The sequence below is a fragment of the Methanobrevibacter thaueri genome, from assembly GCF_015062915.1.
Classification (GTDB): domain Archaea; phylum Methanobacteriota; class Methanobacteria; order Methanobacteriales; family Methanobacteriaceae; genus Methanocatella; species Methanocatella thaueri_B.
Genome location: NZ_SUTJ01000004.1, coordinates 1 through 57671 on the forward strand (window position 1 = coordinate 1; position 57671 = coordinate 57671).

Sequence of the window (57671 nt, forward strand, 5' to 3'; positions counted from 1 at the left end):
TACGTAATCTTAAACAAAGAAATCGAAACCGAAGTTGAAGAAGAAGCTGAAGAAGCTGAACCTGAAACCGTTGAAATTGAAATCGAAGAAGAAGAATAAATGCAGGTATTAAAATGGTTGTAGATGCAAGAGATTTAGAGATAACTCTTGATTCTCATGTTCGTTATGTTGATACAGGAACCATAGGTAAGGTTCTTGATATGAAAACCGAAAATGAGAAAGGTTGGGTTAAACTTGACAAGACCGAGTTATGGTATCTCGCAAGCCGTGTGGAATTGCTTGATGAAAAGGACATTAAGGAGTCCAGATGGGGCGAAAATAACGAGGTCGATATTGAAGACTTAAAAGAAAAGGCATTGGATTTCAATGATTTGGAACTTGCAACAGATGCCGGTAATGGTGGAGGATAAATCCACCCATTTTTTTTTATTTATTTGTAAAAATTTTAATTTTTTCAGCAAGTTTAGGGCCTATACCCTCTACTTTCTGCAACTCATTTTCTGAAATGCCACTCAAATCATTGCCGAAAATATTCACAAGATTTCTAGCCCTTTTTCTGCCCAGTCTTTTAATGCCAACCACCAATGGGATAATGTCAGTTTTAACACCATAATATAATCTGGCGGACATTACATCAAACTCTTTTAGACTTGAATAATTGCCTAAAACCTCGCTTGTGTCCTTTGCAAACTTGACAAGGCGTGAAGCCTCATAAGCGGATCTTCTGGTTGAAGCGGAATAAACATTGTATTTGTTTTCTATTTCATACTCATTTCTCTCATCAATCCATTCAATCAAAGAGACGGCTGTAGCCTCAGGGTTGCCGATATCAACTGCAAACAGCCCGTATTCTGATAGCTTTTCCTGAACAGGGTCTTTTGATTTTCTTCCCTTAAATGAAATCAGAGGCATGTCAGGGGTTTCACACAACGCATATATGAACTCCTCGACATTGATATGCTCAACATCTGAAATGTACTCCTTGATTTTGACTGCAGTTTCAACTGAATAATTGGATCTGGCAATCAGATTACCGAATTCAGTGGTCTTGAGACCTTCCGGTGTCGCTCTTATGATTCCATTTTGAAGCAAGAATGAAAGTGCATTTTCAAGCTCATACTTAAGACTATCCTCTGCAAAGAGTGCCATGGATGGATTGTTTTTCATCTGATATCCGTAAAGTGTCTTTCCAAAGAAATCCACCAGTTCATCAAGATTTTTTGAAAGGCCTGAAGCTATTTGAGCAATGATCTGCCTGTAAATTGCATCCTTATTGTCGACCAGTTTGGAATTGGTCAGTTCGATGTCTCCTTCAACATAATAGTCCTGAAGGTTCTGGGCCTCATCCATTGTCTTTGCTATGAGGTATGAATATCCAACATCATCGTATTGTGGCCTTCCTGCACGTCCGGACATCTGTTCATAGTCGAAAACCGGAATCGGCTGCGGACCGAACTGTGTCCAGCGGGTATGGTCCCTGATTATGACTGTTTTGGACGGCAGGTTCACTCCATACATTAGGCTTGGAGTTGCGGTAATCATCAGGATGTTCCCGTTTCTGAATTCATCCTCAATGATTTCTTTTTGTTCATTGAAAAGCCCTGCATGGTGGAATGCAACACCATGTTCACAGCTTTCAGCCAGCTTGAGGCATGTGCTGGTTGGTAGTGACCCTTTCTTTTTAGGAACTTCCAGAATCTTTTCAGCAACTTCCTTGAAGGCTTCCCTTTGCCTGACGTTGATTTTCTTGTTAATCTTTTTAGAGACATATGTTGCCAGGCTTTCAGTGAACCTTCTTGTTGAGACGAATGACAGTGCCTGGGACTTGTCCTTGATTGATTTTTCCAATATTTTCACGATAACATCGTTCTTGTTTTTGGTGTTGAACATTTCAGCATCAAGCACTTCCTTGTTTAATGGAACCGGACGATAATCGTGCTCGATGCATTTTCCCTCAAGCCATCCTTCGATTTCCTCAATATTTCTAAGGGTGGCGGACAGTGCAATTATTCTCATTGAAGGATTTATGATTTTGGCACGGGTTATTGCAGCCTCAAGGGTTGGGCCACGGGTGAACTCCCCGATCATGTGGAATTCGTCAATAATCAGTGTGTCGACATCCCTAAGGGTATTCCATGAGAATCTTGTAAGGGCATCGAAGGATTCGAAAACCATGACTGACAAATCTGAACTTGACGGGTGTCTGCCCACGCTGATTCCATGCTCTTCAAATGCCTTGAATTCCTTAACCTTTTCGTTCTGAATTGAAAGCAATGGAGCAGCATAAACTGCTTTTCCACCATCTAATATGGTTTTTAATGCAGGAAGCACTCCAAGAACTGTTTTTCCACTTGCAGTAGGGATACAGATGATGTAGTTTGATTTGTCTTCCAGATATCCGGATTCAATCACTGCTTTTTGCGCAGGATTGAACTCTTCAATGTATGGGTATGCACTGTTGATTATTGTTTTTATATCGTCTCTTAAATTTTCCATTTTAATCATTTAAATCTTATTTTTTTCATATATATTAAATATTGTTAGAGAGCATTTGGTTATTAATTTTGGGTAACAGTTATATATAACTTGAATAATAGAAATAATTACAAAATTAATTATTATAGGAGACATTAATCATGGCAATTAAAGTAGAAGTATTTTCAACAAGTACTTGTCCACACTGTCCTGCAGCAATTGATGCTGCTGAAAAAGCTAAAGATAAACTAGGTGACGCTATTGATGTTGAATCAGTTAAAATAGATGATCCAAACAACCCTGACAACAGACAAAGGGCTATGGATTACCGCATTATGGCTGTGCCTACTGTTGTAATTGATGGTGAAGTAACTTTTGTTGGAGCACCTAGTGAAGAAGAACTAATTAATGCACTTGAATCTAAATTATAGATTCTCTCTTTTTTTATTTTCAAAATGACTAATGATAATTATACTGGTGTCACAACCGGTACCGTGGCTACTGCATGCTCTTTAGCAGCATTGGAAGCGATTTTAGACTCAGCTGACATTGCATGTGTTAAGGTGGAAACCCCTAAAAAGACTTTAGACATCATCATTGATGAATGCAAGAAGGTTTCCGACGTTAAAGCATATGCCGTGGCTCACAAGAACCCTTACAATGACCCTGACGTTACTGTTGACCTTGCTATTGTTTCAACAGTTGAATTGTTTGACAGTGCCGAAGGGGAAGATGATGTGATAATCACCGGAGGGGAAGGCGTTGGCAAAATCACAAAGCCAGGTCTTCAGATACCTGTTGGGGACTATGCAATAAACCCGGTTCCCCGCCGAATGATTGTTGAAAATTTAAGGGATAAGCTTCCTGACGGAAAGGCAGTCAAGGTTACAATTTCCATTCCTGAAGGTGAGAAAATCGCCAAAAAGACAATGAATCCGAAGTTGGGAATCATAGGCGGAATATCAGTATTGGGAACAACAGGCATTGCAAGATCAATGTCCAGTGAAGCCTATAAGAACTCCATCGTCACACAATTGGATGTTGCCCTTGCTTCAAACGTTGGAAATCTGGTTTTTGTTCCGGGAAATATCGGTGAAAAATTGGCCCTTAAACGTTTAGACATTACCAAGGAGCAGATTGTCCAGACTGGAAATTATGCAGGGTTCATGTTTGAGGAAGCTGAAAAAAGGGGAATTAAAAAATTCACTTACTTCGGACATATGGGTAAGCTGATTAAGATTGCCGGTGGGCTTTTTAACACAAAACATGCCGTTGCAGACGGCAGACGTGAAATAATGGTTTGCCATGCTGCGCTTTGTGGAGTTGGCTATGATGACCTTAAAAGGCTTTTTGATTCTAAGACAACAGACGACATGATGGACATTCTCAATGAGTTGAAAGTTTCCGTTGAGGTTTCAAACAGCATTGCCGATGCCATTAAAGAACGTTGCAAACAGCGTTTCGATTTGGATTTGAACGTTATTCTTGTCGATATGGAAGGCAATTACCTAAATGACAATATGGATGATTGCACTAAAAAATAAGTTAATCTCTACAATAAGACATTTATTTGACTTTTTTTCGTATTATTTTGATTAATTATTTAAACAACCATTTAATTATATATTAATATAGTAAATTTGGGAGTTTTATTTTCATGAAAATAGCTATGGTTGGTCAGTTCCCGCCTCATGTGGGAGGAGTGGGAGTTCATATTCACACTTTATCAAAGAAATTGGTCAGTGAGGGTCATGAGGTCTATGTGATAACCTATCCTCACAAGGACATTAAGGATATTGATGGAATACATGTAATCGGAACAAAGGGGCTTAATATTCCGGGCGTAAGAGGTTTGATGTTCAAGAAGAATGCCAAAAAGGCATTGGAAAACCTTTTGGAGAAGGAAGACATTGAAATCATTCACGGTCATTACCTGTTCCCAGCAGGCGCTGCAGCCGTTGAAGTCGGCAATGCACACAATATCAAGACTTATGTTACAGCCCACGGTTCAGACATGTTCGAATTGTATAAATCCCAGCCATTGATGCGCTCAACCATAAGAAATGTATTGAAAAATGCTGATGGAGTGTTTGCAGTCAGCAATGCTTTAAGGCATGAAATCATAGCTACAGGTGTGGTTGGAATCGCAGACAAGACCAAGCTTTCATGGAACTCCGTTGACATTGACAAGTTCTCATCCCATGAGAATGATTCATTTAAAAACGAGCTTAGACTTACAGACAAGCCGATTGTGCTTTTCGTAGGTAATCTCATTAAAAGAAAAAATGTCGAATCACTCCTTGAGGCCAAAAAGATAGCCCACAGTGATTACTATCTGGTCATTGTCGGTGACGGACCACTGTTCAAGAAACTCAATAAGAAAGTTGAAGAGGAAAACATCCGTGATGTGATATTCACAGGTTCCAGAAGTGATGTGGAAAACATCATTCCAAGTTGTGACGTTCTGGTATTGCCTTCCTTTTCTGAAAGTTTCGGATTGGTTCTAATTGAGGCTTTGGCTTGTGGAAAACCTGTCATCGGAAGTAATGTTGGTGGAATAACAGAAATCATCAATGACAGTGTGGGTTTGCTTGTCAATCCTAATAAGGTTTCATCTATTGCAAGGTCAATAGATAAAATCATTAATGATGATGAATTGAGAAATGCATTGTCAATGAATGCAAGAAACCGTGCAAAGGATTTCTCAAAAGTTACCATTCCTTATGATGAGGTTCAATAATGAAAAAGACAGTAAGATCGCCGGGTTCGGCAACAATAATTAACGCTATAGCAACAGGTTTCGGTTCAGCATTCGGAATTGGATTGGATATTGAATGTGATGCCAAATCCACTTCTGATTCAATCACTTGTTCCAATGATGTTGGAGCGGACACCACATTAATGGAATTGTGTGCTAGAAAAGTTTTTAACCATTATAATATTGATGATAATGATTTTGGAATCAGTTTAAAGACAAAATCAACTCTCCCAATGGCATCTGGACTTTCAAGTAGCAGCGCTTCATCAAATGCCATTGTCAAGGCCACATCACTAATCATTGCCGAGGAATTTGATTTAAAGCCTCTTGATGATTTGGAAATTGTCAACATGGCAATCGATGCTTCCCTTGAAGCGGGAGTCACAATAACTGGATCATTTGACGATGCAACTGCTTCCTACTTTGGAGGGGTTGTCGTCACAGACAATAAAAACAGGGAGTTCATCATCCGTGAAAGGATGGAAGACCACTCGATTTTGGTTTACATGCCGAATTACTATTCAAAATCAGGTGACAGTGATGTCAATCGCATGAAATTGCTGGCGCCATTAGTCAAGGAAGCATTTGACATGGCCTGCAACAAGGAGTATTTCAAGGCACTGACACTGAACGGTTTGCTTTACTCAGCTACACTGGGTTTTGACTCCACAATAGCAATTGATGCACTGTCAGCAGGTGCAATTGCATCAGGACTGTCAGGAACTGGTTCATCATTTGTGGCAATCGTTGATGATGACTCAATAGATGAGGTTAAGGAATCCTGGGATAAATATGAGGGAAATGTTATAGAGACTCAAGTGGATAATGAAGGATGTTGTTTATTATGAAAAAAAGATATGTATTGCTGCTTTTGGCTGTGTTGCTTCTTGCAATATCTGCAGTTTCAGCAGCAGATGATTCATCACTTTCAAATGACACATTGGAAGTTGATAATGTAGAGGAAATACCTTTAAATGAAGAAATATCTGATGTTAATCAGGATGAATTGAAATCAGCCGAAAATGGTACTGTTTCACCTTCAAATGATGGAGCCGATGATGAGAAGGTGGTTCAGGTTCCAGCAAAGGCCAAAACCAAGGACATCAAGTCAACCTATGGCACTCCTGCAAAGTACACCCTTAAATTAACCGACAAGTCCGGAAAAATAATAGTGGGCGAGAAGGTTAAATTCAAGGTGAATGGAAAAAAATATTATATCAAAACCGATTCCAAGGGAATTGCCACTTTGGAACTTAATTACAGTGCAGGAAAATACACCATCAAGTACTATGTGGGTGATTTGAAAGGCAAAAACACATACACAGTCACAAACAAGGTCACATTTAAAATCCTGAAATGGGGAAACAAGGGTTATGTTGCCAAAATCAAGTTGTTAAAAAAGAATATGCCAAACAATAAATGGGTAAAAAAAGCAGTGAAAGCCACTAAGAAAGGATTGCCTCTTTTGAAATTCGAGGGAGGGGACGGTAAAAAGATTTTCATGACTGCAGGTGTTCATGGAAATGAGCTTTCATCCCAAGTTGCTGCAATGAAAATGATTAAGTATTTAAGTAAAAATCCTATCAATGGAACAGTCTATCTAATTCCTTTTGTTAATCTCAAGGCCATTTCACATAAGGTAAGACACACTGGTGTCGATTACAACAGGGTGGCTCATATATCAGGAACCATCTCCAACAAGATTGTTAAGTTGGTTTCAAAATACGATTGCGATGCCTATGGTGATTTCCACACCACACAGCCTGGTGGTGCTCCGGGTAAAAACATCGTAATGGGATCCAAAAGCCCTGCCACAAAATGTAAGGCTATGACCAAATATATAGCAAAATACGCCAAGGTGAACAAGAGAATCTATCAATATGCCGGCCAACAGTATCCTGGGGCATTGGCGGACAATGTTAACAAAAATGGCATTCCTGGAGTAATATGTGAAGTAGTGCTTCCACACAATACATTAACAACTAAGTCAATAAAGACTTCATATGCAATGATGAAGGCACTATTGAAATTCAATTCAGTAATAGGATAATGTAGGTGATTATATCAGCAAAAAATTTATTCTTATTTTTTTATTTTTATTCTTGTCACTTTCGGCAGTCAGTGCAAGCGACAATGTCACTGACAATGCCACTTTGGCATCTGTTGATGATGATGTTGTGAAAACTTCTGAAATTGAAACTCCAGTTTCAACAGAGGTAAATGCTACCGATTCAAGTGACAATGACACTTCACCTGAAGAACCCGTCAATGTGGTTTCAAAGTTTTCAGCCAAGGATGTGACTTCAACATATGGAAAGACAATAAGGTTTTCAGTTAAGCTTCTTGACAGTGATGGAAATCCAATGGCGAAAAAACTGGTGACATTTAAGGTTAACGGCAAAACATACAAGGTCAATTCCACATCAAATGGTGTTGCATCTATATCATTCAAGCTATACGCAGGCAAATACACAATCAAATACTCTGCTGATGAATTGACTGGTCAAAATACAATTAAAGTCAACAATGCATATAAGATAAAAATCTATAAATGGAAATCCGGTGCTTATGTAATAAAGAACAAGAAAATCAAGAAGAGAATTCCTAATTCCAAGTTGGTCAAGAAAGTGGTAAAAGCAACCAAGAAGGGAACTCCTGTAATCAAGTTCAAGGGAGGCAAGGGCAAGAAGGTGTTCATCACCGCTGGTGTCCATGGAAATGAGCTTTCATCTCAAGTTGCGGCATTAAAATTGATTAAATATCTGGAAAGCCATCCAATCAAGGGAACTGTTTATATAATGCCTTTCATGAATCCTAAAGGCACTGCAAAAAATGTAAGGGATTATAAGGAAGTTGAATTGAATAAGTTGGCTAATAAAAAGGGAACAATTTCATATAAGACAGTTAAATTAATTAAAAAATTAAAATGTGACTCTTATGGTGATTTCCACTGCACAAGGCCTGGTGGAAACCCCGGTTGTGATGTTGCCATGGGAACATATAAGCCAACGGCCGGAAGTGCATTAATGGCAAAATACATTGCCAAAAACGCTAAAGTGAAATACATAATCTATAAAAAGGCAGGTTCCGAGTATCCTGGTGCATTGGAGGATGTTGTAAGTCTAAAAGGTATTCCTGCAGTGACATGTGAAGTAATCACTCCTCACGGTAAGATTGCCAAGGGTTCAATTTCAAAGTCACTGTTAATGATGAAGACATTATTGAAATATAACGCATTGCTTTAAATATCAAACATATAGTTTATATACTATGATTGGAATAAATTATATTATTATCAATTTGGTGATTTTTTGAAAAGTAATGATGAAACTATATCTTTTAAAAATAGAGAAGATGCTGAAATACTTCTCAAGGAATCTCGAGAACGTATTGATGAAATTGATAATGCGTTATTTGATTTAATTTCTCAGAGAACTGCTCTTGCAAAAGATATTGTTTTTTCTAAGGATTATCTGGGATTACCTATTTACGATGAAAGTAGGGAAAAGGCAATTCATAAAAAAGTTGAGAAATTAGCCAAAGAGAATAATCTTGATTGTGAAATTATTGATCAAATATTTAGCATGCTAACTAAGTTAAGTAAAAATATGCAAAAAGAAATTTTAAAGGAGGAATGTTAATGGGCAATATTAGAACTTCATTTGTTAAACGTTTAGCAAAAGAATTAATCGAAACTCACAAAGGTGTTTTCACTACTGATTTTGAAGAAAACAAAAAATTAGTACAAGAATACTCTACTGTAAGTACTAAACATTTAAGAAATAAAATCGCTGGATATGTAACAAGGCTTGTCAGGTTAGAACAAACCCAAGAATAAGCTTTTTTTCATATTTTTTTACTCTTTTTTTATACACTTTTTTTTCACTTTTATCTATTTTTCAAAATTCCTCTTGCTATTTTTAATTAAAGTATATTAATATGGTTACATAAAAATAGATATGTATAATTTATTTTGTTAGTATTTTAACAGAATAAATATAAATTTTAAGAAATAGGTGAACTTAATGGATTTGGTAGTAGTAAAATTCGGTGGAACCTCGGTTGGTGATGGTTCCAGAATTAAAAAAGCGGCGCAGTCCGTTGTAAATGAGTATATGAATGGTAGTCGAGTAGTGGTTGTAGTTTCAGCTGTCAACAAAACTACTGATGAGCTTATCGGATTATCTGATGAAGCTATTGGAGCTAGTTTGACAGACAAGCAGAAGGCAGAAATTATGGCCATGGGAGAGTTAACTAGCGCTAGATTATTCTCAGCAACTATTGAATCTTTAGGTGTCAAGTCCGAATTCATAGATCCATACAGTGAGTTATGGCCAATTAAAACAGATTCCAATTATTTAGAGGCCACAATTGACTTTAACACTACAAGGAAGAATACTGAAGGAATCATGCAGCTTGTAAACCAAGGTGTCATTCCTGTAATCTGCGGATTCTTAGGTCAAGGACCTGGTGGTGAAATCACCACTCTCGGAAGAGGTGGAAGTGACATAACAGCATTTTTAATCGGACATTGTTTAGATGCAAACGAGGTAATCATCGTCACTGACGTGGACGGTGTAATGTCAACAGATCCAAATAAAATTGAAGAGGCTGAACTGTTGGATGAAATATCAGTTGAAGAATTGAGAGACTTGGCAACTCATGGAGCGCAGGTTTTACATCCTCACGCATTGAAATACAAAGATCCATTAATAACTGCAAAAATTATCAATTTCGCACATGGAGACTTATCCTCAAAGGGAACACGCATCTTGGGTCCTTTTGAAGGTGAAATGTTAAAATGTGTAACACTTTATAAGAACCCTATTTCTCTTATTGCAATTGTTGGTGAAGCAATGGTCAAAACCCCAGGTTTAATTGCCAAGTTATCCGGAAGCCTGGCAGATTCAGATATAAATATCTTCGGTATCTCTGCAGGTCAAAATTCAATAACTGCATTTGTGGATAAGGCTGATTCCAACAAGGCATATCATTTACTGCATAATGTCGTAATTGAAAGTGATGTATTGAGTTCCCTATCTTTAGGAAGGGACACTGCAATGATAACCTTTGTAAGTCCTGATATAATCGATACACCTGGAATCATTTCAGATGTCACAGAACCACTCAGGAAAAACGATATCAATATTGTCGAAATTATCTCATCACAAACAGCAATCGTATTATTCGTCGATTGGGAAGATGGTGAAAAAGCACGCGAATTAATCAATGAGGTTTTAGAATGAAATTTGAAGGAACATATGTTGCAATGGTAACTCCATTCACAAAAGATTTGGAGATTGATGAAGAAGGATTTAGGTCTAATATCAACTACTTGATTGACAAGGGAGTCACAGGTCTTGTCGGTGCAGGAACCACAGGTGAATCCGCTACCGTAACTCATGAAGAACATCAAAAGATCATTGACATTCTAGTCGATGAGGTTGACGGCAGGGTTGAAACCGTTGCAGGTACCGGAAGTAACGCAACCTCCGAAGCGCTTTCATTAACCAAATACGCTTACGACGCAGGTGCAGACTCCGCATTATTAATCACTCCATACTATAACAAACCTCAACAACATGGTATGGTTCAACATTATAAAACTATTGCAGAAGCTGTTGACCTTCCATTGATTGCTTACAACGTACCTTCCCGTACTGGAATCAACATGGATGTCGAAACCATTGTTGAACTTGCTAAAGTCGACGGTATAGATGCTGTTAAGGAAGCAAGCGGAAGTGTTGACAAAGTGTCAGACATCTATAAGGCACTCACCCATGAAGGGCTTGAGGATGAATTCTCAATTCTCTCAGGTGAAGACTCATTGACATTACCTCTCATGTCTGTCGGTGCAACAGGTGTAATCTCAGCTTCAGCAAACATTGACGCTAGAAGAATGGTTTTAATGGTTGACAGTGTCCTCAATGATGACTACACAAGAGCAATGGAACTTCACTATGAAATGGTTGAACTGATCAGGGCATTGTTCATTGAAAGTAACCCTGTCCCTGTAAAAACTGCAATGAATATTATGGGACTTCCATCAGGACCATTAAGACAACCATTGGCAGAAATGAAACCTGAAAACGTGGAAATTCTTAAAAAAGCATTAAAAGATTCAGAATTAATTTAAGTTGGTATTATTATGATTAAAGTAGCAGTTACTGGAGCAGCCGGAAGAATGGGCTCCGGTATTATTAGAAAAATTACTGAACAAGATGATATGGAAGTAGTTGCGGCTATTGAAATGCCAAACACTCCTCTTGCAGGTAAAGATGCAGGTGTTCAAGCTGGAATCGACGAGCTTGGAGTTGAAATAACCGGTGCAGAAAACTTGGAAGAAACCTTGAAAGCTTCCAATGCTGATGTTTTGGTTGATTTCACTATTGCTCCTGCAGCAGCAGAAGCAATCAAGACTGCAACCTCATGCGGTGTTGGTGTTGTAGTTGGAACTACAGGATTCACTGATGAGCAGATGGCATCAAACATTGAAAACGTTAAAAACAACAATGTTCCTGCAGTCATCTCATCAAACATGGCTATTGGAGTAAACGTGTTCTTCAACACATTGAAGAAATTGGCTCCATTATTATATGATTTTGATATTGAAATTATTGAAGCTCACCACAATCAGAAAAAGGACGCTCCATCTGGAACCGCTATGACTGCATTTGAAGTTATAGCTAAAGAATTGGAACGTGACCCTGAAGAAGTTGGAGTTTACGGAAGAAAAGGTCTTGTTGGCAAAAGAACTCCTGAAGAAATCGGTGTTCACGCCATCCGTGGTGGAGACATTGTCGGAGACCATACCGTAATGTTTGTCGGTGACGGTGAAAGAATAGAGCTCAAACACCAAGCACATACAAGAGAAGTTTTCATTGCAGGTGTAATCAGGGCTATCAGATACATTCCAAATGCTGAAAAAGGTATTGTCAGCAGCATGAATGATGTTTTAGGATTAGAATAGGTGTTAAATATGGTAAATGTAGGAGTACTTGGTGCAACCGGTATGGTTGGACAAAGATTCATTCAATTGCTTGAAAATCATCCTGATTTTGAAGTAACAGCATTAGCGGCTTCTTCAAGATCTGCAGGTAAAAGATACGAAGATGCAACCACATGGTATATGGACAATGAGATGCCAGAATCCGTTAAAGACATTGAAGTCATTGAAACCACTCCAGAAGCAATGGACAATGATGTTGATATTGTGTTTTCATCTCTTCCAGCTGATTTTGCATTGACTGTTGAAAAGGCATATGCAAAAGATTATGTTGTTGCAAGTAACGCAAGTGCACACAGGATGAAGAAAAACATTCCATTAGTAATCCCTGAAGTCAATCCTGAATGCTTAGACATGATCGATGCCCAACAGAAGGAAAATGACTGGGACGGATTCATTGTAACCAATCCAAACTGTTCAACAATTGCTTTGGCATTAACTTTGAAACCTATTGTCGATAACTTCAATGTTGACTCAGTGAGAGTCTCAACAATGCAAGCTGTATCCGGTGCAGGTTATAATGGGGTTCCATCAATGGCTATTGTCGATAATCTCGTTCCTTACATTGGTGGGGAAGAGGAAAAAATGGAAAGCGAATCATTATATCTGTTAGGTAAATACGATGGTAACGATGTTGTCAATGCAGATTTCAAATTGAGTGCGTCATGTCATAGGGTACCTGTTATCGATGGTCATACCGAGGCAGTATTCATTGAGTTGGCTGATGACTTTGACATTGAAGATGTCAGTGACAAAATGGCAAACTTCAAAGGATTGCCACAAGAACTAAATTTATTCTCAGCTCCTGAAAATCCTGTAATTGTCAAAAATGAAAACGACCGCCCACAACCTAGAATGGACAGAAATGCGGGTAATGGTATGGCAGTTACCGTTGGTAGATTGAGAAAAGACACAGTATTTGATAATAGTTTTAAATATGTTCTTGTTGGACATAATACTATTCGTGGTGCGGCTGGAGCATCAATATTAAATGCTGAGTTAATAAATGATAAAATACTCTAATTTTATCCATTTATTTTTTCTATTTTTTTTTAAATTTTCTATTTTTTCCATCTGTTTTCTATTTGTTTTTATTTTTATTTTTAGAATAGTATAAGGGTTTAATTTAAATAGTATAAAAGTAATATTTTATATCAAGGAATTATATTGTACAATATATCGGAGTTTTCAAATTCATAATTCCACATGAATTTGAATTCGATATTGGGATAAAATTTAAACTAAGGGATAGAATGCAAATAGGAATTGATGCTGAAAAAGATACTCTACAATCTTTAATTCGATCTTGCCTATTGGAGCTTAATAGCTTAAAATTTGAATTGACTGAGCTTGAAGTGGAAAGGGAAAATGACAACACTCCGCAACGGATTAAAGAACTCGAAAAAGATATTGTAGACAAGGAAAAAGAAGTTTCTGTTATTAAATTTAAGGCAGAGGATGAAATTAATCTTTTGAAAAGACAACTTGAGGAAAAGGATATCCTTATCAAAAATCAAGAGGACAGGATTTACGAATTGGATTATGTCAACAATTCTCTTGATGAGATCAAGGAATACTTTGCTGAGCAATTGCGCGACTATAAGAAAAAGGAATTGTCTGATGTCAATGAAAGGTTAAATGAGTCCTACAAAAGTATTGCTGAAAAAGAAGCTCAAATAAACACTCTTTCTAGAACAATTGATGAGTATAAAATCAAAGTACTAAAACTGGAAAATGATGTTGAGTCTCAGGCTCAAATATTGGAGCTTGAAAAGCAAATTGAATTGAAAAACAATGAGATTCGCATCAAGGAAAGTGAAATCGCTCAAATCAATAATGAGTTAGATATTTTGAAACAGCAAACTATCCCAAAAGATGAATATATTTCTCTTCAAACTCAATTCGAATCTGAAATCAATGCAATGAACAATGAGATTTCAACCTTAAGACAGGACACTATCCCTAAAAAAGATTATGAGGACTTGCAATTAAAATTCAATTCTGAAATCAAGACCTTGGACAGTCAGCTTGTTGACTTGCAGCAAAATTCAGTGCCTAAGGATGATTACGTAAGTCTCAAGAACAGGTTCGACAATGAACTTGATGCAAGGGACAGTGAAATCCAATACCTGAAAGAGAGAACTATCCCTAAAGAGGATTACATCACTCTTCAAAACCAACTTGAAAGTGAACTCAATGCTCGTGAAAGCGAACTTCGCTACATCAAGGAGCAAACAGTCTCACGTGAAGACTACTTGAGACTTCAAAGTGAGCTTCAAAGAAAAGAAGATAAGATCAAAAGGTTAGAAGAAATCAATAACTTCTTCAATGACCTTCAGGAAGAACAGGAAGCTTACGAAACTCAAGAAAGGACACCACCTTTCAGATTGGAGAAAAAACAAGGTAGATAATTTCTATCTTTTTTCCATTTTTTATCTTTTTTTGTTTATTGTCGACAACATCTATCTATCCCGATAGGTTTAATATTTTTTTCACTTGACTTTTCATATGCTTGACTGCTTAATCAATATTATGCAATATGTGTCAGTTAACCATTGAAATTTTTAAGGCTTTCGTCAATATTATTGATGGAAATTTTGCACTGATTTTTCCCTTTGTTATTTTTCTTACTTTAATTTACTTTATACCATAAAGTATTTATATAACCTTAAACTCATTTATTATGTAGAAAGGTTTAGTCAACACTATAACTTATTTTCTCATGTTGATAATTAAACTGATCTAAATTATTTATAAAATTAAAAAAAGGTGATTATTAATGGCACAAGGACAACCAATTTTTATTTTACCTGAAGGTACTAACAGGTCTGTCGGTAGAGATGCACAAAGAAATAACATTTTAGCTGGTAAAGTATTAGCTGAAACTGTAAGAACTACTTTAGGTCCAAAAGGAATGGACAAAATGTTAGTAGACGGACTTGGAGACATTGTTGTAACCAACGACGGTGTAACAATCTTAAAAGAAATGGATATTGAACACCCAGCAGCAAAAATGCTCGTAGAAGTAGCAAAAACCCAAGAAGACGAAGTTGGAGACGGAACTACTACTGCAGTAATCATCGCTGGTGAATTACTCAAAAAATCCGAAAACTTACTTGACTCTGACATTCACCCAACAATCATAGCAATGGGTTACAGAAAAGCAGCTGAAAAAGCACAAGAAATCTTAGATGAAATTGCTATCGACAATGTCGACAGTGACACTTTAATGAAAGTGGCAATGACTGCTATGACTGGTAAAGGAACCGAAGCAGCACGTGAACCATTAGCAAAATTAATCGTGGAAGCTGTAGAAGCAGTTGAAGAAGATGGAAATGTCGACATCGACAACATTAAAATCGAGAAAAAAGATGGGGCTGTTGTTGAAGAATCCAACTTAGTTGAAGGTGTAATTGTAGACAAAGAAAGAGTACACCCAGGTATGCCATCTGAAATCAAAGATGCAAAAATCGCATTAGTCAACACTCCATTAGAAGTTAAAGAAACTGAAATGGACGCTGAAATCACAATCACTGACCCTGCTCAAATGCAAGCTTTCATCGAACAAGAAGAAAAAATGGTTAAAGACATGGTCGATAAAGTTGTTGGCGCAGGAGCTAATGTTTTATTCGCACAAAAAGGTATTGACGACTTAGCACAACACTACTTATCCAAAGCTGGTGTATTAGCTGTAAGAAGAGTCAAAAAATCCGACATCGAAAAATTATCCAGAGCAACTGGTGCTAGTGTCATCACCAACTTAGATGACTTAACTGAAGACGACTTAGGTATTGCTGGTATTGTTGAAGAAAGAAAAATCTCCGGCGACGAAATGATCTTCGTAGAAGAATGCAGTAGTGCAAAATCCGTAACCTTATTCGTAAGAGGATCCACCAAACACGTTGTAGATGAAATCGTAAGAGCAATCGAAGACGCTATTGGTGTAGTAGCAGCTACTGTTGAAGACGACAAAGTTGTTGCAGGTGGAGGAGCTCCTGAAATTGCAATGGCTAAAAAACTCAAAGACTACGCAGAATCCATTTCTGGTAGGGAACAATTAGCAGTTAACGCATTTGCAGAAGCTTTAGAAATCGTACCAAAAACCTTAGCTGAAAACGCAGGTTTAGACAGCATCGACTCATTAGTAGACTTAAGAGCAGCACAAGAAGACTCATTCTACATGGGATTAGATGTATTCACTGGTGAAGTAGCAGACATGAAAGAAGCTGGAGTAATCGAACCTAAACGTGTTAAAAAACAAGCTATCCAATCTGCATCTGAAGCAGCTGAAATGATTTTAAGAATCGATGACGTAATTGCATCCACAAAAGGCCCTGAAGACATGGGTATGGACCCTTCCGCAATGGGCGGAATGCCTCCAATGATGTAAATATGAAGAAATTTTTATAATTTCTTTTCTTTTTTTATTTTTTTATGTATTCAAATAGACTTATTTTTAAAACATCAACTGATGATAAGATATATTATCTAAAAGACACTATTCTAATTGATTTTGGCGTGAACCGCAATGGAATTTCCACTTCCGAATTGAATAGTGGAACAAACGACTTATACAAAACTGCTTTTAACCAGCATCTGTCACAGGAAAAGATTGATTATCTGGTAAACCATGATGTTCATGATTATCTAATAAATGAATGTGAATTGTTAGGTATAGACTCCAATTATTCAACCGGGTTAGTTACTTTAGCCGAGATGAAAAACGTAAGCATTGTCACCAAATCATTTCGCAATGTTGAAGTGACAGCCATTGTCACAGCAGGAGTTCGCACAAACGCTACAAGAGCAGGGGACCCTGCATCCTACTGGGAAGAGAATGGGGAGTTTCACCTCGGAACAATAAACATTATCCTTTTGACCAATGTATGTTTGGAAAAATCCACATTGACAGAAGCTTTCATGACAGCAACCGAGGCGAAAACTGTTGCATTAAACGATCTTAGAATTCCATCACAATATTCAAATGGATATGCAACAGGAACAGGAACAGATGGTGTTGCAATATTTTCAAACACTGATTCAGAGGATATCATAACCAATGCCGGAAAACACTCAAAGCTTGGAGAGCTGATTGCTGCAACAATCATTGAAGCGATTCCAAAAGCCATTTCAAAACAGGTGTGGATTACAAAGAAATCACAATCAAACGCACTGGTCAGATTAAATAGATTTACATTAGACATTAATGAGTTTTATGATAGTCTGGATTGTGACAAGTTTGAATTTATAAAACAACTGCGCATTGATGCTAAAAAACAGGAAAATGTTGTTATAACAACTTCAGTGTTAAATCTGATTGATGAGGCTGAAAACAATCTGGTTAAAAAACAGGATGCCTATGATTTGGCAATGAAAATAAAAGAAAATTGTAATAGTTATCCAATAAGAACATTATTGGAGTATTGGATTAACTATTTTATCTTAATAGTGCAAGAATACCATGACCTCTTTTAGGTTGTGGATGAATTGCACGAAAACATGGGATGAATTAGTATTAGTTTCCAAATGCTCTCTCACTGTTTGTTTATATTATGGTTATTTAATAATATATTATTGTGTGTTTTCTTAATTTGGAAAAAATTGTAAAAAAACTCCTGTTTTGGATGTGATTTCATATGTTTTCTGAGTATAATACGGTTAATAAAGGTATTGTGGTTAAATTGTATCCTGATGAAAGTATGAAGGATAAAATTAATCAGAATATTAATAACGCCAGATTAACTTGGAATAAATTATTAGAAGAATATCAGGAAACATTTGAATTGTTTAAACAACAAGGATACACAAAGTTACAATGCAATCAGAAAACATTCAATACAATGTTGAACATGTTGAAAACACAATATCCCTTCTTGTATGAAAGTGAGTCAAGCAGCCTACAACAGGTCTATCGTGACCTAATAACTGCATTTAATAGATTCTTCAACAATACATCCGATTATCCTAGATTCAAATCCAAAAAGAATCCAAAACAAAGTTTCAGAATACAAAACAACAATAATATCAAAATACAAGACAATACAATTGTCTTACCAAAACTAGGAAAAGTACATTACAGAACCAGCACCCATTATAAAAGATTACTAAAAGAATCTAAAATAAACAATGTAACCATTAAAAAGGAGCACGGTCACTTTTATGCAGTTTTCAACATCGAAACCGAAGTAGAGACAATGGATTATACTTATAAGAGCGTGGGAATTGATCTTGGTATGAGAACATTAGCAATCCTCAGCAACGGACTAAAGATAACCAATTTAGACACGACACATGAGGAAAAAATGATTAAAAAATACCAAAAAAGCCTATCACGAAAAAAATACAACAGCAACCGCTACAACAAAACACTAAAAAAACTAGGCAAATGGATACAAAGAAAAAACAACCGCATCAAAGATGCCTACCACAAATTAAGCAACTACCTAGTCAAAACATACGACCTAATCTGTATGGAAACACTAGATATACGAGAAATATTCAAGAAAATCGATTTAAGTGCAAAACTACAGAATATCAGTTGGTACAAGTTAGTGGAAATGATAAAATACAAATGCGAATGGTACGATAAAATATTCGTTCAAATAAGCCAATGGTACCCATCCAGCAAAAATTGTAATGTATGCGGATACTACAACAAAGATTTAGGTGATGAAAAAAGATGGGTCTGTCCGCACTGCAAAACACAACATGACAGAGATATCAACGCCGCCAAAAACATAGAACAAGAAGGATTCAGACTTCTTAGTGAAAAAAATAAGATGAACCTCAGGGACTGGGGGGATAGCACGGTAATACTACTTTCGTGGGAAAGTACCTGCCCGTGAAGTAAGAATCCTCGACCTCTTACAAGGTCGGGGTAGTTCAATCGTTAGTGTTGAATTCTATAACTTCGCCATTTTCCTGAACAATTTTTGCAATTGCCTCTTCGGCGGAATTCAATTTGTCATTGCATGTTTTTACGAGTTGCATTGCCTTGTTGAATTCATCGATTGCATCATCCAATGGCACATCACCGTTTTCCAATTTATTCACAATTTCCTCTAACTTCTCTAAACTTTCTTCAAAACTCATATTTTCCATTCATATCACCTTGGTGTTAATTGTTCCGTCATCTAACTCAATGTCCAATTCATCTCCGCTTTCAACATCCTTGACTGAAGTTATTACCTTGTCCTTGCTTTTAGCTATTGAATAACCTCTTTTAAGGGTCAACAAGGGATTGAGAACTTCTAATTTATCAACATTTCTATTGTATCTCTCAGCTTTTCTGTTAATTATCTCATTAGGATTTTTCAATATTGGTGCATTTTCCAACCTGAACAGTTTGGCCTTGTTCTGTGTTATGATATTTTTTGATGTGAAATTCAATCTATTGACCAGATTGTCCAGATGCATTCCCTTAATCTCATAAATCTCCTCAGGGTTTTTAAGCACCGGCTTTTGGGAGATGTGATTTAAAATCATTCTGTTTTCGCCAATCTTATCGGTTATGCTTTTAGTCAATTTTCCTTTTAGATTGTCGAATTTATACTTGACCTCGCCCAGTGAAGGCACTGCAAGCTCTGCGGCTGCTGTTGGGGTTGGAGCCCTTTTGTCCGCTACGAAATCAGATATTGTAAAGTCAATTTCATGGCCTACTGCACTTATAACTGGTATTTTACATGCATAGATTTCACGGGCCACTATTTCCTCATTGAATGCCCATAAGTCCTCAATGCTTCCTCCACCACGACCAACAATCAAAGTGTCAATGGCATAATTCTGTGCCTTTTGAATTTGCCTTACAATTTGAGGAGCGGCCTGGTCACCCTGAACGAGTGTCGGAAAGACAAGTATCTCACAAATCGGGTATCTTCTTTTAATTGTTGTGATAATGTCTCTTATGGCAGCTCCGGTTGAAGCTGTAACAACACCAATTCTTTTAGGATATGTTGGTATTTTCTTTTTATGGGCATCATCAAACAATCCTTCCCTTTTAAGTTTCTTTTTCAATTGTTCAAAAGCTATATGCAAATCCCCAAGACCGTCTTCAGTGATTCTTGTGGCGTACAACTGATATTTGCCGTCCCTGGCATACACTTCAATTTTTCCCTTGATGATTACTTTCATCCCGTCCTGTGGCTCGAACTTAAGGAATCTGTCCTTGTTGCCCTTAAACATCACTCCGGGAATCTGTGAATTCTCATCTTTCAAGGTAAAATAGCTGTGTCCACTTGGGTAGGTCTTGAAATTTGAAAGTTCTCCCTTGATTAGGATATTTTTCAAATTCGGATCCAGTTTAAGCTTTCGTCCAATATAACTTGTAATTTCAGTTACTGTGAACGTTTTTTCTTCCATGTATTCACCTTAAAATCAATATTGTTACTATGTTGTTTATATATTTTATAGGTTTTTGCATGATTTTTAGAAACAATTAATTAATACTAAGGACTATTAATAATTAAAAAGGTGTTTTATATGAGAATTAAAGATGAATTATTTGGTAAAGAAGTTCTCGATGCAGATGTTCAAATTGCTGGAAAAGTTATCGATGTAGTTTTCGATACCGATTCCTTTGAAATAACCGATTTGGTAATTAAGGGCTCAGGACTTTCAGAACAAATCAAGGCCAGCGAAGACCTTGTCCCTATGGAACTTGTAAAGGTTATAGGCGATAAAATCCTACTTAAAGGCGAAGATGATATCATATGAGTTCAAAAGAATATTTAATTGAATTGTTAAAGGAAAATGAAGTTTTCCTTGAAGGGGACTTCACATTGTCCTCAGGTAAGAAAAGCAATTATTACATTAACATGAAAAAGGCAATTACCGAGCCTGAAATACTATCAACAATCTCAAAACTGATTACTAAAAAAATAGCTGATGATAATATTGATAAGGTTGCAGGTCCTGCTTTAGGAGCTGTTCCAATAGCCACTGCAGTGTCATTGGAGTCAAGATTGCCTTTATTGATGATCCGTAAGGAAAAGAAAGGCTACGGTACTTCCAAACTCATTGAAGGGGAACTCAATGAAAACGACAATGTGATTGTTGTTGAGGACGTTTCAACTACTGGAGGATCTCTTTTGAAAGCCATTAAAGCCATTCAGGACAATGGAGGAAATGTTGTCAGGGCATTTGTAGTGGTTGATAGAGAAGAAGGAGCCATTGAAGAGTTTGAAAAAGAAGGTATAAAATTAGAGCCTTTAATAAGCGTCAATGAGTTTTTCAATTAAAAAAAGTAAAAAAATATGATGAAATATTATTTTCATCATTTTTTAACATGATGAACGAAATGAGGTAGTTCATCAATTATTAAACTTAATGCTGTTTTAACTGCATTCGGAGAGCCAGGCATTGAAAAGATTATTGTTTTTTTATAGATTCCTGCAGTTGCTCTTGAAAGAAGCGCTGCTGAACCAATTTCTTCAAAGGATTTTGCCCTGAATAGTTCTCCAAAACCATCTATTTTTTTCTCAAAAAGTGATTCTACAGTTTCTACAGTGATGTCACGGACATCAAGACCTGTTCCACCATTTGTCATGATGACGTCAATGTCTTCACTAACCATATCGTCAATTGCATTAATCAGGTCTTCCTTTTCATCAGGAATCAGTTTCCTTGATTTTAAGGTGTATCTTGATTCGATTTCTTCTGCAATATATTTTCCGGACAAATCCAGTTTCTCAGATTTCCTGCTGTCACTAAGTGTTATTAAGCCGCAGGTGATGTCTGTGGATGATTGTTCTTGATGCATTTTTGAAGTTTCACTTGACATATTATTCTCCATTTTCGACTAGTTTTCTTATGTGATAATATTCATTGATGTCTTTTAATAACTTTTCGCTCGGCGCATAAAAGTATGTTCGCTCAAATTTCTCCTTTGAGATGTAGTTATATTTACACACAATCTTGAGATGGTATGTTACAGTTTTATAGTCAACGTTAAGTTCTTTAGATAATTGAGTTCTACTGCAAGGTTTTTCTAGAATCATGTCAATAATATCAATAGTAGTTTTACCGCCTTTTCTACCTTTTAACAAATAATACAATTCTTTATTATTAACATTCCAAACCTTTATCTTTTTAGGTATTTCCATATTCATGTTATAGCCTCTTGCTGTTAATAATAGGTGGATAAAGTCAAGGCCCATTTTAAGGCATCATTGTCATTGGCAATTAACAACTGTGAATCGTCATAATGCCCGTCTTTAAAAAACAGGGTCAAGCAAACGAATTCCTCTGAAAAGGTTAAGAATATTTTGATTTTGCGTTTGATAATCTTTATTTTCACCTTTTCGTTGTTGAGAAGTGAGTTTTTAAAGTATTCATTCTGATTCATAGATCTTTCGAGTTCCTCGCTAATCACCAATTCCAAACTTTCCAACTTTGTCCCGTCCAATAATTTTATCAAATGTTTAAAGTGATTTTCTGAGTAAATTGGAAGTATGATTTTCAATTTACGCGCTTGTGAAATCTGCGCTAAATATGCATTCATAGCATTTGACAGGTCACTTGTTGTTGAATTTACATATCTTGCATTTTTCAGAAGGTATATGTTTTTCAGCATGTCATCCGGAATCCCTGATAAGTCATGGTTGTTCCAGAACAGTTTGCCTTTGTTAACCGAATACCAATTTTCAATGAGTTTGATCATATTTGTGGTTATAAGATAACCGTTGGATGTCAGTTCGTAATACTTATGGACTTTCTTAACAAGATTGCTGTTTTCCAATTCCTTGAGTCCATGTAATATTGTTGCTGAGGGCTTTTTCAGTTCATTTCTCAAATCGTCAAGATTTTTCGGATTTTCATAAATGGTCAGCAATAGTTTTGAACGCATGCCTGAGGTCAGGATGTATTTAAGTCCGCTAAACTCACGTGTCAATTCCTGTTTTGTTTCTGAACTTGTCATTATATCACCTGCTGCCTGATGTGTTCAAAGAGTTTCTCGGACCATTCATGTGATTTCTTATTGCTTGAAATAAGGATTCTGTTCTGGTCAAAGCTGCCGTCATTCTTGAATAAGCCCAGTCCAATGTTCTCATCGCAAATGCTTAAATATAAATTCAAATCTTGCTTAAATTTATAGACCTTCAGTTTTCTTTTTTTAATAGCATCCCTTCTTACCTTTCCGTCAATCCTGAAGATCAGTTCCTTGAAAATGTTTTGGGGGATGATTAATTCTACAGTACCCTTGTTTTTCAATACCTTTTCGATTAATTTAGGATATTCTGGGTGTAGATATGGAAATATTGCCTTAACGTTTTTTGATTTGAGCATTTGCTTTTTAATGGTATTGTGGGTTTTAAAGATTTCTGTTGGTGTTGCTTCTATTAATTCGGACTCCTTCAAATCAGTAATGTTTTTCACGGAGTCGAGGCTTAGCTGGTTTAGATTGTGTTTATCCCAAAATGTATCGTAATCATTAATCATGTCAATGCTATTCTTAAAGTCTATTAAGCTTTTCAAATACACCTCCGCCATCGGTGTGACATGGTACTTGTTATTGATCTTTTTAATGTGATTGTTCTTCTCTAACTTGCCAATGTTGCTTGAAACAGAACTGTATGTTATTTTTGTTATTTTAACAATACCACGTACATTATTTGGCTCTTTGTATAATTCGCTTAGGATCTTCAAGCGAATTTCTGATTTTGCAAGGAATTTGATGTCATTATTTATGTCAGTTTGGAAATTCATTTTTTCATCTCCCTTATTCATGGGATTTTTATTAAAATCTCAATGATTTTTTGGTATTATTAATTTTAACCATTGGAATTTAAATAAATTATTCCAAATCCTTTCCAAATCTATTATAATAATATTCCAAGCTTTTTCCAATCTTTTTCCAAACCTATTCCAATGTTATTCCAACAAGTGAATAATTTTATTAATTTATAACATGAAATATAGTAATATGGAAATTTGTTATGTATTAGATGCATCAGCTTTTATTAATGGATTTAAACTCGTTTCCAAAAATAATTATACAGTTCCAGAGATAACATCTGAAATCAAAGATTTTAAATCCAGATTAACATTTGACATGGCTCTTGAAGAAGGCAATCTCATCATACAAGATGTCCCAAATGAGTACATATCAAGTGTTAATGATATTATATCTATGTCTGGTGATATTTTAAGATTATCCATTCCGGACAAGAAATTAATCTCACTTGCATACATGCTGCATGAACAGGGCAGGGACGTTAAGGTAATAAGTGATGATTATACCATACAGAATGCGCTGAAAATCATGAAAATCCCCTATTCCGGTGTCATGACTGATGGAATCAAGGGAATTTACAATTGGAAAAAAATCTGTGAAGGATGCAAGAGGGAATATGCTGATGATTACCCGTTCGACGATTGTGAAATTTGCGGGTCTCGAATATTTAAGAAAAGAATCAAGGTGAATAAATGAGGATAGGAATAGTTGTTCATGGTCCCAACATCATCGATTCAGGATATGCCTTGAAACTGATCAATCTGCTTGAGGAATACGGTGAAATAAAGGTAAGGCTTGGAGGAACAATGGGCCGTACGGCTGTCATCGATGCAAGTCTTGAGAATGTAATAGACATTTCCCGCAAGCTGGTTCCCAGCGACTCTTTAAGGATTTTTCATGATGACGATGTTGATGTCATATTCCTGTTGAATTATGGAAAATCCGATGTGACAGGTCAGGTTTTCGGATATAAGGTTTACAATCACTACATAGAAAAGATTGATGACAATGACATTCCAGTCATTCAGATTGAAAGGCCTGGTGAGGATGACGGAAGCATCATCCCATGGAACAATGACTGCGAATTGGCTAGCGAACTGGCACAAAGGTTAAGATTGAACATTGTCTGGCCGGATGAGGTTTATGAAAATCACATTAAACAGGACAATCCTGGATTGAACCAAAGGATTGTGCATGGGGTCAGTCCGGGCGAAAACATCATGGTCAACAGTGTTATTATAGGCAGGACAAATTCCAACCAGCTCACATTAATTGCCCGTGACAACCATATTGTGGATATTGTCGGAGGAGAGCTTAAACAGCACGGCCTCGAAAAGCTGGGAGAGGTTGATTTGGACTCAGCAATCATAAAGACTGGTCTTTTACGTCATGCTAAAGTCAATCCACGAGTGATATCAACTGAAAAGCCGAATGATTTCACTGTGACATTTCTTGACCATGCCGGTGAGGATGTATACCGCTTCAGGGATTCCAGCCTTGTGATTACTGTCGGTGACGATACAACATTGATATCTTCAGACATTCTATACAGATTTGATATACCTGTAATAGGAATAACCGATGGGGATTTGGATAAGGTCGTGGAAGATGGATTCAAGGTCAAGAATTCAATAATCTTTGAGGTTGAAAGTGGTTTTGATGACATCATCGGCCAAGATATTAAAAGCAAATTGTTTGGCAATAAACCGGAAAGCCATGATTTTAAAAATATCGATGAAGTAAAGGACGAAATCGTTGAAATAATAAAAAATATTAATTGCAATTACAAAATTAATTATATAAATTAAACTGGAAGTGTAAACTTTGGATTTTAGAAATCTTGTAAAAGAAATTCAGGAATTTAAGGGCGTGTCTCGTAAAAGCTCAATAGACAATGTAATCTCACTACTGAAAGAATCATATAATGTTACAGGAGATGTTGTAATTGACATTGGGGATGACGCTTCAGCCATTGACATTGGAAACAATCAGGTAATGCTTATTGCGGCAGACGGCATCTGGGGAGACATAATGAATGTGAACCCCTACTGGGCAGGATACTGTTCAGTTCTTGTAAACGTTAATGATATTGCTGCAATGGGTGGAAAGCCACTTGCAATGGTTAACATAATGTCAATAAGCAACGATGAAATCTATGAGGACTTGCTTAATGGTATTAAGGACGGATGCTTGAAATTCAAAGTTCCAATGGTTGGAGGACACCTTCACCCTGACGGTGAAGCCGACTCATTGGGTGTTGCAATTGTCGGAATTGCCCAAAAGGACAAGATCATTACCAGTTTTGGAGCTGAAGAGGGAGACAAGGTGATTGTTGCAATAGACCTTGACGGAAAGCCTCATGAGATGTTCAGCCTAAACTGGGACACAACATACGACAAGGATCCACAGCTGGTTCAGGACCAAATCACAGCAGTACAGCACCTTGCTGAAAACGATTACATCAAATCCGGAAAGGACATTTCAAATCCTGGAATTCTCGGAACCCTTGAAATGCTTTTGGAAACTTCCAATAAAGGTGCAGTCGTTAATCTGGAGGATATTCCTAGAAATGAAAGTGTCGAATGGGTGGATTGGCTCAGGTCATATCCAGGCTCAGGCTTTGTTTTCACAGCCAGTGAGGACAAGTGCGATTACATTAAGGAGTATCTGGCCAAGTATTCAATTGAGGCAAATGTTGTTGGGGACGTGAATGACTCCAACAAGCTATTGTTGAATTACGGTGATGAGCAGGCTGAAGTATTCAATCAAGAAAAAAATCCAGTATTCATATTCAGATGAGGTTTGACTATGGATTTGTCGAAAATAATTTTTAATTCCATTAAATATCCTTTTAAAAACATCGCTAAACTGCCAATTATTTTCACTTTATTCATTTTGATAGCAATCATTCCAATCGGAAAACTCTTGAACAATAATTATTTGATGTTAATTGGTGGGATTGCCTTTTTCGTATTTATCCTGATTGTGCCGGGGTATTTCCTGAACATTATAAAGATTGGATCACGGGAATCGGCGATGTTTCCGTCCTTTAACCTGGTGAATGACATATACGATTCCATAATGGTATTGGTTTTGAGAATGGTTTACATGATCGTTCCAGTTGCCATGTTCTTTATCCTATTGTCCACAGTGGCACCTGCCAGCTTTAACTTGCTTAATGATTTTAAGATTCTCAGTTTTCTTGCAACCTTCGGATTGCTGCTTGTTATAATCCTGGTTACCTACTTGCTATTTGAATTCCTATTGTTCTTTGCAAAGGCAAGATTGGCTTATCATAACAGCTTATCAGAGGCTTTAAAAGTCAATAAGGTCATTGAAGACATTAGAAACATTGGTATCTTTAACATAATCAAATGGGTGTTGGCAATGATTGCATTGGCAATAGTTGTTTCTGTTGTCTCATCATTTGTGATTACAATTCCATATGTGGGCATCTTGATTGATATCTGTGTTATTGTTCCGATTATGGAAAGTATTGCAAGCTATTCTGTTGGATTGTTGTATTCAAACATTACCTAAAAATTTAAAAAAAATAAGAAGTTAAGGATTGCAGACCTTGCACGGCTGATATCCTTGACTTATCGCATCATTTCTATTTTTAAAGGACACTTTGTTGTGTTCAGAAATGCTTTGGCCCCATCTGCAGCTTGACTCATGGAATTTTCCGGTATTTGAGTTTCCAATGTAACTTCCAGAATCGCTGGAGCTTGATGAGGTGTCTGAAGTGTGGGTGTAAGTATTATATGAATTCGGAATGTGAGTGGAGCTGTCCGCCCAGTCATAAGGGTAGAATTCGCTTGGAGGAATGTACATCACTTCAGCAAGACCTTCCTTTAAAAGCATCTCATTAACGTTTTTTCCGTCAACGATGACAACGCCCAGTGTACGGCCATACTTGTCAGTGTGTTTTGCATCATCAACATCGATTCCGACCTTTTTGTTCAAGCATAATTTTTGAACAAAATTCTTTGAAGCAATATAGCCCTCCACGCCCCTTTCGGGAGTGTTAACGCCTACAAATCTGATTTTTTCGCCATTGTCAAGATAAATTGTGTCACCATCGACCACCTTGGTGCAGACTCCTGTCTCTTCAACATGGCAACTGGTTTTCTTATAGTTGCCCAATATGTCTGAAGATGACATGTCATGGTACTTGGAACTTGGTATGTTGTGGCTGAAACCGGTTCCCTTGTAGGCACTTGCCATGGATACTGCGCTAATGGCTATTATTAAGATTATCAGCAAAGAAAAAATATGTTTTTTAGTAATTTTCATGATTTTTCCTCCTCATAATATTAATGTTATAATTTTGTGTTTATATAATTTTTCAAAATCAAATAAATAATTATTTTATACTATAACTTCAAATATATATAATATTAAAAATTCTTATTGGAGATTGTATGTTAATTAAAATTAATGGAGAAGAAATAGAAGTAGCAGATGCTTCAACAATTCAGGATGTAATTGATGAAACAAATGCTCCTTATACTCCAGGAAGTATTATTTGCTTAATAAAAGGTAAAAAAGAACTGGAAAAGAATATTAGCAAGTATAAAATTAAAACAAACAAGGGTTCAATAATCATACAATTGGATGAATCTGAGGAAGCAAAACCTCTTGTTGACGTGTGGAAAGATCAATATGACGATTTTGTCGACTTGGATATTCGCTGGTCAACCCCTACTGAGGTTGCAGTCGGACCGATTGTAACAGATTTGGAACCTACCCATGACGAGTACAAGTATTTTGAAGGGGATGTTGTTTTAAGTTTATCTAGTTTTAGTAATGAGTCAACTCATTTAATCATGCTTAAGGAAAACACTACGAATGTTTATAGTGTTCCGCCATACAACAAGGGTATCTTTGCTCGTGTAATCGGTGGTAAAAAGACCTTGGCAGAGTTAACTGATGACGATAGGGTCACAGGTATTGAACCGATCATTGAAAGAAGCACAACAACAGACAGCGCTTCAGTATCTGACTTGAGCACTGTTCTGGAAGAGGGCAATGAGTTATACACCTACATTTCCTTCGACATTGATGAGGAATCCCCTACCTGTGTGGAACACCTGTTCTCATTAATAAAGGACGGCAGGATAAAGGTTTCATATGACAGTGAGTCATTCATAGGCTTTTATGACCTTGCAGGCATAGACAAGCCTAAGGAACACACTTCACTTAGAACCAGGGGAACCATAACCGTCAGAAATGATGGTGTGGGTGTTGGAAAACTGTTCATATATCGTGAAAACAGAGTGTTGACACCAAATCACACAACTGTCGGGCATATAGTTAACGGTATGGAAATCATTGACATTGCAAGGGAAAATGATTTCATCACAGTCAAGTCTGAACAGCAAAGGTTGATGCTATTAAACAAGACCCAGAAAGAGGCTACAGAAATGCTGTCTGCAGCAGGTGTTGAGCACATGATTGATGGCCTTATCGATGATGATGCAATCATTGTTGAACAAATGCCTAAACATACAATCGATATTCTAAAAGAAGGCCAAGTCATTACAAAGGCAGTCAAGAAAGAAGATATATGTACTATCAAATTCACAGAAGATGCACCAAGGTCTGTAAGGTACTTCAAGTATCTCTCAGGACTTCTTGAAAATCCTGTAGGTCAAATCAAGGTTCACTTTGCAGTTCCTGGAATGCATATCATAATCTTTGAGGGAGATAACAAATTAGCTAAGGGTTTAATTCCTGAAAACAACCCTGTGGATAAAGTTATTAGAGGTCAAATCGGTATTACTAACATGGCTTCAAAGAGTGCAGGTCTAATCGGTATCAGATTCGAGGATAATTCCGAATTCGGACCGACTGCGGAAAGCTTTGAAGCGACAAATATTATTGGGGATATCACTTCAGATTATGACCATCTTGAAAAATTAAAAGAAGGAGTTGTAGTTTATGTCACAGAATCTAACCATGAGTCCTGATTTAGGTACAGAAGATTGGGATCCTGATGTAATCACTCGTATGATTTTTATTGGGCCGGGAGCTCATGTAAGCGAACAGGAAATTGTCACCGCATTTCACATGCTTGATTTGCCGCTTACAATAAAGAATACTTGTTATGGGTCTATGATTAGTGGAAAAAGTGAGGATGTATACGAAGCGATAAAAGAGATTAGAAAACTTGATCCAAACCACATTTTCACAAAGGAAAGAGGATTCGCACCAGGTGATCCTAGAAGATGCAGAGGTCATAGATTTGGTCCTAGAGAAGGTTTCCACCAAATGGAAAAGGAATACCAGATACTCGGTTTTGTTTCAAACGCCTTGGAAAACCCTAAGGAAGTTGAAATTGAAGAGAAAAAACCGGTTGACGTTGACGAATTTAAAAAAATCATGAATGAATGTTTAGATAAGAAAGAATAGGTGAAAATTATGGTGAAAGTAGCTATTTATCCTCCAAATTCATTAATCTTAGCAGATTTAATTGAAAGAAAAGGTCATACTCCATTAGTATTACAAAAACAAATCAGACAAAAAATTAAAGATCCGGAGATTGATTCTCCACCGATGAACATTACAGAAGAAGATCCGATTAAAGGACTTAAGTACGCAGCTATTGAGGTTCCTTCTGGTGTTCGTGGAAGAATGGCAATTATCGGACCACTTATAGACGAAGCTGAAGCGGCAATCATTGTCGACGGAGCTCCATATGGTTTCGGTTGTATCGGATGTGCAAGGACAAACGAATTGTCCATATTTTTATTAAGAAACAAGGATATTCCTGTATTGGAAATCACATACCCAACCAATCAGGATGAAACATATGTCATGGTAAACGATATCAACGAGTTTATAGACTCACTTGAAGAAACTGACAAGGAGGAAGAATAATGGTTAAGATTGCTTTAGTTTCATGCGGAACTGAATATAGTGGAATTCAAAAAGAAATAGAAAAGGCAGCTAATAAGTTTGGTGCTGAAATCATTCTTCCTGAAATCGATTTGGATTACATTGATGAATCTTATGAAAAATTTGGATTTTCAGCTCAAAGTTCAAGTTTAAAATTAATGATTGCAAGAGCTATGGCCATTGTGGAAGGCAGATGCAAACCTGATGCAGTGTTTATTGCAACCTGTTTCAGATGTGCAGAAGCAGCATTGGTCAGAAATGAAGTAAGGAGATTTATACAAAACAATACTCGTATTCCAGTAGTAACCTATTCCTTCACTGAAAGGACAAAAGCTGATGAGTTATTCATCCGTATGGAAGCATTGGCCACCACTGTTACACGTAGAAGCATCCTTGCCCGTGAAAAACAAGAAGGACTCACTCTTGGTTTGGACTCCGGTTCAACCACTACAAAAGCGGTTCTTATGGAAAACAACAAGGTTATCGGAACCGGTTGGACATCCACCAAAGACATTATCGAATCAGCTAAAACCGCTGCTGCAGAAGCATTCGGTGAAACTGATTATGATTGGGATGACCTTGATGGTATTGGAACCACTGGTTACGGTAGGTTCACAATGGGTCAGGAATTTGGAGCTGAACTCATTCAAGAGGAGTTATCCGTTAACGCAAAAGGTGCAGTATACCTTGCAGACTGTCAGAAAGGAGAAGCTACCGTATTGGATATCGGTGGTATGGACAACAAGGTAATTACAGTTAACAACGGTATTCCTGACAACTTCACAATGGGTGGTATCTGTGCAGGAGCATCCGGAAGATTCCTGGACATGACTTCACGTAGGCTTGATGTTGACATCACTGAACTCGGCCCATTGGCTGTGCAAGGTGACTGGAGAAAAGCTATGCTTAACTCATACTGTATTGTATTTGGTATTCAAGACCTCGTTACCACACTTGCTGCCGGAGGTTCCAAGGCTGATGTTGCAGCTGCAGCATGTCACTCCGTATCAGAGCAAGTATACGAACAGCAACTTCAGGAAATTGACATTCGTGAACCATTAATCCAAGTGGGAGGAACAAGTTTGATTTCCGGTCTTGTTGAAGCTGTAAGTGAAACATTAGGTGGAATTGAAGTTATTGTTCCTGAATACTCACAACATATCGGTGCTGTCGGATCAGCTCTTTTAGTATCAGGAATGGGTCACAGACAAGATAATAAATAATTATAAGGGATTGGTTCGATGTTAGTTGAATGCTATGATGAGCGTGGTGCAGAAGTTTATGAGATTATCATTAAACAAATCTTTCAGGATTTGGTTTTAGGAGCTTCTGTTGATGATTTGAGGGCTTACGTCAATCCTGATGATCCTGTATTTGTCTTAGCTATTAAAATGAGAAAAACCTCAAGCGTTGTATTGTTTGAGGATGTTGCTAATTTAACCTATAACAAGGCTAATGACACAACCATGATTTTAATAGACAATGAGAACTACCTTCCAAAAATCCTTAAGGAATTATGGAAGAAGTTTTCAAGAGATGAAATCTATCAACCTAACAGATATCAGCTTGAAATCAAGGGAGATTACACAGACTTGAAGTCAATTGTCGTTGATGATCCTCATTCCAATTTACAAAGACGTGTTTACGATGCGGTCTTCAGAATATTGCCTGAAGGTTTCAAAATCATTAAAGATTTGTCTGCTGAGGATATTGTATGTGTTGTGGCCACTGATGAGTTGATTAGGGACGATTGGATTGAAAAGGCTCATGAGTTTATTGGTGAGTTAAACAGCGGAATGTAGAAAACTTTATATATTTGTTCGTAATAATACAAATTAACAGGAGTTATATTTAAGGGAGTAGTGGTATTATGAATGAACATAACGGTTCAAGATTCGCACATATAACAAAAGCACATCCATGCTTTAATGAAAAAATGCATGATAAAGTCGGAAGAGCACATGTACCAGTTGCACCAAAATGTAATATCTTTTGTAACTTCTGTACAAGAGATATTAACAATGAAGAGGACAGACCAGGTGTTGCTGGCTGCATAATGAAACCAGATGATGCAATTACCCACATTAATGATGTAACCGCAGACGGTCCAATTTCAGTTGTCGGAGTTGCAGGACCTGGAGACTCACTTGCAAATGAAGAGACATTTGAATTCTTTGAAAAATTAGCAAAGGAACAGCCTGATTTAATCAAATGTATGAGTACCAACGGTCTTTTACTTCCAAAATATGCAGATAAATTGGCAGAACTTGGAGTGAACTCTGTGACTGTTACAATCAATGCGATTGATCCAGACATTGCAGTTGACATCTATTCATTCATTAAATATGAAGGAAAAGTGTACAAAGGCTATGAGGCTGTTGAAATATTAATCAAAAACCAATTGGATGGTGTTGAAAAAGCAGCCGCTAATGGATTGGTTGTTAAAGTGAATTCTGTATTGATTCCAGGATTAAATGATGAGCATATCGTTGAAATTGCAAAAGAAGTTAAAAAACGTGGTGCAGCTTTAATGAATGTTTTACCTTTAATTCCATTGGCAAAAATGAAACATTATTCACGTCCAGACTGTTCCATGATGGAAAAGGTCAGGGAAGAGGTCGAAGAAATCATTCCAGTATTCAGGGCATGTACCCAATGTAGAGCAGATGCCTACGGAATACCGGGTAAGAAAAGCGAAGACCATCATTTAGGAATGACTCCACAAAGTCATTACTAATCTTTTATTTTTTTATTTTCAACTTATTTTTTTTAATTTATCATAGTAATATTAAATATTGATAAAAAACATATTTAATATCATTAATTTTTATAGAATTTTATTTAGGAAAAGATAATATGGTAGAAACTTATGTTTTTGGACATAAAAGTCCTGATAGTGACACAATAACATCAAGTATTGTAATGGCAAACTTGGAAAACGAATTAGGAAATGCTGATGCAAAAGCTTACAGATTAGGAAACATTAACAAAGAAACTGAATTTATCTTAAATTATTTGGGCATGGATGCACCTGAACTTTTGGATGATGTTGAAGACGGTGCAAATGTCATTCTCGTTGATCACAACTCTCCTGCAGAATCTGTTGACAATCTTGAAAATGCAAATATCCTAAAAGTTGTTGATCACCATAAATTGGCATTGGAAACTTCCTACCCATTATTCTTAAGATTTGAACCGGTAGGATGTACTGAAACAATCCTATGCAAATTGTATGAAGAAAATGGTGTTGAAATCACAAAAGAAATTGCTACATTGATGTTGTCTGCAATCATTTCCGACACATTGCTTTTAAAATCCCCTACCACAACTGAAGATGATAAGTTGGCAGTTGAAAAACTTGCAAAAATCGCTGAAGTTGATGCTGAGGAATACGGTTTGGAAATGCTTAAGGCAGGAACAGACTTAAGCAGCTTCACAATTGATGAAATTTTAGCATTGGATGCCAAACAAATTGACTTTAAGGACGTAAAGTCAATTGTGAACCAGGTCAACACAGCTGACATCTCCGATGTAATGGCAATGAAGGATGATTTGGAAGCAGGCATTAACAAGATTATCGAAGAGGAAGGACTTGATTTATTCATGCTTTTAATCACTGACATTGTTAACAGCAATTCACAGGTTATCGCATTAGGTAAAGACGCTAAACTGGTTGAAAAGGCATATGATGTTGAATTGGTTGACAACACTGTTTTGCTTGAGGGTGTAGTTTCCCGTAAGAAACAAGTTGTTCCAATCATGACTGAGAATGCTTAAATTTATTAGGTAAACCTAAAAATTCATAAATTTTAGGCATTTTTATAAATATTTATAAATGATAATCGAAAAAATAATAATTAGATGTATGTAAATACATCTCTAATCAATCCAATTTTGGATATTAAATTAGACGGGAAGCATAATTATAAACCTTTAATTGTATTGTTATACATAAAAAAATTAGAAACTAACGTTAATTATGCTTTCAATTTTTTTATACTTTTTTTGAACAAGGTGTTAAAATGAAAACACTTGAATGGGAAGATAACAAATTAAAACTTATTGATCAAAGAAAACTTCCTGATGAATTGACTTATGTCTGGTGTGATAATTATCAGGATGTCATTGTTGCAATTAAAAACATGACCGTACGTGGAGCTCCTGCTATTGGTGTGTCTGCCGCATTTGGAATGGCTTTGGCAGATATTCAGGGAGTGGATTTAAACAAGGCTGCAGAAGAAATCAAGGCTGCAAGACCAACAGCTGTTAATCTGTTTTGGGCAGTTGACCGAGTATTGGCTAGTCAAGACCCACTTGCAGAAGCCCTTAAGATGTATGAAGAGGATATGGCAACAAACAGAGCCATTGGAAAGTATGGTGCAGAAGTAATTGATGATGGAGACACCATATTGACTCACTGTAATGCAGGTGCCCTTGCATGTGTTGACTATGGAACCGCATTGGGAGTCATAAGGGCTGCAAGGGATGCAGGTAAAAACATTAACGTGATATGTGATGAAACCCGTCCCCGTGGTCAAGGGGCAAGCCTCAGCGTTTGGGAAATGCAACAGGAAAACATTCCAGTCAAACTCATTCCTGATGTTGCATCAGGATTTCTAATGTCACAGGGTAAAATTGATAAGGTTGTAATAGGTGCAGACAGAATCGCTAAAGGAGGAGTTGTAAACAAGGTCGGTTCATTCATGGTTGCATTGGCTGCAAAACACCATGGCATTCCGTTTTATGTGGCAGCACCATATTCCACTTTCGACAATGAGATATCAATTTACGATACAGTTATCGAAGAGAGGGACGGCGATGAGGTCAGATACTATGGTGGGGCAAGGATTTGTCCTGAAGGAACTGATGTTATCAATCCTGCATTTGACATTACTCCAAAAGAGTTAATCACAGGAATCATTACTGAGAAAGGAATTATCGACCCAATTTAGGTCATAATCCTATTCAAATTTTTATCTATAAACTATTTAAGCAATAAAATTTAAATTATATAATAACATTTTAGGAATTTCTAGTTAAATTCAATCAAAATAATGGTTTTGCTTTATTTGATTAAAATTTACAGTTTTGTAATACTTAGAGATTTGATAATTGTTAAGACTGTTAATGAGGAGATAATATGGAGATAAAAAGCGGTAAAGGAAAAACTTATCCTCCTTTAATCAAGGATTTGGTTAAGGAATTATTAAAAGACGATTTCGTGCACTTCAAGATTTTATGCGCTAATGAAGTACACCATTTCAATAAAGAAGACGACTCTATCATTGAGTTTGAAGAAACCTATGTAAAAGAAACCAGTGAAAACGGTGATATGTTATATATTGCTTACCCTGATATCTTTAGAGTCAAATTATACAGGGATATGGAACAATATCTTGAAGACGAAAAGAAATTCAATGCATTCAATGATGATGACGATTGGACCGGTAACAGGATCCAATTCTAAATAGAAAAGATTTAATCTTTTCTATCTTTTACTTATTTTTCCGTCAATAGCCACATGCCATTCACCTGGACTAGTGGATTTGACCTTTCGACAATTAATTATTTCAACATCTTTTCCGACAGCGTTAGCTGCATCTTTTAGACGTTTTATTCCCTGTTCATATGAGTCTGAAAACTCATAATAATTGATTATTCCACCATCTTTAATTAAATCAACAGCAACGTCAAGGAAAGTATAGGCAAGGCCTGGAAGGTTCATGATAATTCTGTCGAATTTTGAGTTAAATGATTTGCTGACTTCACGAACATCTCCTGTGAATGTGGTGATGCTACCCTTGAGCTTATTCATTCTGATATTCTCATCAAGATACTTGATGGCGGACTCGTTAATGTCCACTGAGGTAATCTCAACATTTTTGTTTCTTGCAATGACAATTGGAAACGGTCCGATTCCACAAAACATGTCAAGGATTTCTTCACCCTCACGAACGCTTTGCATAACACGCTTTCTCTCGGTTGCAAGTCTTGGTGAGAAATAAACTTCCCTCACATCCAACTTCAATCTTGCTCCATGTTCCTTGTGAATGGTCACTGAATCGTCAACACCTGCAAGAAACTCCAAATCCCTTACACGTGTTGTTCCCTTGATTGCACTTTTTTTCATATAGATTGATCTTCTCTTGGTGAATTTAAGAGCCGCTTCACCAATCTTAAATTTCTTATCCTGCAAATCTTCGGGAATCTCTAAAATCACAATGTCTCCAATGGTGTCAAAGGAGGTTCTCAGGTTTTCAATTTCCTCTTCTGTCAATTCTCCTTCTAGCAATTCAGAAAAGTTGTGGGGAACCCTTTTCATTGGCTCCAGTTCAATGTCCACAATCTCATAATCGTCAACATCCTCATTAATTGGAATGTAACCGTAATCATCACCGGCCTTGATGCGGTATTCCATGTTCATAAGTCCGTTTTCCATTAATTTTATCCGGGTGTCATTCAACTGTTTTAATGGAACCTTTACACATTTCATAAAGTTATTTATGCTTAAATTATTATAAATAGTAGTATGTTTTATTTAGTTGGTTTAGGATTGTTTGATGAAAAAGACATATCTCTTAAAGGATTAGAGTGTTTAAGAAATGTTGATAAAATCTATGCGGAATTTTTCACATCAAGATTATTCGGTTCAAGTTTTGAGGCTATCGAGGAGTTGGTTGGCCAAAAGATTGAAGTTCTTGTCAGGGGTGAGGTTGAAGAGGAACATAAGTTCATCGAGGAGGCCAAGACTTCTGATGTTGCATTGATTACCGGGGGGGATCCTTTGATTGCAACCACTCACAGTGATTTTCTGGTTCAATGCTCAAGAAAGGGAATTGATTTTGAGGTAATCCACGGTTCATCCATATTGTCTTCAGCACCGGCCATTTCAGGTCTTCAGGGATATAAGTTCGGTAAGGTCACCACAATACCTTTCCCTGATTACAATTTTTATCCTAAATCTCCATATGAGGCCATTGAGGAAAATCTTAAAATGGACTTGCACACTCTTGTGTTGCTTGATATCCAGGCTCATAAGGATCGTTACATGACAGTCAATCAGGGTTTAGAGTATCTTATGAACATTAAGGATGACTTGGACCGTGAGGGCATGATTGATGAGGACACTCTAGCTATGGGTATTGCACGTGTGGGATCAAAGGATGTTGTCGTTCGTGCAGGCAAGATTTCTGAGCTGATTGATTTTGATTTTGGTGGTCCTCTCCATTGTATCATAATTCCATCCAAGCTCCATATTGTTGAAGCTGAATATCTGGTTGAAATTGCTGGAGCGGATGAAAGCATACTTGATGATGTTTAATTTTTTAAAAATAGGGGGAGTGGGGAAGTAGCCTGTATTCTACTTCCTTTTGAACATTTTCGAATCATTTTGGAGATTATAAAATGGTTGACTGATGTTCATATAGATGTGAATTTTACTTCACATTGATTATTAGTTATATTTTCATATTATATAAATGTTTTTTATTTGATTTTTTATCGTTATGTTATAATTTTTATAATTTTGTTCATTAATTTTTTTCAATAATCTCTAAAAGTGATATGGTGAAATTGTTTTTCAAGTTGCACTTTTAATTTTTAGTAAATAATTTTAAACATTAAACTTTAAATTTCAGAAAATATTTGGTTGTATGTGTGGTAATTGTAAAAATAAAAAGGGGGAGTGGAAGTTGAGGTTTATAACTTCCAGAATATAACTGTTTTTCAAACATTTTGGAGATTAGAAAATGTTTGAGGTTAGTGAAGACATGAACATAACTTCATATCGATTATTATATATGTTTTCGCAATATATAAGTCTTTCCAAATGTTTCTGAAAATCATTTAAATATTTGTTGAAATATAATATAAAGTAATGAAATTTGAAAAAACAATGGGTTTCTATGATTCTAACCGTTTAGGAGACATACTGTTCATATTCCATAAGAACCATAAGAAATACCTTAATGACGAGCTTTCAAGATATGATTTGAGTCTGATACAGGCATTGTGCATATTGATGATACATGAAAGTGAAGAATTAAATCAAAAGGATTTGTCCGACGGTTTATATTTGACAAAGGGTGCTATAACAAAGGCAGTTAAAAAACTGGTCAGTGACGGTTGGGTTTTAAGGAAAAGATCAACCTTGGATAAGCGCAAATATATCTTGAAATTAACTCCAAAGGCAGAAGAATTCATCCCTGTCATGTATGAAATCAACGATGGATGGGAAAAGAGCATGGGATTGAATGACTTGGATTCCCAGTTCATGGAAACATTCAATGAATTAACATTAAAGTCAATTGATTTAAATCTAAAAAAAGAATAAAAAAGGATTTTAGTATTCGTAAAATCCTTTTCCAGCATTAATACCGGTTTCACCAGCATCTATTTTTTCCTTAAGCATTTTAGCTATTTTTCCAGGAATGGTTTCAGGGTCTTGAGCTTCAGGATTCATTATCACGATATTGTAAGCTGTGGTAAGTCCGACAATATCTAGAATGTGGAATGGTCCTGCAGGAGCGCCTGTAGCTAAAATCCATGTTTTGTCAATGGTTTCATGGTCTGCAACGTCATTTGCAAGCAATGCTTCAGCAGCACTTAGGAATGGAACCAATAGGGAGTTTAGGATGTAGCCCGGTTGTTCCTTTTTGAGTTGCAATGGAATCATGTTGATGTCTTCAGCGAATTTCACGACTTGGTCGTAGTATTCCTGTTCGGTTCCAGGGTGTCCCATTACTTCTGCGGTATTGTTTTTCCATATTGTGTTTGCAAAGTGAAGTGACAGGTATTTTTCAGGCCTTCCTGTGTGTTCGGCAAACATTGACGGAAGCAATGTTGAGGAGTTTGTAACCAGGATGGTCTTGTCTTCCATGTATTTTGCAAGTTCTGTATAAAATGCTATTTTCTGTTCAGGATTTTCAGCAATTGCCTCAATGATTAAGTCAGCATCTGCAGCAGCTTCCTCATAACTTGTTGTTAATGTTAAGCTGTCATATGCGTCTTGTGCTTGTTGTTTTAATTCATCGAGTTCATCATCACTTAGGTCAGTTGATTTTGCTAAACCTCTGCAGTATTGGCTTGCATCGGTTTTCATTGCTTCAAGAGTATCAACATATATGTTTTTGAATCTTTCAAGTTTTGGTTGAGCTCTTTCAATTGATCCTTCACTTCTAAGCCAAATGGTAACATCAAATCCACAGTATGCAGTTTGAAGTGCAATTTGGCTTCCAAGTACGCCTCCTCCGGCGACAACAACTTTCTTAATACTCATTTTTATACACCTCTAAGTAACAATTAGTTTACTAGTATACTTATATTTGGCTTTACTCATTAATAAATTTATATGCTTTAAAAATCAAAGATATACCTAATGAATGGGAATGAAATATTAAATAATTTGGAAAAACGGAATAATTTCTTAAAATCAAAATTACTTCATGAACAATTGAAATATGGTAATTATAACTTTAAATATTTCAATAAACATTCACAACAGATTCTAAATGAATATCTACACACTAAATCACTATTCAAATCATCACTAAACACAGGAATCAATTATAATGATGTGTGCAAATGGTTCATTCAAGGTCAATTGGGAAACCCAATATTTAAAGACTTTTACATGACAATAGCAAATATCAACAATATCAAAAATCGTTATAATGACTCAAATGAACCTGTTGAAGAGATTCCGGTTGAAAATCCTATTGACGGACAGTATGAAATTTCCCAGTATGGAGACGGATGGAGCTACAAGACATTCGTCGATGGGGAGAAAATATTCATAATATCCGACGACCTGAAAAAACTCAAGGACAAGGTAAAATCCAAACGCCTGCCACTGGATTGAATAGGTGGAACTATGGAATGGGTTTTAAAGAAGTTCGACCAGCTGTCTCTCGATGAGCTCTATGATATCATAAAATTGAGAGTGGAAGTATTTGTGGTTGAACAGGATTGTGTCTATCAGGACCTGGATGACAAGGATCAAGTCTCCTACCACTTGTTCTTAAAGGATAATGATGAAATCATAGCAGTTTTAAGAATTCTTCCGGAAAACGTTTCATATGAAGAAATGGCGATAGGTCGAGTGATTGTTAAGAAATCTCATAGGGGCAATGGAATATCAAGAGTGATGATGAAAAAGGCAATTGATTTCATTGTCAATGACTTGGGCAAAAGCAAAATCAGACTTTCAGGCCAGGCATATCTAACTGATTTTTACATCTCATTGGGGTTCAGGAAGGTTTCAGATGAATATCTGGAAGATGGAATAATCCATTATGAATTCCTTTTTGAGTGTTGATGATTATTATTTTCATCATTCAATGACTCGCTCTTAATAAGATTATTAAAAATAGTAATGTTTGGCATTGAAATATGATTTCAATGCACATTTTTCATGATGTTTAAACTGGTATTAATATTGTCGCAGCGCATAGAATTCCCAGTGATAGGGCCAATACGCCTAATGATCCCAACATGATTGTTTTCATTTTATCATCTCCATTTTTTAGTGTCTGGGATACAATACTTTTTTATAATATATTAACGATTATATTTAAAGGTTTTTGCATGCAAGCACTTACTTGCATTTTAAAATAAAATTGGAGAGATTTTTGTCTAAATAACATGTTTAAAAAGAATTAGAAAAGAATTATGATTATCATTTCATGTAATTTTTAACATTATTGTGCAAGAATTCTCCGGCTTCTTTAAGCCGGGAGATGAATTGCACTTTTAAGAGAGTTTTTGTATTTTTAGAATTTTTTTTGCAAAAAAAATATACTGTATTACTTTCCAAATGCTCTTAGATAAACTCTATTTATTATAAATGTATATAAGTTGTTATTAAGAAAAGAAAACATATTCTTTTTTTGATGATTAATCAAAAAAAATTAAAATCCATGTTTTTTTTTCGAGTATACAAATTAAATTAATGAGATCTTTGTCTAAAAAAGTGTGGGGGAGCAATTATGGTTGATAAAACTTTTATTTTGACCGATAAGATTGAGTTTGTCCCTGATGAGGATTTAGAAGGGGAATTAAATTTCAATTTACGGGCAACCGGTTATGTATTCAACAAAACATTAGAATACAGCATTTACCGTGAAAACCTAGTCAAAGAATTTGGAATAGGAAAAACATGTAAAATCAACCGTAATTACACACAAAAAATCGTAAGAAATCTAAAAAAACAAAAACCATTCCTGAAAAAAGCAGAATCCACTTGTATCCAGGCATCCACCGACCGTTTAATAAAAGCATATGAAGGATTCTATGATGGAAGAACTGGGTATCCTAAATTCAAGTCCCTTAAAAAAAATCCAGTACGATCCATCACACTCAGAAACAACGAATATGAAACTAAAAACGGAATAAAAGCCTCAATAAGGTGGGAAGATAACAAACTACGCTTAAACAAACTCGGATACATTGAAGTCAAACATAAACGAGACATCGATGGCAAAATCAAAGAAGCCACAATCCTAAAAGAAAACGGAAAATGGTTCGTCTGCATAGTCTACGAAGTAGAAAAAATACAACCCAGGGAAACATTTTCCGGCCCTTCTTTATATGTAGGCATAGATGTGGGATTAACAGATTTTCTAACTTTTTCCAATGGAAAAGTCATACCTAAACCTGATTTGAAAAGAATAAACGGCAGAATACAATATTACAATCAAAAACTGGCACGCCAAAAAGAAGGTGGATCCAACTGGAAAAAAACACTAAAAAAACTCCACAAATGGATAATCAAGAAAAACAATGTTGTCAACGATTATTATCATAAAATATCCTATAATATTGTAAAACACTGTGAATTCATAGCAATGGAAACATTAAACATACGAGGAATGATTCGTCAAGGTAGTTTAAGTAGAAGCATTCACGAAATCGGATGGGGAAAACTCATTGAAATGATACGATACAAAGCAGAATGGTACGGACGCAAATTTGTACAAATCAATCGATGGTTCCCTTCCAGTAAAAAATGTAGTGTCTGTGGTGAAATAAATCACGGATTAGGTCGTGATGAAAGAGAATGGGAATGCCCACACTGCCACAGCATAAATCAAAGAGATGTTAACGCTGCAAAAAATATTTTAGACGAAGCTCTACGCGCCACTGGTTCAATGGTGCTATGCTTAGTAGATTTCATACCTATTGGTCAAGGCAAATTCGAATATTATTACGAATGGAAATGCTTTGACAAAACAATGGGTATGGCCTAAGAATCTCCAGCTTCTACAAGCTGGAGAGGTTCAAGATAATATGTTGCCGTAATTATTGACATTACAATAAAACAACAATAATGTTTCTTTAGCGTTGAATTGAATTTATATAGCACTAAAACATTTATTAACTAGTGTGCACTATCTAATTTTATGACTCGAAACAGACGCGTTACAATCAGCATCAATAATGACATTGACTTGCATTTTCGCAAAATTGCCTCCAGTAAGATGTTATTCAAGACTGGATGGTACTCTAAAGCAATTGAAGAGGCAATGTTGTTGTGGATTGAAAGGGAAGGCAAATAAATTTTTTTCTTCTTTTTTTTCTTTTTTTTAGCATTAACTATTTAAATTAAACTAATCTTATTTATAATTATAGAGTGGTGTCAATAATGGAAAGTGATGATTTTAGAACTGTTCGGGTATACACCAAAAAGTATACTAGCAAAGACAAAGACGGCAATACAGTTGAAAAAGAATCAAAACAAAAACAGGTCAGCCTCAAGAAGGAAGACCCATTTGAAGATGATGATTTGGTAAAGGTATTGTCACAGGAAGATTATGAAAAATTGATTGACAATCAGTTTTCAGATGAAAGGCTCGATGAATTCTACCATATCATTGAGGGAAAGGATGCTGAAATAGAAGAGCTTAAAAATCAAATCCAAACCCTTAAAGGTTCATTTTTCGATGATGTGGATTCCTTAAAGGAACAATTAACTGATAAGGAAGAGCTATTGGAGGCAAAAGATGAGATTCATGAGCTGAACAAAAAGATTACTAAAATCGATGATGAAAGAGTAGCTATTTTTAAGGAACTCGACTATAAAAACAAGATGATTCTAGCATACAATGTCGAGTTGAACAAGTCAATCCTTAATGCAATCAATGTTGTGATTGATGAGGCAAGGGACAACATCAACAGGAGAAACGCGCTTCTCGTTAAGGACCTTGAAAAGTCAATTGAAAAAACAAAACATGAGGTTAACGAGAAGAATAAGGCTATAGCATATGACATAAGAAGCACTGTTGAGGACATGAATGAGCAAATCAGAAACACAAGCACTCTTAAGATGATACTCAACAAGAATAAAATCAATTTAAGGGTACCTACCGATGACCTGCTCAAGCCATTCGACTTTGACTTTGACGTGGATCAGTTGCTTTCAGGCCAGGCGCTTGAACTTGATGCTGCAGAAATCCTAAAAGAGGTAATGCCAAAGCTTCCAGAACCATTCTCAAAATACATTGACACTATCGAAGAGGCTCCGGAAACAATTGATGTCTCACACAAAAAAGAGGAAGACGATGAGGACATTTAATACCGGTAAAATCACTTTCACATATCCGGATAACTGGGAAGCTGAAAATGCGGACACTCTCTCCAATCCGGATTGCTTTGCAACCTTGTCCAAGGGTAATGACAATCTGATAAATGCGGTTTCATTTCCAACAGCCACCACTTTGGATGACTTTAAGGTTTTCATGGAAAATGCAATTTCAGATGATGGTGGGGTGGTTTTAGCATCCGATTTCATCCATATTGCTGGAAAGGATGCCATTAAACTTCATGCAAATATGGACACTCCTGAAATCAACTTTGACATTCACACTTATGTCTTTATCGAACAGAAGGACATTTATATTTTTGAATTGAGGACTCTGGACATTTCCGGCGAGTCCGAAACTGAATTCAAAAACATTATCGAATCATTTGAAATATCAGAATAACTGTGTGTATTCAAGAAGATAATCCATGTAGTTTCTGTCAAGAATCTTTAATGTTGAGATGTTTTGAGGGGTTGTTCCTGAACGCTCCTCCACAAGATTTCTCAATGACCTGTTTTTCATATGTGCATGGATTTCCCTGATTACGAATTCCATGTTCTCAAGGTTCTTTTTTTCCAAATCCCTTTGAGATATGTCTTCATAAAGTGGGTATTCATTCAAATCATATGCCTTGGTTGGGGTTTGCAGCACATTCAAATGGCTGTAGTAATTGGCGGAATCTGTTAGGAATCCATCAATTCCCATATAAGTCAATATTGGCATGAATGACACTTCGGTAAATGGGAAAATAAAGTAACTGGATTTTTTTGCTTGTTTTTTAAGTTCTACAATGATTTCAACCAGGTCTCTTGAATTGGTCAGAAGACTGTCTCCATTGGCTATAATGAATCCGTTGTATCCTATTTCCTCAAGTTCCTTAAGACATTCAATTCTCAAATCGAGGTATTTTGATCCCTGTATGACTGCAACGTCACATTCATCCACGTTTTCCTTAGCCAGCCTTAATGTTTCCCTCACATTGAATTCGGCTATTTCACGGTCAATGTTATATGCGGATCCTTCGCTTGGAGCTATTTTCAAGTCGCTTCTTGAAAACAGTTTTGGTGTTAGCTCCCCGTCTATTTTACCGATTCTTCCAGGTCCGTCATGTGATTTTATTTCAAATTTCTTTATCATCTGATACTTCCTTTTAATTATTATGTTAATCTTTGATTTTTTAGGTTAATATAAATTTTTCATTTAGTGTAACCTTTATGATTACACTAGCCAAATTTTTAGTAACCTTTATATATGCTATTTTAAAGAATATTATTATGGATTTGAGGAGATAATCCGATGATAATCCGAGGTGTGTTTTCAATGTCTATAGTAAATCGTTTAAAATCCTTGTTTAAAGGAGACAAAGAAGAAAGTGACGTCAATAACGATGTATCAAACACATCTGATGATGTCCAAGTTACATCTTCAAAAAAAGTAAGTGTTAATATCTCCAAAGGGGAAAAGGAAGTTTCTATTGAGAAAACAGAAACTGTAACCGAATCCGGAGATAAAACCGTAGATTTAACTTTCAAGAAAGACATCAAACCTGTAGAAGATGAGGCTGCTGAAGAAGCAGTTGAAGATTCATCTGAAGAAATTGTGGAAGAAGTTGAAGTTGCTGAAGAAACTGAAGCTCCTGTTGAAGTAGAAGAAGTTGCTGAAGAAACTGAAACTGTCGACGAAGATGAAGACGCTCCTGAAGAAGATGTTGAGGAAGTTGAAGAAAAAACAAATGATAAAGAGAGAGATAAAATGACTTTATTGACTGATAAAGAATTATTAACTGATGCAAACCGTGATCCAGATTTCACTGCTGAATTCATTGACGCAGGAATCGAAACTGTACAACACTGTTTCCAATGTGGTACCTGTAGTGGAAGTTGCCCATCTGGAAGAAGAACTCCGTACAAAGTAAGACAAATTGTCAGAAAATGTTTACTCGGATTAAAAGAAGAAGTTATCACTGATGACGCATTATGGATGTGTACCACCTGTTACACCTGCCAAGAAAGATGTCTCAGAAGTGTTAAAATCGTTGAAATTATCAAAAAAGCACGTAACATTGCTGCTCACGCAGGATATATGGCTAAACCTCACAAAATGACTGGTGTATTTGTAATGAATACCGGTCACGGTGTACCAATCAACGATGCTACCAAAGCTTTAAGAACTAAAATTGGTCTCAGTGAAATTCCACCAACAACTCATGCTTTCCCTGAAGCATTAGCTGAAGTACAAAAAATATGTAAAATCACTGGATTTGATGAATTAATCGGTTATGATGAAGAAACCGGTGGATTAAAAGAATAGATTTATGAGGAGAGTTATATTATGGAAATTGCATACTTCTTAGGTTGTATTATGAACAACCGTTATCCTGGTGTTGAAAAAGCTACCAGAAAATTATTTGAAGCTTTAGATATTGAATTAAAAGACATGGAAGGAGCATCCTGTTGTCCTGCTCCTGGTGTATTCGGTTCTTTTGATGAAGAAACCTGGGCTACTATCGCAGCTCGTAACTTAACTATTGCTGAAGACATGGGTGCTGACATCATGACCGAATGTAACGGATGCTTCGGTTCATTATTCGAATGTAACCACATGTTAAAAGAAAGTGAAGAGAAAAAAGCTGAAATCAACGCAAACTTAGCTGAAATCGGAAGAGAATACAAAGGAACTATAAACGTAAAACACTTCGCTCAAATCTTAAGAGATGACGTTGGTTTCGAAAAATTAGCTTCATTAATTGAAAAACCTTTAGACTTAAATGTTGCTGTACACTACGGTTGCCACTTCTTAAAACCAACCCAAACTATTGGTATCGAAGAACAAGCTGAAAACCCATCCATCTTAGATGACCTTGTAGAAATCACTGGTGCTAAATCAGTTGACTACAAAGACAAAATGATGTGCTGTGGTGCAGGTGGAGGTTTAAGATCCAGAGATTTAGATGTAACTACTAGTTTCACTAAAGAAAAACTCGATCACATGACCGAAGCTGGTGTAGATGCAATTGTTAACGTATGTCCTTTCTGCCACTTACAATTTGACCAAGGTCAAGTGGAAGTTAATGAAAAATACGGTACTGACTTTGCATTACCTGTATTCCACTTAGCTCAATTATACGGATTAGCTATGGGATTATCACCAGAAGAATTAACCTTCGATGCTCAAAGAATTGATGCAACCCCTGCAATCAAAAAAGCATTAGGTGAATAGATTTAAGGATTTATTAATCCTTACCTTTTTATTTTTTTTAGGCATTGAAAACACACTTTGGATATAGTTATCTCCCTTGATAACTATTTTTTTTTATATTTATTTTTTTTGTTTGTATGAATGCGAATAATTCGTAAACATGTTTATATACTATTAACTAAATAAAATAAAGTAATACATAAATAGAGGTGTAATTATGTTTGTAGCAACATTAGATGGTATATTTAAATATTCTGACTTACCAGAAGAATATGAACCTTATGTTCAATTCAAAGCAACTATTGATAAAAGAGAACTCAAAGAAACTGATGAAATCGCAATTCTAAACATTGCTGGAACTTCCACTCATCACGTTCTGTTCTTAGATGCTTATGACAGCATCAGTGAAATTGAAGCTGAACTTAAAGATGCTGACGCTAAAATCAATCACACTACTTTAAAAATTATAGGTGGACATTTATGAGCTTACCCTCTGAACAAAACTGGTTAGTTCTCCACCATCTCATATCCGACTTAAGCAAGAAGGGATATGAGATTCCAACTGGAATTAACCCGGAGATGGGACTTATAAGGTCTACAATCAGTTCCTATAAGAGGGACCCTTCCCATCCAGATTTGATCAACGGTTTAGCTAAAGCTGAAATGTCTTTAAATAAGATTCAAGGAACTCTTTTGACTATTGCAGAAGAAGAGGGGGATGAATATGCTGACCATTGGCTTGACTTATTGAAAAAGGTCATGCGTGGAGAGGAAGTCTTTGAATTTCCTAAATCCAGGTCAAAATTCCTTGTGAATGCCCCTCCTGGAATGACAACAGGAAGAATCAACTTGAAAGTTCCATTGGCAGAGGAAAGAGTTCAGGAAATTGCAGAGTGGAATGGTCTCATCATAGAATTCGAGGACGATGTGACTGTTGAACTGCATGGTGATAAAAAAGATCTCCAGACAGGTTTAAAGGAAATGGGATCTTTCTTTTTAGAACAATAATTAAAGGTGGTTATATGACTAAAATATTGGCTATTAGTGATGTTCACGGAGAAGAAAACGAAAACTTATATACTTATCTAAATAATAATGACATTGATTTGGTCTTGATTTTAGGAGATATTACAGACTTCGGACCTTTGGATTTTGTTGAAACATTCATTAATAAAGTTGCTGACTGTGGCGTAGATGTAATTGCCATTCCAGGTAACTGTGACCCTAACGGAATCTGCAATGCCATTAATGAGGTGTCATTCTGTCTTCACAATAACATTATTGCTTATGGTGATGCAATACTCTTTGGTTTTGGCGGATCCAATCCAACTCCATTCGATACTCCCGGTGAAATGGATGATGATAAAATCTACAGGCAAGTGTATGATTTATTAGCGAATTATGATTATGTCTACAATTCAGAAGTTCCTAAAGTGAAAATCTTGGCTACTCATGCTCCGCCTTTCAATACTGAAGCTGACAGGGTTTCTGACGGCGAACATGTGGGCAGTCCTGGAATCTTAAAATCCATTCATGAATTTGAACCTCAAATCAACTTATGCGGTCACATTCACGAAGCAAGATCATTAAGTAAGATTGGAAATATTACTGATGTAGCAAATCCAGGTATGCTTAAAGATAATGGTGCTGTTTTAATTGATGTTAAAGACGGCTCAAATTATGACATAGATATTATTTCATTAGCTGAATAGATATCTATTCTCTCTTTTTTTTATTTTTACTTAATTTTTCTTGTCAGAATTAAATAACAAATTTTATTTAATATTAATTTTAGATAGTTACTCATATACATTAAGAAGTGATTATTATGATTTGGGTTACTGGAGAAGTAGATGGGAAAAAGTATAAGGAACCATTTTCCAAAGGAATAATGTCTCGTTCTCTTAATGTTGCAGATATTGGTATAGAAAGGGCTCACAGTATCGCCAGCGATATTGAATCCCGTTTAGTTGAAGACGACATCACAGAAATTTCCAGTTTGGATTTGGCGGATGTTGTTTTAAATCATCTAAATAAGATTGACCCTGAAATTGCCTTAAAATATAAGAATTGGAGATCACTTAGAACTTCTAAAAAGCCATTGATTATTCTCATTGGTGGTGCATCAGGGGTTGGTACATCTTCAATGGCATTCGAACTGGCTAATCGCTTAAGATTAAAAAACCTTATCAGTACAGACATGATTCGTGAAGTAATGCGTAAGATTGTTTCAAAGGAATTAAGTCCAGTAATTCATAAATCTAGTTTCGATGCATACGAGGCTATCAGAACTCCATCCATCAGGATAGATTCCGTCATTGAAGGATTTATCAGTCATGTGGATGTTGTTAATGTTGGTATTGAGGCAATTATCGAACGTTCTGTAAAAGAGGGAATAAGTACAATTATTGAAGGCGTGCATATTGTTCCGGGTTTCATCAGAAAGGACCTGATGGAGAACAATAACATTATCATTTTCACATTGACTGTTGAAGATGATGAAGCACATAAGCAAAGGTTCTATTCAAGATGTAGGCAGCCTTGGGTGAAAAGGTCCTTGGAAAGGTATATGGATAATTTTGAAACAATAAGAAAAACACAAAATTTTTTAGTTGATCAGGCAAAGATTCATGATACTCGTATAATCAATAACGTGGATATTAATGAAACCATTGACATTATGGTTAATGATATTCTCAATGAGTTTGGTGGTGTTGATAATGAGGAACAAGAAAGTTAGGGAAATAATGACAACAGATGTTATCACTACAACCTCAGACATAGATGTGGTGTATGCATTTGAGAAACTGATGAAATATAAAATCAGCGCTCTTCCTGTAGTGGAAGATGATAAGTTGATTGGAATAATAACTGCAACAGATGTGGGCCATAACTTGATACTTGACAAGTATGAGTTGGGCACTAGCGTTGAAGAGATAATGATCACTTCAGTGGTCACAATATCTCCTGATGACACTATTGAAAAAGCTATTGAAGTAATGAAAGAGGGCGTTTCTTCTTCAGGCATATTAAACCAACTTCCTGTTGTTGAAGATGGTAAATTAGTGGGCATAATTTCTGACGGGGATATTATTCAAGAGATATTCTAATTATCTCTTTTTTTATTTTATTTTTTTAAATTTTACTGTTTTTTAACGAGTTACTGTAAGAAAATTTTTTTCTAGAAAATATTTTTTTATTATTTTTTCCTTTGTTTTTGCATCGATTTGATAGGTTTTTACTAACATTTATATAATATTAAAATCATATATTATATTTGGCTAGACTGGAGGGTTAGGGGTCCTCTGTAAGCACACACCCCCTTTGGTGCGGTTGAAGTTTAGGAGGCGGCTTTTTAAGAGAGTATAAGCCTAGAAAAACAACATAGAAACCTCGTCCTGCAGGATTGGTGGTGGTGAAGTTTTTACTGGAGGGTAAAAATTAGTCATCTTCGATATGGGAACGGGTCAGGCCCGGAAGGGAGCAGCTCTACTGTTAACATTCAATGCTTGTAGAATCCCGGGGTGGAGTTGGATTTTTAGATCACTTATATTTTTGAGATTAGTCCACTCCTTCACATGCCATTTAAATAAATGATTAACTTTATAAATAAGTTTTAACATATAATGTAATATACTGTTTTTTATATGTCGGGATGGCCCAGCCTGGTACGGCGTCGGACTGCTAATCCGATGGTCATATGACCTCCGGGGTTCAAATCCCCGTCCCGGCGCTTAATTATTATTTATCTATTTCTTGATGATGGTCATAGTCCACGCCAATAGGGCATGTATGTACCAATGCTGATTTAATTATTGGAATTTCCTCGATGATATTGTTCTCAACTGCGTGTGCAATCTTATGTGATTCTCGTAGAGTCATGTCTCCATCGAGTTCAATATGTAATGTTACTGTTGCATATGAGCCCAGATAATCGATTTTAACATTGTGGGCGGTATTGGTTTTTGCTGTATTGTTTGCGATTTTTTCAACTTGTTTTATCAGATTTTCAGATGGTATTCTGCCCATGATGTTGTCAATGTTTTCCTTAGCGATTTCATATGCTGTTTTTATAATCAACAATCCTATTATTAATCCAATTATCGGATCCAATATTGGAAATCCCATATTGGAGACAACTACTCCAACAAGTACTGCTACTGATGAGAAAATATCTGTTTTTTGATGCTTTCCATCAGCAACGATTGCAGGACTGTTGATTTCTCTTCCAATGCTTATTATATAATCGCTTATCTTTAGATTGACAAGTATTCCGACTGTTGCCATTATTGCTGCGAAAATATCCGGTACTGTAATCAATCCTGGATTGAGTATCTTGTCTAATGCGCCTGTGATGATTTCATAGGCAACAACTACTAAAAATATTACAATAACCAATCCGCTGATTGCTTCTGCACGGCCGTGACCTATTGGATGCTCTTTATCCGCTGGCTTTTGACCGATTACAAATCCTAGATATGCAATAATTGAAGTTGCTACATCTGAAAGGGTATGGGCACCTTCAGAAACCAATGCATAACTTCCAGACATTATTCCAACAGCAATGTTTAAAACTGTCAAAACGCAATTAGCAATTATTGCCACTTTTGCAGCTTTCTTACCGCCGGCACTTCTCAATTCATCCATTAACTACACGCTCTTCTAATATGTTCATAGCTTTTTCAATATTCTCATAGGAATTGGCGTAGGACATTCTTACATGGCCTTCGCCGTTTGATCCGAATGCAGCTCCTGAAACGGTAATGACTCCTGCATCTGCAGCCTTTTTAACGAAGTCTTTATCTTCTATTTTAGGGAATACATAGAATGCTCCTTCGGCTTTTACGGTTTCATAGCCCATTTCATTTAATCTGGAAACTACGAGGTCACGCCTGTTTTGGAATTCATTCACCATCTTATTAACCTCATCCTGAGGACCTGTCAATGCTTCATATGCACCTTTTTGTGCAGTTGAATTTGCACAGGCTATGCTGTTTTGATGGATTTTGAATATCTCTTCAGTAATATTCTCATTTGCAGTCAGGTATCCGACTCTCAGTCCTGTCATTGCATATGTTTTTGAAAATCCGTTGATTGTAATTACATTGTCACTGTATTTTCCTGGAGAGTGATGTTTCTTGTCATAGATAATTTTTTCATAGATTTCATCTGAAATGATTAGAAAATCATGGTCCATTGATAAATCAGCTATTGCTTTGATGTCTTCCTTTTCCATTACCGCACCGGTTGGGTTGGATGGTGTATTTAGGATAATTGCTTTTGTCTTGTCAGTTATCTTTTCTGCCACATCATCGGCCTTTAACTTGAATTCATTTTCCATTTTGCAGTCAACAGGCACGATTGTTCCTCCGGATATGTTGAGTATGGCTTCATATAACAGGAAGCTTGGGTCAGGCAGAATCACTTCATCGCCTGCTTCTATGAATGCCTGTGTACTTGCATATAATGCTTCACTTGCTCCAACGGTAACAATGACATTTTCAGGTGTTGTGTTTATCCCATTGTCATTCTTGAATTTCTTAACTATTTCCTCTCTCAGTTCAATGTATCCAAGGTTGGGACTGTAATGGGTATCATTATCATCAATTGATCTTTTCATTGCATCCTTGATGTTTTGTGGAACATCAAAATCTGGCTCTCCAATTCCCAGGTTAATTGCACCTGGTTTGGTTGCTTCAAACATCTTTCTTATTTGTGACAATTCAATCTTTTTTGTTCTGCTTGCTGGATTTATCATAAATTTTGCCTCGCTTATTATATTATATATTATTATAGTAAATTTATTTTTTTCTAGTAATTATTTTTCACATGCCCCGCAGTTATAGCATGGGCAGGTTTCACACCATGGTGTTTGCTTGAGATTTCTCAATCGCCTATGTTCTATTTTCAGAAATTTTTTATCTACACCGGCATCAATATTGTCCCAAGGCAGTGGATCATCTATATTATATTTTGGAGCTATATCTCTCCATTCTTTTAGTATAACATTTTTTGATAAGCTTTTCTCAATAATTGCACCAACTTGTCTATTTCCACAAGAGAGGGTATATTGGATTAGTCCTTTTTTAGGACTTTCGCACTTAATATTATAATTTTTCATTTCCTTTTGAATATATCGGATTTTCTTTTTAACATCTTTAAAATCATAACCCTCCCATTGTAATGGTGTATGGGGTTTTGGAATAACTGGATTGACACTGAATTTCACTCTTTTTGGATTATGGTGCATATCAGCAATCTTTTTCATGTACTCACAAAGTTCATGAATGTCATCCATGGTCTCACCTGGAATTCCAATCAAAAAATATAGTTTGATATTGAAATCCAAATCAACGGCATTTTTTATTACTGTAAAAATTTGCTCTTCCAGTATATGCTTATTTATGACTTTTCTTAGGGTGCTTGTTGATTCCGGTGCTAGGGTAATTGTTTTTAGTCCACTGTTTTTTAAAGTTTCTAAAGTGTGGCGTGTAATTGATTCGATTCTCAGTGATGGTGTTGAAATCTGAAACCCTTCACTTTCAAGTCCGTCAATAAGTTCATCCAGATGATCATAATCTGAAACTGCTGCACCAATCAATGTAATCTTATTCAGTCCAGAATTCTTTCGACATTCAACTGCAATGTCGATTAGATGTTCAGGGTCACATTGCCTCATCGGCCTGTAGAGGTAACCTGCCATGCAAAACCTGCAACCTCGTGTACATCCCCTTGAAACGTTCAGCATGATTGTGTTGTTGAAGACACTCATGAAATCATCATCATCGCTATCGCTCACTATTGGGTGTGTGATGTGATATGTCTTGTCAAGATCCTCAACGATTGCAATGCTTGTTTTGTTGTCATATTCCGGAATGTAGACTCCTTCGATATCCAGGAACTTTTCCAGGTTCTTATCGGGATTTGACAGGTAAGCGTCAATAAAATCGTTTATGAGATTTTCTGCCTCCCCAATGATGAAAACATCAACATAATCTGATAACGGCATTGGGTTTGCGGTTGCGCAGGGCCCTCCAGCAATTATTAACGGGTCCTCATCTCCACGTTCGCTTCTTTTAAGAGGAATTTGAGCTTCTTTCAACATTTTCAATAAATTGAAATAGTCTTCCTCAAACTGAAGGGTAAAGCTCAATATGTCAAAATGCCTGCTTGGAGTATTTGATTCCAATGAATTGACGCTAGGAAAAATTATCCTTTCACACCAAGTGTCTTCACGCTCATTGATGCAATTATACAATATATTGTAACCTAATGAAGACATTGCGGTTCTATAAACATTGGGATAGCACAATCCAAATCGCATATCCACCTGCTTATAATCTTTTTTGAATATGTTCATTTCACTTAACATCAAATCATCTTTTTGAGGGCTCTACATAGTATTTTGTCTTTTTTTAATTAAATAAGTTATTTTTAATTTAATAATGTCATTTCGTATAATTTTTCTTAATCTGAACAATAATTAATTGAAATTTGTTTTAATTTTATCACAATTAATGATTTTACTTATAAGTGCATTTTATATTTAAATATCCATTTTTAGTGTTTTTTTAAAATTTTATTTCAGATTTAAGAAATTTTGTTCAATCATAATTAATTTTATGATATTTATTAGTTTATTTGTAATTTATGGTTACTTATATCCTTTTTTGATTCATTTGAGCAATTTTAATGAGTTTTTCATATTTTTAAGTTTTAAAAACATTTATATAAGATAAAAAAAATAATTTTTATCCACTCATTATGAAATACTATATGTTAGTATAATCATATTTTACTATAAAATTTTCGTAATGAGAACCAAGAGGTGGAAAAATTTCGATAAAAAATAAGACATTATTGATATCTCTTGTGTTAATGTTTTTCCTAGCATTAGGAACTGTTAGTGCAACAGAATCAATCAATGTTTCAGATACAGAAGATTCAAATTTAATAAGTGACGGTGCTGATGCATTGTCCACACAAAATAAATTAGAAATTTCTAGCGAGGATTCTATCTCAGAAACTAATATAGTTAATTCTCATGATGATAATTTGGGGAGTTATCCTGATGATGAGGTGCTCAATTCCAGTGCCGATTCATATTATGAGGATAATCAAAATTTAACTTCCAATGCTGATGTAGTAGATCAGGATAATTTAACCACATCTAGTTCAAGTATCGATAGTGTTGTTTCTGTAAGTTCAAGTGATGACATGGTTGGTGCTGCTAGTTCATCCAAAAGTTCTGCTCCAGTATCTACAAAGTTAACTGTGGTAAATGCCCATTATAACAAGGCGGCCACTTACTTCAAAGTTACTTTGAAAGACGATTCAGGTAACCCTTTAAAAAATCAGAAAGTTTCTTTAAAAGTGAACAAGAAAACCTATTCCGCATATACCAATGATGAAGGTATTGCATTAATCAAGGCAGCCAGCTTGAGGGTTGGTTCATACAGCGTTATCATAAGTTATGCCGGAAGTTCAGGTTACTCTTCATCCTCACTTTCCAAGAAAGTTAAAGTGTTATCTTCTGCAGTTGGAAGTGATTTAACAAAAACTTATAGACAAACATCTAAATATAGCGTTAAATTTTGGAAAGACAATGGCGTATTGGCAAATACCCAGGTCACTTTCAAAGTAAACGGCAAGACCTACACTAAAACCACAGACAGTAACGGTGTTGCTGGCCTCAATATCAAGTTGCATGTAGGTAAGTATACAATCACTGCAATCAATCCTTATTCAGGTGAACAGGTTTCACACAAGGTCACCGTGAAAAAGGAAAAGACTGATATTGGATCAAAGGCAAAAACCTATATCCACGCTAACAAGAAAGGCTCTTTTAGCGTAACCCTTAAATCAAAACATAATGACCTGCTTAAGAATAAGAAAATCACCTTCACTTATGATGATAAGAAAGTAACCGCAAAGACTAATGCGAATGGGAAAGCTACCATAACTATTCCTGTTCTTGCTAAAGGTACCTACACAATCAACTATGAGTACGATGGTAGTGACAATTACTATTCTGATTCAGGCAGTGCAAAACTTGTTGTTGCAAAGCCAACAACAAAGTTCGAATCAAAGATTACTGTTGTTGATTACAAGGACGGATCAAAATTCAAGGTAAAACTAACCGACAGTGACGGCAAGGAGTTAGCCAATAAGCAAGTCAAGATTAAGTTCCATGGTGAAACCAAAACTTACAAGACTAACAAGAACGGTAATGTCTATGTCTCCTTAAAGGATGTTAAGCCGGGCAATTATTTGGTGAAATATTCCCATTCTACTGAAGGGGCAAAGGATTATAGTTCCGGTTCAAACAGGGTCATAATCCTTAAACTGACTGCTAAAGTAAGTGCCAGTGACTTAACAATGAAAGCCAATGACGGTTCCACTTACAAGGTGACTGTCAAGGATAAATCAGGTAAGGTCCTTAAGGACGTGACTGTCAAATCCGTCATAGGCGGCAAGCCATATCTTTACAAAACTGATGCAAATGGTGTAGCTAAGTTGAAAATTACCAATGGAGCAGGATCATATAAGATTCAAACCTATTTGGCAGACCCTTGTTACAAATCCAGTGTGGTCACTAAGACACTTCTGGTTAAGGGATACAAGTTCGTTGCTAAAAACGCTTATATCTCAGCTAATGGTAAGGCGACCTATTCAGTCAAGTTAGTCAATGAAAAGAATAATGTGGCTGCAAACAAGGATGTTGTTTTCACTTTCGATGGAAAGGACACAACTGTCAAGACAGACTCCAAAGGTATAGCTAAAGTCAGTTTAGGTGTAGTTTCTAAAGGTACTCACAACATTAAGTTCAACCATGGTTCTGCTGATGGTTCAGCAAAGATTTATGCTGTTAATAAGGTATCCCTAAAAGAAATACTTGAGGCTTCAAAGAAAGTTAAAAAGTACATTTCAGAACATGCGAAATTGCCTTCATCAGTAAAACTCGGAGATGTGTCAGTAAAGACTGCAGATTATTTATATTTGGCTTCCAAGGCTATTGTAAACTTG

The 57671-nt window shown here is 36.2% G+C and carries 62 protein-coding genes, 1 tRNA gene and 1 other RNA gene (1 of these 64 running past the window's edge); 50 read left to right on the forward strand and 14 right to left on the reverse strand.

The genetic code is table 11. The annotated features are described in order from the left end of the window. The first annotated feature begins 113 nt into the window (after nt 1-113). Nucleotides 114-410: a DUF2098 domain-containing protein gene (locus tag E7Z78_RS03585; protein ID WP_303723821.1), complete on the forward strand. Its 297-nt coding sequence runs from the start codon at nt 114-116 to the stop codon at nt 408-410. 16 nt (nt 411-426) lie between these two features. Here E7Z78_RS03585 and E7Z78_RS03590 read toward each other — a convergent pair whose 3' ends face one another. Continuing rightward, entirely contained in the window at nt 427-2505 is a 2079-nt protein-coding gene (locus tag E7Z78_RS03590; protein WP_303723822.1) for a DEAD/DEAH box helicase, read from the reverse strand. A gap of 131 nt (nt 2506-2636) precedes the next feature. On the opposite strand from E7Z78_RS03590, the gene E7Z78_RS03595 reads away from it, so the two are divergent. From E7Z78_RS03595 to E7Z78_RS03670, 16 genes are all read left to right on the forward strand, one after another. After that, a complete protein-coding gene (locus E7Z78_RS03595; RefSeq protein WP_303723823.1) occupies nt 2637-2906 on the forward strand; it encodes a thioredoxin family protein in 270 nt (89 codons plus the stop codon). A gap of 24 nt (nt 2907-2930) precedes the next feature. Then, entirely contained in the window at nt 2931-4019 is a 1089-nt protein-coding gene (cbiD, locus tag E7Z78_RS03600; protein ID WP_303723824.1) for a cobalt-precorrin-5B (C(1))-methyltransferase CbiD, read from the forward strand. Between the two features lie 113 nt (nt 4020-4132). Next, complete coding sequence (locus E7Z78_RS03605) at nt 4133-5215, forward strand: glycosyltransferase family 4 protein (protein ID WP_303723825.1); 1083 nt, start codon at nt 4133-4135, stop codon at nt 5213-5215. Next, a complete protein-coding gene (locus E7Z78_RS03610; protein WP_303723826.1) occupies nt 5215-6081 on the forward strand; it encodes a shikimate kinase in 867 nt (288 codons plus the stop codon). Before E7Z78_RS03605 ends, E7Z78_RS03610 begins: the two co-directional genes overlap by 1 nt. Continuing rightward, nucleotides 6078-7283: a succinylglutamate desuccinylase/aspartoacylase family protein gene (locus E7Z78_RS03615; protein WP_303723827.1), complete on the forward strand. Its 1206-nt coding sequence runs from the start codon at nt 6078-6080 to the stop codon at nt 7281-7283. Before E7Z78_RS03610 ends, E7Z78_RS03615 begins: the two co-directional genes overlap by 4 nt. A gap of 52 nt (nt 7284-7335) precedes the next feature. Next, on the forward strand, nt 7336-8478 hold the full coding sequence (locus E7Z78_RS03620) for a succinylglutamate desuccinylase/aspartoacylase family protein (protein ID WP_303723828.1): 1143 nt from the start codon (nt 7336-7338) through the stop codon (nt 8476-8478). 66 nt (nt 8479-8544) lie between these two features. Beyond that, nucleotides 8545-8874, forward strand: a complete 330-nt coding sequence (locus tag E7Z78_RS03625) for a chorismate mutase (RefSeq protein ID WP_303723829.1) — start codon at nt 8545-8547, stop codon at nt 8872-8874. Further along, entirely contained in the window at nt 8874-9071 is a 198-nt protein-coding gene (locus E7Z78_RS03630) for a 30S ribosomal protein S17e (protein ID WP_067043908.1), read from the forward strand. The genes E7Z78_RS03625 and E7Z78_RS03630 overlap by 1 nt, the downstream gene beginning before the upstream one ends. Before the next feature lie 187 nt (nt 9072-9258). Further along, nucleotides 9259-10479: an aspartate kinase gene (locus E7Z78_RS03635; protein ID WP_303723830.1), complete on the forward strand. Its 1221-nt coding sequence runs from the start codon at nt 9259-9261 to the stop codon at nt 10477-10479. After that, nucleotides 10476-11369 (forward strand): 4-hydroxy-tetrahydrodipicolinate synthase, encoded by an 894-nt coding sequence (dapA, locus tag E7Z78_RS03640; RefSeq protein ID WP_303723831.1) that lies wholly within the window; start codon nt 10476-10478, stop codon nt 11367-11369. The genes E7Z78_RS03635 and dapA overlap by 4 nt, the downstream gene beginning before the upstream one ends. 12 nt (nt 11370-11381) lie before the next feature. Next, complete coding sequence (gene dapB / locus E7Z78_RS03645; RefSeq protein WP_303723832.1) at nt 11382-12203, forward strand: 4-hydroxy-tetrahydrodipicolinate reductase; 822 nt, start codon at nt 11382-11384, stop codon at nt 12201-12203. A 9-nt stretch (nt 12204-12212) separates the two neighbouring features. Continuing rightward, nucleotides 12213-13262 (forward strand): aspartate-semialdehyde dehydrogenase, encoded by a 1050-nt coding sequence (gene asd, locus E7Z78_RS03650; RefSeq protein ID WP_303723833.1) that lies wholly within the window; start codon nt 12213-12215, stop codon nt 13260-13262. Between the two features lie 230 nt (nt 13263-13492). After that, nucleotides 13493-14650 carry a glycosyl transferase gene (locus tag E7Z78_RS03655; protein ID WP_303723834.1) on the forward strand — a complete coding sequence of 386 codons (1158 nt, stop codon included), beginning with the start codon at nt 13493-13495 and terminating at the stop codon, nt 14648-14650. A gap of 368 nt (nt 14651-15018) precedes the next feature. Continuing rightward, on the forward strand, nt 15019-16629 hold the full coding sequence (gene thsA / locus E7Z78_RS03660; protein WP_303723835.1) for a thermosome subunit alpha: 1611 nt from the start codon (nt 15019-15021) through the stop codon (nt 16627-16629). 44 nt (nt 16630-16673) lie between these two features. Then, a complete protein-coding gene (locus E7Z78_RS03665) occupies nt 16674-17714 on the forward strand; it encodes an adenosylcobinamide amidohydrolase (protein WP_303723836.1) in 1041 nt (346 codons plus the stop codon). Nucleotides 17715-17875: 161 nt separating this feature from the next. Continuing rightward, complete coding sequence (locus E7Z78_RS03670; RefSeq protein WP_303723837.1) at nt 17876-19084, forward strand: RNA-guided endonuclease TnpB family protein; 1209 nt, start codon at nt 17876-17878, stop codon at nt 19082-19084. 37 nt (nt 19085-19121) lie between these two features. Here E7Z78_RS03670 and E7Z78_RS03675 read toward each other — a convergent pair whose 3' ends face one another. Next, the gene (locus E7Z78_RS03675; RefSeq protein WP_303723838.1) at nt 19122-19340 is read right to left on the reverse strand and encodes an exodeoxyribonuclease VII small subunit; all 219 of its coding nucleotides are present in this window, start codon (nt 19338-19340) and stop codon (nt 19122-19124) included. Next, complete coding sequence (gene xseA / locus E7Z78_RS03680) at nt 19341-20597, reverse strand: exodeoxyribonuclease VII large subunit (protein ID WP_303723839.1); 1257 nt, start codon at nt 20595-20597, stop codon at nt 19341-19343. Nucleotides 20598-20717: 120 nt separating this feature from the next. On the opposite strand from xseA, the gene E7Z78_RS03685 reads away from it, so the two are divergent. Next, nucleotides 20718-20951, forward strand: a complete 234-nt coding sequence (locus E7Z78_RS03685) for a PRC-barrel domain-containing protein (RefSeq protein WP_303723999.1) — start codon at nt 20718-20720, stop codon at nt 20949-20951. Further along, on the forward strand, nt 20948-21475 hold the full coding sequence (gene pyrE, locus E7Z78_RS03690) for an orotate phosphoribosyltransferase (protein WP_303723840.1): 528 nt from the start codon (nt 20948-20950) through the stop codon (nt 21473-21475). The genes E7Z78_RS03685 and pyrE overlap by 4 nt, the downstream gene beginning before the upstream one ends. Before the next feature lie 35 nt (nt 21476-21510). Here the strand turns inward: pyrE and E7Z78_RS03695 are convergent, their stop codons facing one another. The 4 genes from E7Z78_RS03695 to E7Z78_RS03710 are packed head-to-tail and all read right to left on the reverse strand — an operon-like array spanning nt 21511 to nt 23942. Then, nucleotides 21511-22017, reverse strand: coding sequence for a molybdenum cofactor biosynthesis protein B (locus tag E7Z78_RS03695; protein WP_303723841.1), 507 nt, complete (start codon nt 22015-22017; stop codon nt 21511-21513). Nucleotide 22018: 1 nt separating this feature from the next. Further along, entirely contained in the window at nt 22019-22345 is a 327-nt protein-coding gene (locus tag E7Z78_RS03700; RefSeq protein WP_303723842.1) for a winged helix-turn-helix domain-containing protein, read from the reverse strand. 17 nt (nt 22346-22362) lie between these two features. Beyond that, nucleotides 22363-23154 carry a winged helix-turn-helix domain-containing protein gene (locus tag E7Z78_RS03705; protein WP_303723843.1) on the reverse strand — a complete coding sequence of 264 codons (792 nt, stop codon included), beginning with the start codon at nt 23152-23154 and terminating at the stop codon, nt 22363-22365. Further along, nucleotides 23154-23942 (reverse strand): winged helix-turn-helix domain-containing protein, encoded by a 789-nt coding sequence (locus E7Z78_RS03710; protein WP_303723844.1) that lies wholly within the window; start codon nt 23940-23942, stop codon nt 23154-23156. Before E7Z78_RS03710 ends, E7Z78_RS03705 begins: the two co-directional genes overlap by 1 nt. A 217-nt stretch (nt 23943-24159) precedes the next feature. Between E7Z78_RS03710 and E7Z78_RS03715 the strand changes: the two genes are divergently transcribed. The 4 genes from E7Z78_RS03715 to E7Z78_RS03730 are packed head-to-tail and all read left to right on the forward strand — an operon-like array spanning nt 24160 to nt 27510. After that, nucleotides 24160-24666: a ribonuclease VapC gene (locus E7Z78_RS03715; protein ID WP_303723845.1), complete on the forward strand. Its 507-nt coding sequence runs from the start codon at nt 24160-24162 to the stop codon at nt 24664-24666. Then, nucleotides 24663-25778 carry a DUF2117 domain-containing protein gene (locus E7Z78_RS03720; protein ID WP_303723846.1) on the forward strand — a complete coding sequence of 372 codons (1116 nt, stop codon included), beginning with the start codon at nt 24663-24665 and terminating at the stop codon, nt 25776-25778. The genes E7Z78_RS03715 and E7Z78_RS03720 overlap by 4 nt, the downstream gene beginning before the upstream one ends. 16 nt (nt 25779-25794) lie before the next feature. Further along, nucleotides 25795-26769 (forward strand): methanogenesis marker 2 protein, encoded by a 975-nt coding sequence (locus tag E7Z78_RS03725; protein ID WP_303723847.1) that lies wholly within the window; start codon nt 25795-25797, stop codon nt 26767-26769. Between the two features lie 9 nt (nt 26770-26778). Continuing rightward, nucleotides 26779-27510 (forward strand): DUF4013 domain-containing protein, encoded by a 732-nt coding sequence (locus tag E7Z78_RS03730; RefSeq protein WP_303723848.1) that lies wholly within the window; start codon nt 26779-26781, stop codon nt 27508-27510. A 21-nt stretch (nt 27511-27531) separates the two neighbouring features. Here the strand turns inward: E7Z78_RS03730 and E7Z78_RS03735 are convergent, their stop codons facing one another. Next, nucleotides 27532-28266 (reverse strand): thermonuclease family protein, encoded by a 735-nt coding sequence (locus E7Z78_RS03735; RefSeq protein ID WP_303723849.1) that lies wholly within the window; start codon nt 28264-28266, stop codon nt 27532-27534. Between the two features lie 128 nt (nt 28267-28394). On the opposite strand from E7Z78_RS03735, the gene E7Z78_RS03740 reads away from it, so the two are divergent. From E7Z78_RS03740 to E7Z78_RS03780, 9 genes are all read left to right on the forward strand, one after another. Beyond that, nucleotides 28395-29942: a methanogenesis marker 3 protein gene (locus E7Z78_RS03740; RefSeq protein WP_303723850.1), complete on the forward strand. Its 1548-nt coding sequence runs from the start codon at nt 28395-28397 to the stop codon at nt 29940-29942. Then, on the forward strand, nt 29914-30384 hold the full coding sequence (locus E7Z78_RS03745; RefSeq protein ID WP_303723851.1) for a methanogenesis marker 6 protein: 471 nt from the start codon (nt 29914-29916) through the stop codon (nt 30382-30384). Before E7Z78_RS03740 ends, E7Z78_RS03745 begins: the two co-directional genes overlap by 29 nt. Nucleotides 30385-30393: 9 nt before the next feature. Beyond that, nucleotides 30394-30852 (forward strand): methanogenesis marker 5 protein, encoded by a 459-nt coding sequence (locus E7Z78_RS03750; RefSeq protein ID WP_303723852.1) that lies wholly within the window; start codon nt 30394-30396, stop codon nt 30850-30852. Next, complete coding sequence (locus E7Z78_RS03755) at nt 30852-32093, forward strand: methanogenesis marker 15 protein (protein WP_303723853.1); 1242 nt, start codon at nt 30852-30854, stop codon at nt 32091-32093. The genes E7Z78_RS03750 and E7Z78_RS03755 overlap by 1 nt, the downstream gene beginning before the upstream one ends. Before the next feature lie 18 nt (nt 32094-32111). Next, complete coding sequence (locus E7Z78_RS03760; RefSeq protein WP_303723854.1) at nt 32112-32672, forward strand: methanogenesis marker 17 protein; 561 nt, start codon at nt 32112-32114, stop codon at nt 32670-32672. Between the two features lie 68 nt (nt 32673-32740). After that, nucleotides 32741-33607: a radical SAM protein gene (locus tag E7Z78_RS03765; RefSeq protein ID WP_303723855.1), complete on the forward strand. Its 867-nt coding sequence runs from the start codon at nt 32741-32743 to the stop codon at nt 33605-33607. A 119-nt stretch (nt 33608-33726) separates the two neighbouring features. Next, nucleotides 33727-34647 carry a manganese-dependent inorganic pyrophosphatase gene (locus E7Z78_RS03770; RefSeq protein WP_303723856.1) on the forward strand — a complete coding sequence of 307 codons (921 nt, stop codon included), beginning with the start codon at nt 33727-33729 and terminating at the stop codon, nt 34645-34647. Between the two features lie 245 nt (nt 34648-34892). After that, a complete protein-coding gene (gene mtnA, locus E7Z78_RS03775) occupies nt 34893-35822 on the forward strand; it encodes an S-methyl-5-thioribose-1-phosphate isomerase (protein ID WP_303723857.1) in 930 nt (309 codons plus the stop codon). A 188-nt stretch (nt 35823-36010) separates the two neighbouring features. Next, nucleotides 36011-36337: a hypothetical protein gene (locus E7Z78_RS03780; RefSeq protein WP_303723858.1), complete on the forward strand. Its 327-nt coding sequence runs from the start codon at nt 36011-36013 to the stop codon at nt 36335-36337. Between the two features lie 21 nt (nt 36338-36358). On the opposite strand, the gene E7Z78_RS03785 is transcribed toward E7Z78_RS03780, so the two are convergent. Then, nucleotides 36359-37363, reverse strand: coding sequence for a class I SAM-dependent methyltransferase family protein (locus E7Z78_RS03785; protein ID WP_303723859.1), 1005 nt, complete (start codon nt 37361-37363; stop codon nt 36359-36361). A gap of 36 nt (nt 37364-37399) precedes the next feature. Between E7Z78_RS03785 and dph5 the strand changes: the two genes are divergently transcribed. Then, nucleotides 37400-38191 (forward strand): diphthine synthase, encoded by a 792-nt coding sequence (gene dph5, locus E7Z78_RS03790; RefSeq protein ID WP_394354858.1) that lies wholly within the window; start codon nt 37400-37402, stop codon nt 38189-38191. A gap of 555 nt (nt 38192-38746) precedes the next feature. After that, nucleotides 38747-39202: a MarR family winged helix-turn-helix transcriptional regulator gene (locus E7Z78_RS03795; protein ID WP_303723860.1), complete on the forward strand. Its 456-nt coding sequence runs from the start codon at nt 38747-38749 to the stop codon at nt 39200-39202. Nucleotides 39203-39211: 9 nt separating this feature from the next. Here the strand turns inward: E7Z78_RS03795 and E7Z78_RS03800 are convergent, their stop codons facing one another. Then, the gene (locus E7Z78_RS03800; RefSeq protein WP_303723861.1) at nt 39212-40147 is read right to left on the reverse strand and encodes a 3-hydroxyacyl-CoA dehydrogenase; all 936 of its coding nucleotides are present in this window, start codon (nt 40145-40147) and stop codon (nt 39212-39214) included. A 354-nt stretch (nt 40148-40501) separates the two neighbouring features. On the opposite strand from E7Z78_RS03800, the gene E7Z78_RS03805 reads away from it, so the two are divergent. From E7Z78_RS03805 to E7Z78_RS03830, 6 genes are all read left to right on the forward strand, one after another. Then, a complete protein-coding gene (locus tag E7Z78_RS03805; RefSeq protein ID WP_303723862.1) occupies nt 40502-40729 on the forward strand; it encodes a hypothetical protein in 228 nt (75 codons plus the stop codon). 12 nt (nt 40730-40741) lie between these two features. After that, nucleotides 40742-41185, forward strand: coding sequence for a GNAT family N-acetyltransferase (locus tag E7Z78_RS03810; protein ID WP_303723863.1), 444 nt, complete (start codon nt 40742-40744; stop codon nt 41183-41185). 670 nt (nt 41186-41855) lie between these two features. Beyond that, entirely contained in the window at nt 41856-43115 is a 1260-nt protein-coding gene (locus E7Z78_RS03815) for a transposase (RefSeq protein ID WP_303723864.1), read from the forward strand. A 153-nt stretch (nt 43116-43268) separates the two neighbouring features. Next, complete coding sequence (locus tag E7Z78_RS03820) at nt 43269-43424, forward strand: hypothetical protein (RefSeq protein ID WP_303723865.1); 156 nt, start codon at nt 43269-43271, stop codon at nt 43422-43424. An 86-nt stretch (nt 43425-43510) separates the two neighbouring features. After that, the gene (locus E7Z78_RS03825; protein WP_303723866.1) at nt 43511-44440 is read left to right on the forward strand and encodes a hypothetical protein; all 930 of its coding nucleotides are present in this window, start codon (nt 43511-43513) and stop codon (nt 44438-44440) included. Next, nucleotides 44427-44849 carry a PsbP-related protein gene (locus E7Z78_RS03830; RefSeq protein ID WP_303723867.1) on the forward strand — a complete coding sequence of 141 codons (423 nt, stop codon included), beginning with the start codon at nt 44427-44429 and terminating at the stop codon, nt 44847-44849. The genes E7Z78_RS03825 and E7Z78_RS03830 overlap by 14 nt, the downstream gene beginning before the upstream one ends. Here E7Z78_RS03830 and E7Z78_RS03835 read toward each other — a convergent pair. Next, nucleotides 44841-45584 carry an archaeosine tRNA-ribosyltransferase gene (locus E7Z78_RS03835; RefSeq protein WP_303723868.1) on the reverse strand — a complete coding sequence of 248 codons (744 nt, stop codon included), beginning with the start codon at nt 45582-45584 and terminating at the stop codon, nt 44841-44843. The genes E7Z78_RS03830 and E7Z78_RS03835 overlap by 9 nt on opposite strands. Before the next feature lie 183 nt (nt 45585-45767). On the opposite strand from E7Z78_RS03835, the gene hdrC reads away from it, so the two are divergent. From hdrC to E7Z78_RS03880, 9 genes are all read left to right on the forward strand, one after another. Beyond that, entirely contained in the window at nt 45768-46757 is a 990-nt protein-coding gene (gene hdrC / locus E7Z78_RS03840; protein WP_303723869.1) for a CoB--CoM heterodisulfide reductase subunit C, read from the forward strand. 21 nt (nt 46758-46778) lie between these two features. Further along, nucleotides 46779-47666 (forward strand): CoB--CoM heterodisulfide reductase subunit B, encoded by an 888-nt coding sequence (gene hdrB / locus E7Z78_RS03845; RefSeq protein WP_303723870.1) that lies wholly within the window; start codon nt 46779-46781, stop codon nt 47664-47666. A 196-nt stretch (nt 47667-47862) separates the two neighbouring features. Continuing rightward, nucleotides 47863-48129, forward strand: a complete 267-nt coding sequence (locus E7Z78_RS03850; protein WP_303723871.1) for a DUF749 domain-containing protein — start codon at nt 47863-47865, stop codon at nt 48127-48129. Continuing rightward, nucleotides 48126-48653 carry a DUF2096 domain-containing protein gene (locus tag E7Z78_RS03855; protein ID WP_303723872.1) on the forward strand — a complete coding sequence of 176 codons (528 nt, stop codon included), beginning with the start codon at nt 48126-48128 and terminating at the stop codon, nt 48651-48653. Before E7Z78_RS03850 ends, E7Z78_RS03855 begins: the two co-directional genes overlap by 4 nt. Before the next feature lie 14 nt (nt 48654-48667). After that, complete coding sequence (locus tag E7Z78_RS03860; RefSeq protein ID WP_303723873.1) at nt 48668-49357, forward strand: metallophosphoesterase; 690 nt, start codon at nt 48668-48670, stop codon at nt 49355-49357. 116 nt (nt 49358-49473) lie between these two features. Further along, entirely contained in the window at nt 49474-50385 is a 912-nt protein-coding gene (locus E7Z78_RS03865; RefSeq protein ID WP_303723874.1) for a 2-phosphoglycerate kinase, read from the forward strand. Beyond that, nucleotides 50363-50755 carry a CBS domain-containing protein gene (locus E7Z78_RS03870; protein ID WP_303724001.1) on the forward strand — a complete coding sequence of 131 codons (393 nt, stop codon included), beginning with the start codon at nt 50363-50365 and terminating at the stop codon, nt 50753-50755. The genes E7Z78_RS03865 and E7Z78_RS03870 overlap by 23 nt, the downstream gene beginning before the upstream one ends. A 164-nt stretch (nt 50756-50919) precedes the next feature. Next, an RNA gene (gene ffs / locus E7Z78_RS03875) (signal recognition particle sRNA) lies at nt 50920-51233 on the forward strand. 61 nt (nt 51234-51294) lie between these two features. Next, a tRNA-Ser gene (locus E7Z78_RS03880) sits at nt 51295-51378 on the forward strand. An 8-nt stretch (nt 51379-51386) separates the two neighbouring features. Here the strand turns inward: E7Z78_RS03880 and E7Z78_RS03885 are convergent. From E7Z78_RS03885 to E7Z78_RS03895, 3 genes are read right to left on the reverse strand one after another with little or no spacing between them, the layout of a single operon-like run. Further along, nucleotides 51387-52292 (reverse strand): cation diffusion facilitator family transporter, encoded by a 906-nt coding sequence (locus E7Z78_RS03885; RefSeq protein ID WP_303723875.1) that lies wholly within the window; start codon nt 52290-52292, stop codon nt 51387-51389. Next, complete coding sequence (locus E7Z78_RS03890; protein WP_303723876.1) at nt 52285-53403, reverse strand: pyridoxal phosphate-dependent aminotransferase; 1119 nt, start codon at nt 53401-53403, stop codon at nt 52285-52287. Before E7Z78_RS03890 ends, E7Z78_RS03885 begins: the two co-directional genes overlap by 8 nt. 60 nt (nt 53404-53463) lie before the next feature. Next, nucleotides 53464-55017 (reverse strand): radical SAM protein, encoded by a 1554-nt coding sequence (locus tag E7Z78_RS03895; protein WP_303723877.1) that lies wholly within the window; start codon nt 55015-55017, stop codon nt 53464-53466. 506 nt (nt 55018-55523) lie between these two features. Between E7Z78_RS03895 and E7Z78_RS03900 the strand changes: the two genes are divergently transcribed. Beyond that, nucleotides 55524-57671 carry the 5' portion of an Ig-like domain-containing protein gene (locus tag E7Z78_RS03900; protein WP_303723878.1) on the forward strand. Its footprint extends 780 nt past the window's final position, so 2148 of the gene's 2928 nt are visible here — the first part of the coding sequence; the start codon lies at nt 55524-55526; its stop codon lies beyond the right edge, outside the window.

What these genes read in the sequence shown, in the direction of transcription:
- E7Z78_RS03585 (WP_303723821.1), top strand. Translation starts at nt 114, where the DNA reads ATGGTTGTAGATGCAAGAGATTTAGAGATAACTCTTGATTCTCATGTT.
- E7Z78_RS03590 (WP_303723822.1), bottom strand. Translation starts at nt 2,505, where the DNA reads ATGATTAAAATGGAAAATTTAAGAGACGATATAAAAACAATAATCAAC.
- E7Z78_RS03595 (WP_303723823.1), top strand. Translation starts at nt 2,637, where the DNA reads ATGGCAATTAAAGTAGAAGTATTTTCAACAAGTACTTGTCCACACTGT.
- cbiD (WP_303723824.1), top strand. Translation starts at nt 2,931, where the DNA reads ATGACTAATGATAATTATACTGGTGTCACAACCGGTACCGTGGCTACT.
- E7Z78_RS03605 (WP_303723825.1), top strand. Translation starts at nt 4,133, where the DNA reads ATGAAAATAGCTATGGTTGGTCAGTTCCCGCCTCATGTGGGAGGAGTG.
- E7Z78_RS03610 (WP_303723826.1), top strand. Translation starts at nt 5,215, where the DNA reads ATGAAAAAGACAGTAAGATCGCCGGGTTCGGCAACAATAATTAACGCT.
- E7Z78_RS03615 (WP_303723827.1), top strand. Translation starts at nt 6,078, where the DNA reads ATGAAAAAAAGATATGTATTGCTGCTTTTGGCTGTGTTGCTTCTTGCA.
- E7Z78_RS03630 (WP_067043908.1), top strand. Translation starts at nt 8,874, where the DNA reads ATGGGCAATATTAGAACTTCATTTGTTAAACGTTTAGCAAAAGAATTA.
- E7Z78_RS03635 (WP_303723830.1), top strand. Translation starts at nt 9,259, where the DNA reads ATGGATTTGGTAGTAGTAAAATTCGGTGGAACCTCGGTTGGTGATGGT.
- dapA (WP_303723831.1), top strand. Translation starts at nt 10,476, where the DNA reads ATGAAATTTGAAGGAACATATGTTGCAATGGTAACTCCATTCACAAAA.
- dapB (WP_303723832.1), top strand. Translation starts at nt 11,382, where the DNA reads ATGATTAAAGTAGCAGTTACTGGAGCAGCCGGAAGAATGGGCTCCGGT.
- asd (WP_303723833.1), top strand. Translation starts at nt 12,213, where the DNA reads ATGGTAAATGTAGGAGTACTTGGTGCAACCGGTATGGTTGGACAAAGA.
- E7Z78_RS03655 (WP_303723834.1), top strand. Translation starts at nt 13,493, where the DNA reads ATGCAAATAGGAATTGATGCTGAAAAAGATACTCTACAATCTTTAATT.
- thsA (WP_303723835.1), top strand. Translation starts at nt 15,019, where the DNA reads ATGGCACAAGGACAACCAATTTTTATTTTACCTGAAGGTACTAACAGG.
- E7Z78_RS03665 (WP_303723836.1), top strand. Translation starts at nt 16,674, where the DNA reads ATGTATTCAAATAGACTTATTTTTAAAACATCAACTGATGATAAGATA.
- E7Z78_RS03670 (WP_303723837.1), top strand. Translation starts at nt 17,876, where the DNA reads ATGTTTTCTGAGTATAATACGGTTAATAAAGGTATTGTGGTTAAATTG.
- E7Z78_RS03675 (WP_303723838.1), bottom strand. Translation starts at nt 19,340, where the DNA reads ATGGAAAATATGAGTTTTGAAGAAAGTTTAGAGAAGTTAGAGGAAATT.
- xseA (WP_303723839.1), bottom strand. Translation starts at nt 20,597, where the DNA reads ATGGAAGAAAAAACGTTCACAGTAACTGAAATTACAAGTTATATTGGA.
- E7Z78_RS03685 (WP_303723999.1), top strand. Translation starts at nt 20,718, where the DNA reads ATGAGAATTAAAGATGAATTATTTGGTAAAGAAGTTCTCGATGCAGAT.
- pyrE (WP_303723840.1), top strand. Translation starts at nt 20,948, where the DNA reads ATGAGTTCAAAAGAATATTTAATTGAATTGTTAAAGGAAAATGAAGTT.
- E7Z78_RS03695 (WP_303723841.1), bottom strand. Translation starts at nt 22,017, where the DNA reads ATGTCAAGTGAAACTTCAAAAATGCATCAAGAACAATCATCCACAGAC.
- E7Z78_RS03700 (WP_303723842.1), bottom strand. Translation starts at nt 22,345, where the DNA reads ATGAATATGGAAATACCTAAAAAGATAAAGGTTTGGAATGTTAATAAT.
- E7Z78_RS03705 (WP_303723843.1), bottom strand. Translation starts at nt 23,154, where the DNA reads ATGACAAGTTCAGAAACAAAACAGGAATTGACACGTGAGTTTAGCGGA.
- E7Z78_RS03710 (WP_303723844.1), bottom strand. Translation starts at nt 23,942, where the DNA reads ATGAATTTCCAAACTGACATAAATAATGACATCAAATTCCTTGCAAAA.
- E7Z78_RS03715 (WP_303723845.1), top strand. Translation starts at nt 24,160, where the DNA reads ATGGAAATTTGTTATGTATTAGATGCATCAGCTTTTATTAATGGATTT.
- E7Z78_RS03720 (WP_303723846.1), top strand. Translation starts at nt 24,663, where the DNA reads ATGAGGATAGGAATAGTTGTTCATGGTCCCAACATCATCGATTCAGGA.
- E7Z78_RS03730 (WP_303723848.1), top strand. Translation starts at nt 26,779, where the DNA reads ATGGATTTGTCGAAAATAATTTTTAATTCCATTAAATATCCTTTTAAA.
- E7Z78_RS03735 (WP_303723849.1), bottom strand. Translation starts at nt 28,266, where the DNA reads ATGAAAATTACTAAAAAACATATTTTTTCTTTGCTGATAATCTTAATA.
- E7Z78_RS03740 (WP_303723850.1), top strand. Translation starts at nt 28,395, where the DNA reads ATGTTAATTAAAATTAATGGAGAAGAAATAGAAGTAGCAGATGCTTCA.
- E7Z78_RS03745 (WP_303723851.1), top strand. Translation starts at nt 29,914, where the DNA reads ATGTCACAGAATCTAACCATGAGTCCTGATTTAGGTACAGAAGATTGG.
- E7Z78_RS03750 (WP_303723852.1), top strand. Translation starts at nt 30,394, where the DNA reads ATGGTGAAAGTAGCTATTTATCCTCCAAATTCATTAATCTTAGCAGAT.
- E7Z78_RS03755 (WP_303723853.1), top strand. Translation starts at nt 30,852, where the DNA reads ATGGTTAAGATTGCTTTAGTTTCATGCGGAACTGAATATAGTGGAATT.
- E7Z78_RS03760 (WP_303723854.1), top strand. Translation starts at nt 32,112, where the DNA reads ATGTTAGTTGAATGCTATGATGAGCGTGGTGCAGAAGTTTATGAGATT.
- E7Z78_RS03765 (WP_303723855.1), top strand. Translation starts at nt 32,741, where the DNA reads ATGAATGAACATAACGGTTCAAGATTCGCACATATAACAAAAGCACAT.
- E7Z78_RS03770 (WP_303723856.1), top strand. Translation starts at nt 33,727, where the DNA reads ATGGTAGAAACTTATGTTTTTGGACATAAAAGTCCTGATAGTGACACA.
- mtnA (WP_303723857.1), top strand. Translation starts at nt 34,893, where the DNA reads ATGAAAACACTTGAATGGGAAGATAACAAATTAAAACTTATTGATCAA.
- E7Z78_RS03780 (WP_303723858.1), top strand. Translation starts at nt 36,011, where the DNA reads ATGGAGATAAAAAGCGGTAAAGGAAAAACTTATCCTCCTTTAATCAAG.
- E7Z78_RS03785 (WP_303723859.1), bottom strand. Translation starts at nt 37,363, where the DNA reads ATGAAATGTGTAAAGGTTCCATTAAAACAGTTGAATGACACCCGGATA.
- dph5 (WP_394354858.1), top strand. Translation starts at nt 37,400, where the DNA reads ATGTTTTATTTAGTTGGTTTAGGATTGTTTGATGAAAAAGACATATCT.
- E7Z78_RS03795 (WP_303723860.1), top strand. Translation starts at nt 38,747, where the DNA reads ATGAAATTTGAAAAAACAATGGGTTTCTATGATTCTAACCGTTTAGGA.
- E7Z78_RS03800 (WP_303723861.1), bottom strand. Translation starts at nt 40,147, where the DNA reads ATGAGTATTAAGAAAGTTGTTGTCGCCGGAGGAGGCGTACTTGGAAGC.
- E7Z78_RS03805 (WP_303723862.1), top strand. Translation starts at nt 40,502, where the DNA reads ATGACAATAGCAAATATCAACAATATCAAAAATCGTTATAATGACTCA.
- E7Z78_RS03810 (WP_303723863.1), top strand. Translation starts at nt 40,742, where the DNA reads ATGGAATGGGTTTTAAAGAAGTTCGACCAGCTGTCTCTCGATGAGCTC.
- E7Z78_RS03815 (WP_303723864.1), top strand. Translation starts at nt 41,856, where the DNA reads ATGGTTGATAAAACTTTTATTTTGACCGATAAGATTGAGTTTGTCCCT.
- E7Z78_RS03820 (WP_303723865.1), top strand. Translation starts at nt 43,269, where the DNA reads ATGACTCGAAACAGACGCGTTACAATCAGCATCAATAATGACATTGAC.
- E7Z78_RS03825 (WP_303723866.1), top strand. Translation starts at nt 43,511, where the DNA reads ATGGAAAGTGATGATTTTAGAACTGTTCGGGTATACACCAAAAAGTAT.
- E7Z78_RS03830 (WP_303723867.1), top strand. Translation starts at nt 44,427, where the DNA reads ATGAGGACATTTAATACCGGTAAAATCACTTTCACATATCCGGATAAC.
- E7Z78_RS03835 (WP_303723868.1), bottom strand. Translation starts at nt 45,584, where the DNA reads ATGATAAAGAAATTTGAAATAAAATCACATGACGGACCTGGAAGAATC.
- hdrC (WP_303723869.1), top strand. Translation starts at nt 45,768, where the DNA reads ATGTCTATAGTAAATCGTTTAAAATCCTTGTTTAAAGGAGACAAAGAA.
- hdrB (WP_303723870.1), top strand. Translation starts at nt 46,779, where the DNA reads ATGGAAATTGCATACTTCTTAGGTTGTATTATGAACAACCGTTATCCT.
- E7Z78_RS03850 (WP_303723871.1), top strand. Translation starts at nt 47,863, where the DNA reads ATGTTTGTAGCAACATTAGATGGTATATTTAAATATTCTGACTTACCA.
- E7Z78_RS03855 (WP_303723872.1), top strand. Translation starts at nt 48,126, where the DNA reads ATGAGCTTACCCTCTGAACAAAACTGGTTAGTTCTCCACCATCTCATA.
- E7Z78_RS03860 (WP_303723873.1), top strand. Translation starts at nt 48,668, where the DNA reads ATGACTAAAATATTGGCTATTAGTGATGTTCACGGAGAAGAAAACGAA.
- E7Z78_RS03865 (WP_303723874.1), top strand. Translation starts at nt 49,474, where the DNA reads ATGATTTGGGTTACTGGAGAAGTAGATGGGAAAAAGTATAAGGAACCA.
- E7Z78_RS03885 (WP_303723875.1), bottom strand. Translation starts at nt 52,292, where the DNA reads ATGGATGAATTGAGAAGTGCCGGCGGTAAGAAAGCTGCAAAAGTGGCA.
- E7Z78_RS03890 (WP_303723876.1), bottom strand. Translation starts at nt 53,403, where the DNA reads ATGATAAATCCAGCAAGCAGAACAAAAAAGATTGAATTGTCACAAATA.
- E7Z78_RS03895 (WP_303723877.1), bottom strand. Translation starts at nt 55,017, where the DNA reads ATGTTAAGTGAAATGAACATATTCAAAAAAGATTATAAGCAGGTGGAT.